Raw genomic sequence first — 57,671 nt, 5'->3', positions numbered from 1 at the left:
GCGGGGACCACGGAGGAGGACACGTGAGCGCGACCGCGGACCACGCGGACGGCAAGAGCGGCGGGCCGAGCACGGCCTCCCGGCTCGGCCTGGAGACCGGCTGGATCGTGCAGGAGATCGGCTACGACGACGACTGCGACGACGAGTTCCGCGACGCGATCCGGGAGATCACCGGAGAGGAGTTCGTCGACGAGGACACCGACGAGGTCGTGGACGCAGTTCTGCTCTGGTTCCGGGAGGACGACGGCGACCTGGTCGACGCGTTCTTCGACATCCTGACCGACCTGAAGGCCGGCGGAGTGGTGTGGCTGCTGACCCCGAAGGTGGGCCGCGACGGGTACGTCGACGCCAGCGACATCGCCGAGGCCGCCCCGACGGCCGGGCTCGCCACCACGAGCAGCCTGACCGTCACCGACGACTGGTCGGCGACCAAGCTGGTGGTGCCCAAGTCGGCCCGCGGCAGCCGGTGACCGTCCGGTGACCCCTGCCGCCGGCAGCCGGGCACCGGACTTCACCGCCCGGAACCAGCACGGCGAACAGGTCCGGCTGGCCGACTTCCGCGGCCGGCGCGACGTCGTGCTGGTGTTCTACCCGTACGCGTTCAGCGGGGTGTGCACGAGTGAGCTGACCACGCTGCGGGACCGGCCCGACCTGCTCGCGGCGGCCGAGTTCCTCGCCATCTCCTGCGACCCCATGTTCACGTTGCGCGCCTACGCGGACGCCCAGAAACTCGAGTTCGGCCTGCTCACCGACTTCTGGCCGCACGGGGCGATCGCGACCTCGTACGGCGTCTTCGACTCCGACCGCGGTTGCGCCCTCCGCGGCACCTTCGTGGTGGACCGGACCGGTGTGATCCGGTGGTCCGTCGTCAACCCGATCCCCGAGGCCCGCGACCCCGACGACTACGCGGCGGCCCTGGCAAGCCTGGGCCTCGACCTCGGGTAGACTGCGCCGGTCGCTGAATCGGGCGAATAGCTCAGCGGTAGAGCGCTTCCCTTACAAGGAAGATGTCGGGGGTTCGATCCCCTCTTCGCCCACGACCGAGATGGCCGAGTCCTGCGCGCACAGTGCGCGCGCCGGGTCTCGGTCGTCGTGCTTTCTAGGGGTGCAACCCCCAGAACCCGCCCGGCGGGCTCCGCCCCCGGACCCCCGCCGTCGCGCGCCACCCGCAGACCCGTCCTGCCGGGGCGCCACCCCTGTACCTGGCCACCGCCGGCCCCCGCCCGACGGCGCTCCGCCCCTCGGACCGCTGCCGTGGCGCACCAACCGCAGACCCCGCCACCGGGGCGCCACCCCAGGCCCGCCACCTCCGGACCCCACCTGAGACCCGCCACCCCGGACCCGCCCGGCGGGGCTCCGCCCCTGGCGCCCAGCCGTGCGCGCCACCCGCTGACCCTGGCCTGCCGGGGCGCCACCCCTGGACCCCACCCGCCGGGCTCCGACTTCTCGCCTTCTGGGATGGGGTGTCGTGGTTTCCCCGGATGGTTCCGGTGAGCGGACGATGTGGGGTGGGGGCGTATCGGGGGTGGGGGCGTGGTCGTTGGGATGGGTGTCGGCGGGTGTGGGAATTCTTAACCGTCGGCTGCCGAGATCGGACTCCTCCAGGGCGGGTCCCGGCTGGTAGGGTTCACGGCTGTCGGTCGGCGCGATGACGCACCGGGTCCACCCGGTCACGGCATCGTTCCGGCAGGCGGAAAACGGGGCTTCTGTCGGTGAGAGCGAGGCGGGTCTGCCCTGAGCCCGGCTCCGTCCAGTTGGGGAGGCGCGTGTCCGTGGGTCGCCAACTGGCTGGCGCCACCGTCCCGGTGACGATCCGGCCCGCGTTCCCGCGTGACGCCGTACCGGTCCTCCCTCCGGTGGTGGCATCGGCGTGGTGAGGAGCGGTGTGGACCGGCCGGCGATCAGCACCGGACCGGCCCTGATGATTCCGGCCGGGTACCCGCGCGATCTGCCCAGCGCGCTGCTGCGCGCCGCCCGCGACTTCGGCGGCGCCGGCGTGGTCGAGATCGGGCCGGACGGCCGCGAGACCAAGCTCGACTTCCCGACCCTGCTCGAGCTGGCCGCGCGCATCCTGGCCGGCCTGCGGGCGAACGGCGTACGCGCGGGCGACCCGGCCGTCGTGCACGTCACCGAGCCGGTCGGCTTCTTCGCCGCGTTCTGGGCCTGCACGCTGGGCGGCATCCGCCCGCTGCTGATGGCGCCGAGCGCCGGCGGCGACCGGACCGAGGAGGGCCGCGAGCGGCTCCGCAAGGTCACCGACCTGCTCGGCTGGACCGTGCTGATCGGCCGCCCGTCCGACCTGCCGAACGACCTCGGCCTGCCCGTCCTCGACCCGGACGCGCTGGCCGGCCACGAGCCGACATCGGAGTTCCACCGGCCGGCTGCCGACGACGTCGCCGTACTGATGACGTCGTCGGGGACCAGCACGGGTGCGCCGAAGATCGTGCAGCTGACGCACCGCGGCCTGGTCGAGTTCGCCGCCGGTACGCCGGCCATGCTGCCGGTGCGGCCTGGACAGACCACGCTCAACTGGCTGCCGCTGGACCGTAGCGGCGCGTTCCTGCTGTACCACCTGCTGCCCGTGTTCACCGGGTGCACGAACATCCACGTCAACACCGACTGGGTGCTCGCCAACCCGCTGCGCTGGCTCGACCTGATGGACCAGCACCGGGTCAACCACTCCTGGTCGCCGAACTTCGGCTACCGGCTCGCCACGCAGGCGATCGCCGGCGAGCCGGACCGGCACTGGGACCTGTCCGCGCTGCGCAGCCTGGTCAGCGGTGGTGAGCAGATCACCGTGCCGGTGATGAGTGAGTTCCTGCGGCTGACGAATCGCTTCGGCGTCGTACCGGAGACCTTCGTCGCGGCCTGGGGGATGACCGAGACCGTCACCGGGATCACGTTCGCGCGACCGGGGCTGACGCCGAACGTGCACCGCGTCCGGATCCCACCGACCGGCGTCGTCGAGTGGGTCGACCAGCGGCCGTCGAGCGGCAAGGTCGCGGTGGCGCGGCCGGGCAAGACGCGGGCCGAGGCGCCGGGTGTGCTCAGCCTGGTGTCGGTCGGTGCGCCCGCGCCGGGGACGACCGTGCGGATCGTCGCGCCGAACGGCGCGGTGCTGCCGGAGGGCCGGATCGGGCAGCTGCAGGTCGCGTCCGCGCGGGTGACGCCCGGGTACCTGGGCAACCTGGAGGCCGACCGGGCCGCGTTCCCGATCGGCAACTGGCCGGCCCGCAAGTGGCTCGCGACCGGTGACCAGGGCTTCATCACCGGCGGGCAGGTCGTCATCACCGGCCGGGACAGCGAACGCATCATCATGTCCGGGAAGCTGTACTACGCCCACGACATCGAGACCGTCGCGTCCTCGGTGGTCGGCGCCGAGCACGGCCTGATCGCGGCCTGCGGGGTCGCCGACCCGGAACGCGGGACCGACCGGCTGGTCGTCTTCTACGCGCTGACGCCGGAGTCGGTGCCTGGCATGGACCAGGCGATCCGCAGCCTCGTCCAGGGCCGGCTCGGCCTGGAGGCAGAGGTCGTCGGCGTACCGCGCCGCGACTTCCCGACCACCCCCGGCGGCAAGATCCTCCGCCCGCTCCTGCGCCAGCGCTGGCTCGACGGCACCCTGGAAACCCCCGCCCATCCGTACGTCGAACCAGCCGGCGCCAACGCCCACTCCGGCCCCACCGGCGAAGGCCCCCACGCGACCACCCCCGGCACCCCCATCTCCCTCGAGGAAGACCCCGCCGAACGCACCCAGGAACTCCCGGTAGTCCGCCTGGCCTGGAAACGCACCCTCCAGCAATCCATCCCCACCCCACCCCAACGCCCCACCCTAGGCGCCAACCGCACCCCCACCCCGGACGCGACCCCCACCGCCACAGACGAGCCAGCTCCGACCGCGGGCGAGCCTGGGCCCGCCACCGGAGGAGAGGAGGCTCCCAACGCCGCACGCGAGCCAGCTCCCAACGCAGCTGAGCCAACTCCAACCGTGGGCGATTCGGCTCCCGCCGCCGCAGGTGAGCCTGCCCTCGACCGCGCACCCCAATCCGAGTCCGCAGCCGCCGAGCCAGCCCCCGCCGCCACCGCAGGCGAGCCTGCTCCTGCCGCTGCAGCCGGGCCCGGCTCCGCCGACGTACGCGAGCCAGCTTCGACCGTCGGAGGCGAGGCTTACACCGACCGTGCGCCCCAGGCCGGGTCCGCCGCCGCCGATGCCAACTCCGTCCCCGGTACGACGTCGTCCGTCCCCGACCCCGCGTCCAACAGCGCCTCCGTCGCGGAGACCAGCCGTCAGACCGACGCGAACGAGAACGGCGACGACGAGCCCGACGGGTACTTCGTCAGCACCGCCTTCTCCCGCAAGTCCGCGGACCCCGAAGCCACCACAGAACTCCGCCGCATCGTCGCGCCCATCGCCGGCGCAGAGCTCACCACCGAGGCCCAGCCCAGCTCGGGCGTCGAGCCCACCTCCGGGGTCGAGTCGACCCGGGGCGTCGAGCACACATCCGGCGTCGAGCCGACCCGGGGTGTCGAGCCCGCCCCCGGGGTCGAGCCCACCCCTGACGCCGGCCCCACCGCAGATGTGCAGCCAGGCACCCAACCGCAGCCTGACCCGACGCCCGAGGCCGCCTTCGGCCCCGAGGCCGTGTCAGTGGCGGCCGGAGCTGTCACGCCTGGAACAAACACCGACGCGCAAGCCGCCAAGGCCGGCGCACCTGCTGACCCCGACGCCAACACCGAGTTGGCCCCCGTCGAGCCGGAACCCGAGCGGAGCGATCAGCCCGCGGAGCAGGCAGCACGCCAGACCGCCGAGACCCAGCCGGCTGCTGAGCCGGAAGCCACCTCCGAACCCGCGCCGGAGGAGACCAATGCCAAGGACGGCGAGGCCACAGAGGACGCCGAGTCGGTCGCCACCGAGCAAGACACCGAGCCGAGCGATCAACCCTCGGAGTCGGCTACCCAGGCTGCCGAGATTGAGTCGCCTTCCGACGCGGACCTGAGCGCCGAGCACGAGGCCGGATCGGACCCAGCCGCGGCCCAGGCGCCGGCTGAGCCTAATGACGACTCCACCGACCAGGTCGCAGCACAGACCGCGGAGGCTGGGTCACCTGCTGAGGCGAAGGACGCCTCCGAGCCCGAGTCGGAGGACACAGGCACGACGGCCAGCGCGGTCACCGCGGACGCCGAGCAGTCTGCAGTGCCGAGCGCCGAGCGTACGGCGACGACGCCTGCGCCGACCGCTGATCCGGCAGCAGCAGAGTCCGCCGAGAATGAGGCAGCCGCTCACTCTCACCCCAACGCCGAGTCCGCCGCCGAGCCGGTGGCAGCAGAGTCCGCCGAGCACGAGGCAGCCGCTGAGTCTGACTCCGACGCCGACTCCGCCCCCGTCGAGCCGCGACTCGATCCGGGTGCCCACTCCGTGCAGCAGGTAGCAGCAGAGGCCGCCGCGGACGAGGCGGTTGGTGGGGCTGAGGCCAGCGCCGAGCCCGCCGCCGCCGTGCCGGGATCTGAGCCGGGCGTTCAGTCCGTGGAGCCGGTGGTAGCAGAGTCCGCCGCGGACGAGGCGGTTGGTGAGGCTGAGGCCAGCGCCGAGCCCGCCGCCGAGCCGGGGTCTGAGGCGGACGTTCGGTCCGTGGAGCCGGTGGTAGCAGGGGCCGCGGGGGATGAGGCTGCTACTGAGGCTGAGGCCAGTGCGGAGTCTGCCGCCGTCGAGCCGGGATCTGAGCTGGGCGCTCAGTCCGTGGAGCCGGTGGCCGCCGAGGCAGTCGAGGAGGAGGCGGGTGCTGAGGCTGACGCCAGCGCCGAGGCCGCCGCCGCCAAGCCGGGCGCTCAGTCCGCGGAGCCGGTGGCAGCAGAGGCCGCCGGGGATGAGGCTGGTGCTGAGCGCGAGGCCAGTGCGGAGTCTGCCGCCGCGGAGCTGGGATCCGAGCCGGGCGGTCAGTCCGTGGAGCCGGGGGCAGCAGAGGTAGCCGCGGAGGAGGCAGCTGCTGAGGCTGATGCCAGCGCCGAATCCGCCGCCGTGGAGCTGGGATCTGAGCCGGGTGCTCAGTCCGTGGAGCCGGTGGAAGCGGACGCTGTCGAGGAGGATGCGGCGGTTGGGGCTGAGGCCGGTGCGGAGTCTGCCGCCGTCGAGCCGGGATCTGAGTCGGGCGGTCAGACCGAGGAGCCGGTGGCCGCCGAGGGAGACGACGGCGACGTGGCCGCGGAAGGCGAGTCGGTCGGTGCTGGGGAAGGCGCCGGGCTGGGTGATGAGGCCGCGGAGCAGGTTGCACGATCCAGTGGGGTCGAGTCGGCAGCCGCGGCGGACCCTGGCGTTGAGCCTGAGGCCGGAGCTGACGCGGCCGGCGTACAGGCGTCGGCAGATCCGAGCGATGGGTCCAGCGAGCAGGTTGCTGCACAGGCCGCAGGGGTCGAGGGGCCTGGTGAGTCGGAGGTTGGCTCTGGGGCGGCAACGGCGGATGGCCGGGCCGCGGAGGGTGACGTCACCGCGGAGGCCGAGTCGGGCGCTGAGGCCCGGGTCGGCACGATCGGGTCAAGCGCCGAGCCTGCGGAGCAGGTTGCGCGGGTTGGTGAGGTGGAGTCGCCTGTCGAGGCGGAGCTCAGCGCTGCGTCCGAGTCCAGCGGCGAGGCTGAGGGTCGCGAGTCCGAGGCTGGCAGCGTCGGGCCGGGGCATGGGGCCAGCGACGAGTCTGCGGAGCAGGCTGTAGAGGCTGCCGGAGTCGAGTCAGCGGGCGGCGCGGAAGTCGCGGACGAAGCCGTGTCGGACGAGACGGTGGTCGGTGAGCGCGCCGTGGAAGGCGAGGCGGTCACCCATGTGGCGGGGTACGCGGCGGCCGATGAGTCTGCGGACCTGATTGCTGAGACTGACGAGGTTGGGTCGCCTTCTGAGCAGAACGGCGCCTCGGAGCCGGTAGCCGAGGACGCCGGTGTCGTGGTTGGCGAGGACGCTGAGGGCGCGGAGCCGGAGCTTGACGCGGATGCAGACGGCGTCGAGCAGGCTGCTGCGGCGGAGATCGAGCCAGAGGTCAGCCCGGAGACCGGGCGCGAGGTGGGCACCGAAGCAGCCGCGGAAGGCGACGGTTCGCAGGCTCGAGTGGTGTCGGGCGACGGCGGGCTGGTTGAGGTGCCGCCGGATGCTGAGCAGGACGGCGTACGTGCGGAGGTTGCGCCGCCGGCCGCTGGGGCGAAGGGCAAGGCGGCTGTTGTTGAGCCGGTGGCTGTGGTGGGGTTGGCTGGGCGGTTTCCGGGGGCTGAGGGGTTGGAGCAGTTCTGGGACAACCTGGTGGGTGGGGTCGAGAGTGTTCGGCGGTTTACGCCTGATGAGGTGCGGCAGGCGGGTGGGCATCCGGATGACGGGCTGGTTGCGGTCAGTGGGGTGCTGGACCATGTCGAGTCGTTCGATGCGCGGTTCTTCGGGTTGGGGGATCGTGAAGCGGAGCTGATGGATCCGGCTCTGCGGTTGTTCCTCGAGGTTTGTTACCAGGCGCTGGAGCACGGCGGGTACGCCGGGACCTCCAGCCGCGTCGGCGTTTTCGCCGGCTCCGGCATGAACCTCTACGCCAAGCAGAACCAGTCCCGCGACTCCCTCGCCGCCCGCGTCGCCTACCGTCTCGGCCTCACCGGACCGGCGATCGGTGTCCAGTCCGCGTGGTCGTCGTCGCTGGTCGCCGTACATTTGGCCTGCCAGGCTTTGAGGTCCGGTGACGCGGATCTCGCGCTCGCCGGCGCGGCCGCCGTACAGGTGCCGCAGGCAACGGGTTACCACCCGTCCCCGGAGTCGATCCTGTCGCCGAGCGGTCAGGTCCGCGCGTTCGACGCCAGCGCTGACGGCACGGTCGCCGGCAACGGCGTCGCCGCGGTCCTCCTCAAGCGCCTCGACCAGGCGGTCGCCGACGGCGACACCGTGTACGCCGTCATCCGCGGTACGGCGGTCAGCAGCGACGACGCCCCCGCCGGCAACCAGGTCGACCTGATCGAGCGCGCGCTCGAGCGGGCCGGTTTCGCGGCCGACTCGCTGAGCTACATCGAGGCCAACGCGATCGGCAGTACGACGGCCGACTCGGCCGAGGTGAAGGCGCTGACGACCGCGCTGCGCAGGCAAACGGACAAGGTCGGCTTCTGCACGCTCGGCTCGGTGAAGCCGAACATCGGCCACCTCGACAGCGCCGCGGGCATGGCGGGCCTGATCAAGACCATCCTGATGCTGCAGCACCGGATGCTGGTCCCGACGATCAACTACACCGAGCCGAACCCGCAGCTCGCCCTCGACGGCAGCCCGTTCGTGATCGGCACCGAGGCCCGCGACTGGGAGGCCGGTACGACGTTGCGCGCCGGCGTCAGCGCACTCGATGCCGGCGGCACCAATGCGCACGTGATCCTGGAGGAGGCGCCGCGCCAGATCCGCCGTGGCGACGACGGTCCGGTCGTGCTGCCGCTGTCCGCACCCGACCTGGACGCATTGGCCGACCTGGTCGAGCTGTACCGCACCGACCTCGGCCACGGCACCGGCCACCGCCTCATCGACCTCGCAGGTACGGCGGCGCTCGGCCGACCGGCGTACCGGCACCGTATCGCCGTCGCCGGCTCGTCAGAGGCTGAGTTGGTCGACGCGCTCGCCACAGCTCAAGCTGCCGAGGTGCCGCGCGGCGGACCCGGGCCACTGGGCTATGCCTTCACCGGACAGGGTGCTGCACGTCGCGGCATGGCTGCTGGGCTTGCGGCGCGCTTCCCGGTGTTCCGGTCGGTGCTGGACGAGTGCGACCGCGTGTACGCCGAGGAGTTCGGCGGCAGCCTGCTCGACCTGTTGCTGACCCCGGCCGGCTCGTCGGAGGGCGTGTGGCCGACGGAGACCGCGCAGCCGGCGCTGTTCGCGTTCGAGCTTGCGTTGGCGCGGTTGTGGCAGTCGTTCGGGGTGCAGCCGGCGCTCGTGGTCGGTCACAGCGTCGGCGAGTACGCCGCTCTGTGCGTGGCCGGTGCATTGTCGTTGGCCGACGGCGTACGGCTGACGGCCAAGCGTGGCGAGCTCATGCAGCGGGGCACGGTCCCTGGCGCGATGGTCGCCGTACGGGCGGATGCCGACCGGGTTCGCGAGCTGGCGCAGACGCCGGGTGTGGAGATTGCCGCGGGCAACGGTCCGCAGTCGTTCGTGCTGACCGGGTCCGAGGTGATCGTCGGGCAGCTGGCCGCGCAGCTGGACCAGTTGCAGGTCGCGTGGCAGCGGCTGGACGTGGACCGGGCGTTCCACAGCTCGTTGGTGGACCCGATCCTGAAGGACTTCGCGGCGATCGTCCGTGAGATCACGCTGAAGCCGTTGCGTACGCCGATGGTGTCGAGCTGGTCCGGTGAGCTGCTGGAGTCGGGGACCGTGCTGGACAGCGACTACCTGGTCGGCCAGCTGCGGCAACCGGTGCTGTTCGGTGACGCGGTCGAGGCGGTGACGGCGGCCGGCTGCCGGCGCTTCATCGAGCTCGGGCCGGACGCCGTACTGAGTCCGGCCGGTCGCCGGATCGCGCCGAACAGCACGTGGATCCCGGCGCAGCGGCTCGGGCAAGACCCGGTGCTGGCGACGATGAACGGCCTGGCCGAGCTGTACGAGCAGGGCACCGAGATCGCTTGGAACAAGGTGTACGGCGATGGCGGCCGGGTGCCGTTGCCGACGTACCCGTTCCGGCGGGTGCATCACCCGATCGACACGTCTGCTGCTGTCGCGGAGAGTGCGGAGAGTGCTGGGCGGCTGAGTCCGTTCGAGCGGGCCGCGCGGGCGCAGACCGTGGTCTTCGAGCCGGCCAGCGGTACGGGGCCTGCGGTGAAGAAGATTCCGTTGGATCCGCCGGTGGAGGCGGAGCCCGTCCAGGCGGTCGAGTCCGACGAGATCGAGGCCGAGGCCGACGCGGCGGATCAGTCGGTGTTCGCGCTGCCGGCCGAGACCCATTCGGTGGACGCGGACTACTTGGCGCAGGCTGGCTCGTTGTCGGGTGACGAGGTGTCGGCCGAGGTCTATCGCGCGTCGCTCGATGTGGTGCTGGACCTGACCTGCGAGGAACTGTCGCTTGACCCGTACGACCTCACGGTTGATCACACGTTCGCCGAGCTGGGGGCGAGTGCGGAGTCGATGGCGCCGGTGGTCGAGGAGATCAACGCGCGGTTCGAGGTCAGTCTGACGGCGGAGGAGTTGTTCGGCAGCTTCAATACGCCGCACAAGCTGGCGACTGCCGTGGCGATCCAGGCGCCGAAGCCGGAGCAGGTCGCAGAAGAAGTGGTTGCTGAGGGCGACGAATCGGCTGAGACGCCTGCTGTTGTTGAGGAAACCGATGCGCGGACCGCGTTGGCGGTGCTGGGGACTGGGCTGGCGGAGTTGGCGGCGAAGGTGGACGAGGCCGCGGCTGCGACGAGCGAGGCTGAGTTGCCGGGGTCGGGGATGGCGGCGCTGATGTCGCAGCAGCTGCGCGTTGCCGGGCAACTGGTCGACGGAGTCACCAAGCTGATGCGTGAGCAGCTTGCGCTGCTCGAGCCCTCGCAGGAGTCCGCGAAGGCTGAAGCGCAGGAGCCCGACGAGTCGGCGGACGACGAGGACCCTGAGCCGGCCGCCGAAACGGACAACAAGCCCGAAGCAGGCGCGAAGACCGAAGCAGGCGCGAAGACCGAAGCAGGCGCGAAGGCCGACGCCGACGGTGAGCAGACTGGAGCGGTAGAGCTGGCCGCCCTCGGCGGTTCCGCGGTGCAGACAGTGGAGCTTTCGGACGAGGAGCGAGAGGCTCGGCGGCGGGATCTGGCGTACTGGGACGTGGCCCTGGCTGGGGCTGAGCCCCTGGTGTTGATGGGCGATCGGCCGGTAGGGGAGCAGGGCGTCGGCTCCGTCAAGAAGGAGTTGGCCGAGGAGCTCGGCGACGCGATCTTCGTGTTCAGCCGGGAGCGCAAGGTCAGCCCGCTGATGGTGATGCTCGCGGCCGTCGGCACCGTGCTCGGCCGGTTCGCGGCGCAGGACGACGTGACGATCGGGACCGCGCCGCCCCGCCCGCAGGGCGACACCTCGACCACGGCTCAGCGGGCCCTGCCGATCCGCGTCGACCTGTCCGGCGAGCCCGACCTCGGCGTGCTGGCGCATCGGGTCCGCGACGTCACGACCGGCGCGTTCGACCACGCCGGCACCGACCTCGCCGTACTGGAACGCGACCCGCTCTTCCAGGTCCTGGTCGAGTTCGAGGACGGCGACACCGATCTGCCGAAGCACCTCGACCTGCGGCTGCGGCTGACGCACCACGAGTCAAGGATCACCTGCACGGCGGACTACCGCGCCGGCATGTTCGAGCAGACCACCATCGACCGCCTGCTCGCCTACCTGGAAGCGGTACTGCGCCGCGCCACCACGCAACCGCACCTCCGCCTCCCCGACCTGATGCTGCCGATCGACTCCGACCTGCAGACGCTGCACGAGCTGGAAGGCGATATCGACCCCGCCAGCCCGATCGGCCGAGTACGGCGCAACGCAGTAGTCGCCGGCGAGCTCAGCGGACTGCACACGCTGTTCGAGCAGCAGGTCGCCCGCACCCCCGACGCGATCGCGCTGATCCAGGGCAGCCGCGAGCTCACGTACGCCGAGCTGGACCGTCGCTCCAACGCGGTCGCCTGGCAACTGGTCGACCTCGGCGTCAAGCCCGGCCAGCTGGTCGCCGTACGTGTTGCCCGAGGCACCGAGCTCGTGGTCGCGGTGCTCGCCGTACTCAAGTCCGGCGCGGCCTACCTGCCGCTGGACCCCGGAGTGCCGGAGTCGCGGTGGGCGTTCATGGTCGACGACTCCTCGGCGGTCGCGCTGGTCGGTGACGACGCCGCGCTGGCGGACCGGCTCGGGCTGCGGCTGGTTCCGGTCGCGGCGGCGGACGGCGGCCCGCGGTCGCAGCAGGCGCCGCCGGTTCGGTCGGCCGCCGATGACGTTGCCTACTGCATCTACACGTCCGGCTCGAACGGCAACCCGAAGGGCGTGCTGGTTCCGCACCGCGGTCCGGTCAACCTGATCCGGCACTACCTGGCCACCCGGCGCTCGCTGCGGACGCTGCAGTGGACGTCGTTCGGCTTCGACGTCCACGTGCAGGAGATGTTCACCGCGCTGGCGTCCGGTGCGCCGCTGGTGCTGATCGGCGAGGACGACCGGTACGACCCGGACGCGGTGATCGCGGCGCTGCGCGACCACCAGGTCGAGCGGCTGTTCATGGCGTTCAGCCCGTTGACGGCGCTGCTCGCGACGATGCGCCGGCTGCCGGAGCTGCCCGCGTTGCGCGAGATCGTCGCCGGCGGCGAAGCGATGGTGCTGACGCACAAGGTGCGGGACTTTCTCGACGCGCACCCGGACTGCCGGCTGTTCAACGAGTACGGCCCGGTCGAGGCGTCGATCGTGACCACGATCCACGAGGTCGACCCGGCCGAGGACCGCCCGTCGATCGGGCGGCCGGTCGAGGGCGTCGTCGTACGGCTGCTGGACCAGGCGCTGCGGCCGGTGCCGGTGGGCGCGGTCGGTGAGATCCACCTCGGCGGCGCGGCTGTTGCCCAGGGCTACATCGGGCGGCCGGACGAGACCGAGCGCGCGTTCGTGCCGGACCCGGGTCACCCGGGTGGGCGGCTGTACCGCAGCCGCGACCTCGGTCGCTGGCGGGCGGACGGGACGCTGGAATACCTAGGCCGCGCGGACGACCAGGTGAAGATCCGCGGCCACCGGGTCGAGCCGGGGGAGACCGAGCACGTGCTCGCGGACCAGCCCGGCGTGATCGACGCGGTCGTGGTCGCCTGCGCGGACCCGGCCGGTGACACCTGCCTGCTCGGGTACGTCGTCCTGGAGGACAGCGATCCCGCGGTCCTGGCCCGGTTGATGCTCGACCTGGGCAAGGAGCTGCCGATCTATCTGGTGCCGGCCGATCTGATCCCGATCGAGGAACTCCCGCTCGACGACAACGGCCGCCTGGACCGCGCCCGCCTCCCCGAACCCGAGTGGCTCAAGCCGTAGTCAGCAAGCTTGTTCTGCACCGTGGACGGGGGTTGGGCCGGTGGCAGCCCTCCCGCAACCACCGCCGACCGTTCACGGTGCAGAACCCGCGACGATCCTCATCCCTCCTGAGGATCGATCGCACTCCGCGCCGGTCTGCCTCTGAACAGCGATGAGGCGCTGATCACGCAGACGAGCAGGGAGTAGATCGCGAGCGCGAATCCGACGCTCCCGGGTCCGGTCCCGCTCCCGGTGGAGCTGGATCCGGAGCCGAGGGCCACCACCGCGGTGACCACGACGAGCGCGATCAGCGGTCCGGCCCAGCCGAGCACGCCCATCCGCAGCGCGTGCCCGTCGTCGACCTGCCCACCGGAACCCGAGCCGGAGCCCAGGGGCGAGCCCGAGCGCAGACCAATACCGGATTCCGGTGAGCAGACCGCGGCCGCGCCGGCGACGGTCGCGGCGGGATCCGAGCCGGCGAGGGCTCGTCCGCGCAGGCAACCGTGCAGGGCGGCGACGCCGCACGCTGCGGCGACGTTCAGCAGTAACAGGCGGTCGGCGACATCACCGAGCCGTGCGCCACCCGGACCGACCGTGCCGTGCACCACGGCGTACAAATCGACCGGAACGGTGACCGCGGCGGCGCCGACGACCGCGAACTGGAACAACCTGGGCCGCCGTACGACTTGGCGGCGCGAGAGGGTGGTGACGACCGCAGCGGTGAGGAAGGCGGCGAAGAGCAGGAGTACCGCGACGTCCATCAGGACTGGTCCCTTGGGGTCGAGCGTTGCCTCAGACAACGCGGGCGGACGTTGCTACCTCACCTGATCCACTTCCACTACCACGCGATGGCGGCGGAGAGTCTCCTCTCCGCCGCGCTCGCGTTCTGGCCGGTCCAGGCCCCCCTGATCGGCCGTTCCGGTCGGTCCGAGCCCCCCTCGACCGACCCTGGATGACGTGCCCCCACCCCATCCACCCGTTGCATCGGAGACGACGGGGCGGTCGTTACACACTTCTGGGCAACTTCGTAAAAATTGCGCAAAGCTGCTCACGACGCCCTTTTCCGGACGCGTTAGGTGTGCGCGGAAGCTCCCAGGCGTCAGCGAACGGCGGACCAGGCCTGGTGGGCGGCCCCGAGCAGGCCGGCGTTGTCCAGCTGGGCGGGCTCGACGCTGAGATCGGTGACGAAGGGCAACTGGGCGAGCCGCTTGACCCAGGCCTGGACCGGGTCGAACAGGACCGAGCCGGCCTTCGAGACACCGCCGCCGATGACGACGGTGGTGAGGTCGACGGTGACCGCGGTCGCAACGATGCCGGCGGCCAGCGCCTGCGCGCCGTCGTCGAACGCCGCCAGCGCGAGCTCGTCCCCGGCGGCCGCATCGGCGGCCAGTACGGCGGCGTCGACAACCTCGTCGGCTCGCCAGCCCCGCCGCTTGGCCCGGGCGACCATCCGCGGCCCGCTCGCGTACGCCTCGACGCACCCGAACGATCCGCACGCGCACGCCTCGCCGTCCAGGTCGACCACCACGTGACCGATGTGCGCGGCGTTGCCCGACTGCCCGATCATCGGCTTGCCGTCGACCACCAGGCCGCCGCCGACGCCGGTCGACACCACGATGCCGAGCAGCGTGTCGGCCTCCCGCCCGGCGCCGGTCCAGAACTCACCGAGCGCGAAGCAGTGCCCGTCGACCCCAAGGGTCACCGGTACGTCGCCGACCAGCTCGCGGACCCGGCCGACCAGGGGGAAGTTCCGCCAGCCGGTGATGTTCACCGGCGACACCAGCCCGTGGTCTTGGTCGAGCGGTCCGGCCGAACCGATGCCGACCGCCAGCGGCTCGGCGTCGCCGCGGACCCGGTCGATCAGCTCGGCCAGCGCGGCGAACACCTGGTCGGCGTCGCCGGCCGGGGTGAGGATCCGGTCGCCGGTCAGGATCCGGCCGTCCGCGGACACGAGAGCGGCGGCCATCTTCGTGCCGCCGATGTCGATCCCGAGAACCGTGTCCTGCGCGGTCACCGCAACGTCACTCATCGTCCCCCCGGGGCAGTGGCGGTTGTCTGCTGGGCAAGCGGTCACGGTGTCGGGCTCCGTCGAGAGCGGTCAGGTCGAGAGACAACGTTATCTGTAGTCGGGCCGGACAGCGAGGGGTAAGTCTCAGAAATCCGTCCGGAAACCGTCCTGGCACGCTCAAAATCGGCCTGACAACCATCTGACAACGTTCGCCCTGATCTGGTCACGCGACGCTAATCACTAGCTGTCCGTGACGGCGCACCCACAGCGGTTTCGAGTGGCGCCTGCCCCCGTCGGAGCGAGAGGGTGTCTGGATGAGCGATCACCTGGAACGTGATGCCGCCGGCGCGCTGGTCGTCGGCTTCGACGGGACCACCGCCTCGGACGACCTGCGCCGCGCGGTCGCGGGCGGGCTGGGCGCGGTCATCCTGTCGACGCGCAACGTCTCCGACGCCGAGCAGGTCCAGGCCCTGACCGCCGCACTGCGGTCGGAGCGGCCGGACCTGGTCATCTCGATCGACCACGAGGGTGGCGAGTTCAGCCATCTGGCCCCGGCGAACCCGTGGCCGCTGGCCTCGCCGCGGATCCTCGGCGACCTCGACGACGTCGACCTGACCCGCGCCTCGGCCCGGGACGCCGCCGCCACACTCGCGAGCCTCGGCATCGACCTGATGCTCGCGCCGTCGGTCGACGTGAACAGCAACCCGGCGAACCCGATCATCTCGACCCGCTCGTTCGGCACCACCGCCGACGTCGTCTCGCGGCACGGGGTCGCGTTCGTCGAGGGCGTGCACGAGGCCGGGATCGCCGCCTGCCCGAAGCACTTCCCCGGCCATGGCGACGTCACCGTCGACTCACACCTCGACCTGCCCCGGGTCGACCGCTCGATCGCCGAGGTGACCGACGTCGAGCTCGCGCCGTTCAAGGCGACCATCGCGGCCGGCGCCGACGTGGTCATGAGCGCCCACATCGTCTTCTCCGCGTACGACGACCAGCCGGCCACCCTCTCGCACCGCATCCTCACCGGGCTGCTCCGCGAGGAGCTCGGCTTCACCGGCGTGATCACCACCGACGCCCTCGAGATGCAGGCGATCACCAAGAGCCAGTCGCTCGAGGACGCCACCGTCGCGTCCGTCCGGGCCGGCGCCGACCTCGCCATGGTCGCGCTCGCCGCGGCCGATCCGCGGACGCTCACCAAGGCCCTGGTCGATGCCGTCGGCAACGGCAGTCTCGACGCCGGACGGCTCGCCGACGCCGCCGGCCGGGTCCGCGCGCTCGCCGCGAAGCTGAAGGCTCGTCCCCGTCAGCCCGGTCTCGACGGTGCCCCGGTCCGCGAGGTCGCCACGCGCGTCGTGGCCAGTCAGACCCTGCCCGCGCTCGGCTCCCAGCCGTACGTCGTCGACCTGACCCAAGGCCTGCACCCGGCCTGGAACCCCTACTTCACCGGGCTTCCGGAGGTCTTCAGCCGGATCGCGCCCGGTTCGGAAGGAGTGGTCCTGCGCGGCGAGCATCGACTCCTCGACAGCGCCGGATCCGAGTCCGAAGGCGCCATCGCCCGCGCTGCGGCAGCGGCGGCCGGCCGTCCACTGGTGGTCGCGGTGCAGGACGCCGTACGCACGCCGTGGATGCGTGAGGCGCTGGCCGCGTTGCTGCAGGGTCGCGGCGAGAACACCGTCGTGCTGTGCACCGGTATCCCCGAGGATCGCGAGCTCGTGCCCGAAGGGATCGCCGTCGGTACGACGTCCGGGCGCAACGTGATCGTGCTCGAGGCGATCGCCAGGGCCCTCACCCGGGACGGCAGCTGAGACTCAGGTCGAGCGCGTTCTGCTCCACGTAGTTGAGGGCGTGCCGGACGGCGCCGACGGAGACGATCGCGTCGCCGAGTGACGACACGGCGACGCGCGGCGGGGTCGAGGTGAAGCCGGCCAGTTGCTGCTCGATGTCGGGCAGCAGCGACTTGGCCGCCTCGGCGACCGCGCCGCCGATCACGACCAGCTCGGGGTTGAACATGATGGAGAGCGTGGCGACCACCCGGGCGGTCCGGGCGGAGATGCGCTGCAGGATCTCCAGCGCGACCTGGTCACCGGCGTCGGCGGCCGTGAAGACCAGCTCCGCGGTCACCGGCCGGTCGCCGGCCAGGGCGCGCAGCGCCGTCTTCACGGCGGGGTCGGCGGCGGCCGCGGCGCCGTCCTCGCGGGCGATCCGCGCGATGCCGTGGGTGTCGCCGACGCCCTCGACCAGCTTGAGGTAGACCATCTCGCCGGCACCTCCGCGCGAGCCGTGCAGCAGTCGGCCGGAGTCCATCAGTCCGGAGCCGAACCGCTCACTGGCCAGCAGTACGGCGAGGTCGTCGACGTTGCGGCCTTCGCCGCGCCAGTGCTCGCCGAGCGCGGCCAGGTTGGCGTCGTTCTCCAGCAGGACCGGCCAGCCGTGCAGCTCGGTCAGCCTCCGGCCGAGCCCGGCGTCGAAGCGCCGCCAGAACTCGTCGTCGGCGAGGATGTTGCCGCTCCGGTCGACCGGTGCGGCAACCCCGGCGCCGGCCGCCAGCACCTGAGCGTCCGGCACCTGCGCGGTCTCGAGCGCCTCGACGACCGTCTCGTGCACAATCTCCGTCCGGTCGGCGGCGGTCGAGTCGCCGGCCACCGAGTGCACCGCCTTGGCCACCGTCTCGCCGCGCAGGTCGGCGACCAGCACGGTGGTCTTGCCCGCGCCGATGTCGATCCCGAGCACGTAGCCGGCCCGGCTGTTGAACTCGAACCGGCGCGACGGCCGCCCGACCGCGCTGTCGTCCCGGCCGGGGTCGTGCTCGACCACCCAGCCCATCGAGATCAGGTCGTTGCAGACCGCGTGCACGGTCGCCCGGGTCAGACCGGTCGCCTCGATCAGGCCGGTTCCTGTCATCACCCCGGCCCGGGAGAGCACGCCGAGTAGCTTCCCGGCGTTGACCCGGCGCAGCATCGGCGGCGTCGCCGTGGGCGGAGTGGCCGATGGCTTCGCCATGAAACCCCCTTGACCTGTCGTGGACTGAAGCGCAGAATACTGCAGAATCTAAATTTAGAGTATATATAAATACGTGGGCAACATCCCCGCAACCGCCTGGAAACCCTGGACCCGCGCCTTCCGACCCAAGTGAGGCTCTCTTGACCAGCACGCAGCCGCCGACCGACCGAGACTGGTGGCGCCAAGCCGTCGTCTACCAGATCTACCCGCGCAGCTTCGCCGACTCCAACGGCGACGGCGTGGGTGACCTGCAGGGCATCATCAGCCGCGTTCCGTACCTCACGTCCCTAGGTATCGACGCGGTCTGGCTGAGCCCGTTCTACCCGTCGGCCCTGGCCGACGGCGGGTACGACGTCGACGACTACCGCAACGTGGACCCGCGCCTCGGCACCCTCGAGGACTTCGATGTCCTCGTCTCGGCGCTGCACGACGCGGGTATCAAGCTGATCGTCGACATCGTCCCGAACCACACCTCCAACCGGCACGAGTGGTTCACCGAGGCGCTGGCCGCCGACAAGGGCGCGCCGGCCCGGGACCGGTACATCTTCCGGGAGGGCGAGGGCGACGAGCCGCCTTCGGACTGGGACTCGGTGTTCGGCGGTTCCGCCTGGGCGCAGGTCGAGGACGGGCAGTGGTACCTGCACCTGTTCGCGGCCGAGCAGCCGGACCTGAACTGGGAGCACCCGGAGGTCCGGGCCGACTTCCTGCAGACGCTGAGGTTCTGGTCGGACCGCGGGGTCGACGGATTCCGCGTCGACGTCGCGCACGCCCTGGTGAAGAACCTCAGCGAGCCGTTCCCGTCGAAGACCACGCTGCCCCGGCAGTCGGAGTCCAACGGGGCGCACCCGCTCTGGGACCAGGACGGCGTCCACGAGATCTACCGCGAGTGGCGCACGGTGCTGAACGAGTACGACCCGCCCCGGTCGGCCGTGGCCGAGGCGTTCGTGCCGGCCGCCCGCCGGGCCCGGTACGCGAGTGCCGATGGGCTCGGGCAGGCGTTCAACTTCGACCTGCTGCAGGCCGACTTCGAGTACGCGAAGTTCCGGCAGGTGATCGAGGACAACCTCGCGCTGGCCGAGCTGAACGGCTCGTCCTCGACCTGGGTGTTCTCCAACCACGACGTGGTCCGGCACGCGACTCGGTACGGGTTGCCGAAGGACCCGTCCGGCAGCTGGCAGGACGGCAAGGCGTGGCTGCTCAGCAACGGGACCGAGCCGACGATCGACGTCGAGCTCGGCCTGCGGCGGGCGCGGGCGGCGACGCTGCTGATGCTGGCGCTGCCGGGATCGGCGTACCTGTACCAGGGTGAGGAGCTGGGGTTGCAGGAGGTCGGCGAATTGCCGGCCGCGAACCTGCAGGACCCGGCGTACTTCCGGTCGAAGGGCGCCGAGAAGGGCCGTGACGGTTGCCGGGTGCCGATTCCGTGGACGGTCGGCGGACTGTCGTTCGGCTTCGGCTCGGGTGGTTCGCACCTGGTCCAGCCGAAGTGGTTCGGCGGCTACTCGGTCGAGGCGCAGGAGGGCGACCCGGAGTCGACGCTCAGCCTCTACCGGAAGGCTCTCGCCGTACGGCGTGGGCTGCAGACGGGCAACTCGCTGACCTGGGTCGAAGGCGGCGACGACGTCCTGCACTTCGTCCGTCCCGGCGGCTGGCAGTCCATCACCAACTTCGGCGCCGCTCCGATCGAGCTGCCCGAGGCTGCGGTGGTGCTGTCCAGCGGCCCGCTCGAGGGCGAGAAGCTGCCGAGCGCCACCACCGCCTGGCTGATTTAGACACGTCCCGGTCATCCCCGGTCGTCCCCCTGGCGGCTGTGGCTTGGCCGGGACGGACCGCCGGAACGGATCGTGGTGAAGGCGGCGGGGCGGTCGCCGCACTGCGCCGGCACCGGCGGGTGTGGTTGTGACGGGGGCACCGGACGGTTGCCCCCGTCACAATCCCTGCGGGTGAAAAGATAGGCCCGTGACTCCGAGGCTTGCTGACGTGATCGCCGTACTCGACCGGCTCTACAACCCGGCCTGGGCCGAGAGCTGGGATGCGGTCGGGCTGGTGACCGGGGACCCGGACCAGCCGGTACGGCGGATCCTGTTCGCCGTCGACCCGATGCGTCCGGTCGTGGACGAGGCGATCGCCGGTGACTTCGACCTGCTCGTCACGCACCACCCGCTGCTGCTGCGTGGGGTGAACAGCGTCGCCGCGACGACGCCCAAGGGTCGCGTCGTCCACGACCTGATCAAGAGCAATACCGCCCTGCACGTCTGCCACACCAACGCCGACAACGCGAACCCCGGCGTCAGCGACGCGCTCGCCGCGGCCCTCGGTCTGCAGGACACCCGCCCGCTCAAGGCGATGCCCGCGGACCCGACGGACAAGCTCGTCGTGTTCGTCCCGGTCGAGGAGACGCAGGGCATGCTCGACGCGCTGGCGAAGGCGGGCGCGGGCCGGATCGGGGACTACGACCGCGCCGCCTGGAGCGGGACCGGCGAGGGCACCTTCCGGCCGCTCGAAGGCGCCAACCCGACGATCGGGCAGGTCGGCGACATCGAGGTGGTCGCGGAGAACCGGCTGGAGATGCTCGTCCCACGCCGGAACCGCCGTGCCGTGGTGGAAGCGCTGAAGGCGGCCCATTCCTACGAGGAGCCTGCCTTCGACATCTACGAACTGGCCGCGCTGCCGAGTGAGCGTGGCGGCGGACGGGTCGGCGTGCTCCGCGCGCCGATGCCGCTGCGGGACTTCGCCCGGCTGGTCGCGGACAACCTGCCGCGGACGGAGCACGGCGTACGGGTGTCTGGCGACCCCGACCGGATCATCGAGACCGTCGCGGTGGTCGGGGGAGCGGGCGACTCGGAGTTCGACCGGGTTCGCGCGGCCCGGGTGGACGCCTACGTCACCGCGGACCTCCGGCACCACCCGGCGACCGAGGCCCGGGCGTACGACGTGGGGCCTGCGCTGGTCGACGTCGCGCACTGGGCGAGCGAGTGGCCGTGGCTGCGGGACGCGGACCGGCTGCTGCGCGAGCAGTTGGAGGGTGACGTCGAGACGCACATCTCCACCATCTGCACCGACGCCTGGACGCTCCGCGTCGGCCAGGACGCATCGAGCTGAGCCATCTCGTCCCTAGGCTGAGCCGGTGCTCTCCCGGCTCGGCCTGCTGTCGCTTCTGCTTATCGCACTGACCGGTTGTGCCGGGCTCGGTGACCCGGATCGCTCCGCCAGTCCGGCGCAGCTGCCGTCTCCGCAGCCGAAAGCGGTACATCCGCCCGCGGCCAAGCCGGTCGATCGCGACCAGGCCCGGGTGCTGGCCGCGCTCGCGCAGGTCGACGCCTGTGCGCTGCTGAACCCGGCCAAGGCTCCCGGATTTGCAGTCGGCGACACGATTCGCCGTACGGATCCCCACGAGTGCCGGATCGAGCACGGCAGCGCGTGGGTTCGGGCCGAGCTCGGCCTCGGCGATCCGTTCCGGTTCGACAGCGAACTGCGCACGCTGGCCGGAGCCAAGGCCTACGTGAGAGGCGACAAGGACGCCTGCCAGGTGACCTTGCCGGTGTCCTTCGAGAACCACCGGCCGCTTCGAGGTGGGCAGCTACCCGACGCTCACCGTGGACGGCTGCACCGACTGGGTCAACGGGCGGAGGGGCACCGAGGTCAGCCTCGGCTACGGGCCGGACCTGGTGCCCTCGAACTTCTCCAGGACCGTTCGGCTCGGTGGTCGGACGGCCGGTCTCACGTACGGCGAGGGGCAGTGCTGGCTGACCTGGAACCAAGGACCGTCCGCGCAGCCGGATCCGCGCGAGCAGTGGGTGCAGATCGTGCTGCGGTCGCCGAACTGCGGGACCAGCAAGCGGCTCGCGGTGAAGCTGATCGGGATCCTCGAAGGTCCGGTCCCGGCCGGCGCCAAGCCGCAGGCACCGCTGCTGATGAAGCCCAGCGACCACGACTCGAAGCAGCCGGGTGCGTGTGTCGATCTGGAGGTCACCAAGCAGTTCCCGGTCTGCGAGCCGTACGTTCCGGTGCCGCCGCCGAAGGGTGCGGTCGAGGTGTACCGGCAGGGGAGCCAGGACGGCAACGTCGTGTGCTCGATCAGCCAAGGCGCCGTACGGCGTGTGCTCGGCACCGGGTTCCGTCCGGTCGTCGAGGGCTCGGCCTGTGTGTTCGTCGAGCCGAGTCATGCGCTCGAGGTCAGGGTCGGGGTGAGCGATCGGAGGGTGGGGATGGGCGTGGCGCCGCGCAAGGTCGAGCTGGCCGGCCGGCAGGCGGTTGTCTCGACGCTGCGGTCGGATGAGGACAGCAAGCTGGTCTACCTGCGGGCCGACGACATGACTGGTGTGGTGCTGTCCGTCCACTTCACCTTCGAACGACCGCGCGGCGGCGGCGACCTGGACACCATCCGCGAGTCCCAGCTCGAGCCGCTGGCCCAGCAAATCCTCGAACAGTCCTTCTGACCACCACCCCGGCTTGTGGCGCCAAGGCAGTAGCGTGGAGACTCTCACAACTGAAAGCTGTTGATCGAAGGAGCCGACCCTGAACGCCGAGCCCGCTGTCCAACGCCGGTTGCTGGACCTGCAGGACCTCGACCTGCAGCTGGATCAGGTCGCCCACAAACGCAAGTCGCTGCCGGAGCACCAGGCCCTGGCCGACCTGGTCGCGGAGAAGTCGGTGGTCGACCGCGACCTCGTCACCGCCGACACCGAGGTCAGCGACCTGCAGCGCGAGCAGAAGAAGGCCGACAGCGACGTCGAGCAGGTGCGGCAGCGCAAGGCCCGCAACCAGCAGCGCCTCGACTCCGGCCAGGTCACCTCGCCGCGGGACCTGGAGAACCTGCAGCACGAGATCGGCTCGCTGGACCGGCGGATCTCCGACCTCGAGGACGCCGAGCTCGAGGTGATGGAGAAGCTGGAGGCCGCCGAGGCGGTGCAGGCCGACCTGCGCACCCGGGCCGAGGCGTTCGCCGGCCGGCAGGCCGAGCTGGAGACCACCCGGGACGCCGCGCTCAAGGAGCTCGACGAGCAGCGCGCCCAGCTCGGCGACAAGAGGGCCACGGTCGCCGCCGAGCTCCCGGACCCGCTCGTCGCGCAGTACCAGCGGCTTCGCGAGCACAACGGCGGCATCGGCGCCGCGCCGCTGGTCGGCAAGCGCTGCATGGGCTGCCGGATGGAGCTGGCGCCGTCCGACCTGAACCGCATCAAGGCTGCCGCGCCGGACGCCGTACTGCGCTGTGAAGAGTGCGGCCGGATCCTGGTCCGGACGTCGGAGAGCGCCGTATGAGCGTCGACCACGTCATCGTGGAGGCGGACGGCGGATCACGCGGCAATCCCGGACCAGCGGCGTACGGCGCTCTGGTGCGCGATCCCGCGACCGGCGAGGTGATCGCGCAGGTCGGGAAGACGCTCGGGATCGCGACCAACAACGTCGCCGAGTACTCCGGCCTGGTCGCCGGGCTGGAGCTGGCCGCGGAGTACGCGCCGAACGCCTCGATCGAGGTGCGGATGGACTCCAAGCTGGTGATCGAGCAGATGGCCGGCCGCTGGAAGATCAAGCACCCGGACCTGCAGCCGCTCGCGATCAAGGCGCAGGGGCTGGCCCCGTTCGGCACCGAGTGGACCTGGGTCCCGCGCGCGCAGAACGCGGCCGCGGACGCGCTCGCGAACATGGCGCTGGACGGCGTGCCGATCCCGCTGACCCCCGAGGCGACCGCTGCCGGGCCGGCCGTGGCCAGAGAGCCCTCGGACCTGCAGAAGGCGTTGCAGGGCTGGGGTGCGCAGGCCGAGCCGCCGACGCAGCTGATCTTCCTGCGGCACGGCGAGACCCCGCACAGCGTGGAGAAGAAGTTCTCCGGATCCGGCGGCGACAACCCCGGGCTGAGCGACACCGGCCGGGCCCAGGCACATGCAGCCGCGGAGTACCTGTCGCGGATCGGCGGCGTGGACGCGCTCGTGACGTCGCCGATGCTGCGGACGCGGCAGACGGCGGAGATCGTCGGCGCAGGTCTCGGACTCGAGCCGATCGTCGACGAGGGCTGGGTCGAGGTCTCGTTCGGCGACTGGGACGGGCACACGTTCGCCGAGATCCAGCAGAAGTGGCCGGACGCGCTGAACGCCTGGCTGGACTCGACCGCGGTCGCGCCGCCCGGCGGTGAGTCGTTCGACGTGTGCGCGCGGCGGGCCCGGTCGGCGCGGGACGGGCTGCTGGCCAGGTACCCGGGCAAGACGGTGGTCGTGGTCACCCACGTGACGCCGATCAAGCTGATGGTCCGGTCGGTGCTGCAGGCCCCGATGGCGTCGCTGTTCCGGATGGAGTTGCGTCCGGCAACAGTGACCGAGATCCACTGGTACGCCGACGGCCTCGCGTCACTGCGCTCCTTCAACGTGCAACCCTCGCTAGTCTGAGGTCCAACGCACAGCTGAGTAGGACGGAGAGCGCCCGTGCCGTTGCAGAGGGTTCACTTTGCCGAGGACGTGCCCGAGGTGTTCCGGGCGTCGCTACGGGACATCCGGCGCGAGCTCGACGTACCGGCCGAGTTCCCGCCTGAGGTGGTGGCGGCGGCGCTCGAAGCGGTGAAGAACCCCCGGCTGCCGGAGCTGGACCGGACCGACATCGAGTTCGTCACGATCGACCCGCCGGACTCGATGGACCTCGACCAGGCGCTGCACATCGAGCGGAACGGCGACGGCTACACGGTCTACTACGCGATCGCCGACGTCGCCGCGTTCGTCCAGCCCGGCGACCCGATCGACGTCGAGGCGCGTCGTCGTGGCGAGACCCTCTACGCGCCGGACAAGCGCACCCCGCTGCACCCGCCGGAGCTGTCCGAGGGCGCGGCCTCGCTGCTCGCCGACCAGGTCCGTCCTGCGCTGCTGTGGACGATCCAGGTCGACGCGTCCGGTGAGGGCACCGGCGTCACCTGCGAGCGCGCGCTGGTGAAGTCGCGCGCCAAGCTGAACTACGCCGGCGTCCAGAAGGACCTCGACGCAGGGACGGCGCGGGAGTCGCTGCAACTGCTCCGCGAGGTCGGCCAACTGCGTGAACGGCTCGAACTCGAGCGCGGTGGCGTCAACCTGCCGATCCCGGACCAGGAGGTCGTGACCTCCAACCACGGCTGGGGACTGGAGTTCCGCGCGCCGCTCCCGGTCGAAGGCTGGAACGCGCAGATCTCGCTGCTCACCGGCATCTCGGCGGCGGACCTGATGCTCGGCGGCAAGATCGGCATCCTGCGCACGCTGCCGGAGTCGCACGAGGACCTGCGCCGCAAGCTCGGGAACACCGCCAAGGCGCTCGGCATCTCCTGGCCGGACGGGACGTCGTACGCCGAGTTCATCCACGGCCTGGATCCGAAGGTGCCGGCGCACGCGGCGATGCTGGCCGCCTGCACGGTGCTGTTCCGCGGCGCCGGGTACACCGCGTTCGCGGGTTCGACGCCGGATCGGCCGGAGCACGCGGCGATGAAGGCCGAGTACGCGCACGTCACCGCGCCGCTGCGTCGGCTGGTCGACCGCTGGACCGGCGAGATCTGCGTCGCGCTGTCCGCGGGGACCGACGTCCCCGAGTGGGCGCGCGAGTCGCTGGACGAGATCCCGAAGATCATGGACGACGCCGATCGCCGGGCGAACGCGTACGAGCGGTCGATCGTCAGCATGGTCGAGGCCGGGCTGGTGGCCGAGCAGGTCGGGTCCGTGTTCGACGGCGTGATCACCGAGGTCGACCAGCGCGAGAACACGCGCGGCATCGTCGTACTGTCCAAGCTCGCGATCGAGGGACGGGTCACCGGCGCGGCGCCGCTGCCGCTCGGTCAGGCGGTTCGGGTCAAGCTCGTCGAGGCCGACATCGCCAAGCGGTCGGTCTCCTTCGAGCTGGCTTCCTAGGAGTCCTCGACTAGCTGCTCAGGTAGTCCTCGACCGCCTTGGTCGTCCGCTCGAGGTCGCCGGTCGCGAGCAGGTCGAGCAGGGCGCCGCGGAGCATCGCCAGTACGGCGGTACGGCGCGCCTCGGCGTCGGGGGTGCCGGGATCGGGCTGACTCGCCTTGAGCAGCTCGAGCCAGTCCTCGACGGTCGAGCGGCCGTAGTCCGCCCAGGGTCCCTTCGGCGCGACCAGCGATCGCCCGTACGCCTCGACCCAGAACTTCATCAACGGCCGCCGTTCGGGCGCGGCCAGCCAGGTCCACAGCTCCCGGGCGACCGCGGTCAGCCCGGGTGGTTCGTCGTACCGCTCGTCGATCTGCCGGAGCAGCTCGAGCTCGTCGACGCGGGCACGGGCGAGCAGAGCGCGGATCAGGCCGTCCTTGCTGTCGAACAGGAACAGCAGCACCCGCGGGCTGGAGCCGATCGCGGTCGCGAGCGGGCGCAGCGACAGGTCGGCCAGGCCGTGGCTGAGCGAGTACGCGTAGGCGCGCTCGAGCAGTTCCTGCTGGCGCGCGGACGGGGCTGGCTTCGTGGTCGGCACCCCGCTAGTATCTCTTACTGAAACAGTCGTGTCAGTGGATTGGGTAGGGTTGATGCCGAAGCTGATCAGGAAACTGGGGGAGCCGGGCGATCTCGGCTGGGTGGTGCAGTCACACGCCGAGATCTACGCGGCGGAGTACGGCTGGGGGTTCGCCTACGAGGCGTTGATCACGCAGATCGTCTCGGCGTACGCGACCGAGCACGACGATGCGCGCGAGGCCGCGTGGATCGCGGAGGTGGACGGGAAGCGGGCCGGGAGCATCTTCTGCGTGCGCGGTCCGGACGAGGCCACGGCGCAGCTTCGGCTGCTGCTGGTGACGCCGGACGCTCGCGGGCTCCGCCTCGGTGTCGAGCTGGTCGACACCTGCTTGGCCTTCGCCCGCGAGGCCGGCTACAAGCGGATGGTGCTGTGGACGAACGATCCGCTGGTCGCTGCGCGGCACATCTACCTGTCGCGGGGCTTCCGGCTGACCGGCTCCGACCCGCACAACATGTGGGGTACTGAGCTGATCGCGCAGACGTACGAGATCGATCTCTAGCTGCTGCAGGCCGGGGCGCCTGGTGCGGGGACGTTGTAGATGGCGTGGGCGAGGAAGGTGCTGACGTAGCCGTTCTGCACGCGGAGCGCGTGGCGTGGTCCGGCGCTGCCGAGCGGCAGGTACTTCCGCAGCGGCAGCGCGAGGTAGTACGCGCCGTAGTCGGTGAAGTTGTAGTGCCGCGTCCCCGGGACCGTTGCGCACCACGACGTACCGGTGCTTGCCTTGAGCAACGACAAGGCGCGGTCGCGGCCGTCGTCGCCCCGGGCGTCCGGCCCGCAGACGCCGGTGATGCAGGAGTCGTCGGCGCCGAGCAGCAGGATCGGCGCGTGCACGCCCTTGCTGACGGCCTCGCCGTACGGGCTGCCGTCCAGGTCGACCGCGGCCGCGCACCGCTCGGTGGTCCGGCAGGCCTCGAGCGCGGCCGCGCCGCCGAACGAGTGGCCGACGTACGCCGTGCCGACGCTCGGCTCGGCGCTGTTCGGAACTTGCTTCGCGACCATCGAGCCGGCGAACCGGGCGTCGGCGGCCCAGGTGTTGACGAGGAGGTCGCCCTGCTCGTCCAGATCCTTCGGCTGAGCGTCCTCCTTCGCCTCGACCTTCTGGCCGCCGAGCACGGTGAGGTCGGCGCTGTACGTCGGCGTCACGCCGGCCACCAGGTAGCCGTGACTCGCGATGTCCTCGGCGAGGCTGGCGTACATCGGCGCCGACAGGCCGAGGCCCGGCATGAGTACGACGACCGGGAACCGGCCGGGCGCGACGGCAACCCGGTCGAACGCCGGGTCCTGGAGGGTGTCGAACGGTCCCTGGAACACCGACGCCGGCGCTTTGAGGTGCAGGTCGCTCCACAGGCCGGGCGCGTACTGCACCTTGCGGCCGGTGACGCCCTTCGCGACCGGGTGCCAGAGCCACACCGAGAGCTTCCGCTGCCCGTCGCCGTACGGATCCTTCCGGGTCGTGTCGGTCCACTCGAACGTCCGCCGGCCGACCTGGTAGTTCCCAGTCGGCTCGGGCAGCGCCACCGGTTCAGCCCGCTTGACCGCTATCCAGCCGACGTACCCACTCCCGGCGAGCAGGGCGAACAGCACAGCGATCACAATCGCCGTGCGGACCCGTCGAACCCCTCTACGCGCCATACCCCAAGCCTGCCACCGCCCCGGCGTCGAATCCGGCAGCACAGCTCCGACGTCCCCGATATCAGTGCTGATCGATCGAGGAGCTGGGATGGATCTTCCGGATGTCGTGGCGCGGGACGAGTGGCTGGTCGCGCGGAAAGCGTTGCTCGCGGAGGAGAAGGAGTTCACCAGGCGACGGGACGAGCTGAACACGCGGCGGCGGGAGTTGCCGATGGTGGTTGTTGACAAGCCGTACGTGTTCACCGGGCCGGACGGTGAGGTCGGCCTGGCGGATCTCTTCGAGGGGCGGCTGCAGCTGGTCGTGTACCACTTCATGTTCCAGCCGGAGTGGGACGCCGGGTGCCCGAACTGCACCGGGCTCGCGGACGAGATCGGGTCGCTGGAGATCCTGAACCAATTGAGTACGACGTTCGCCGCGGTGTCGCGGGCGCCGTACGAGAAGCTGGCGCGGTACGAGGCCGAGCGGGGGTGGACGTTCCCGTGGTACTCGTCGTACGGGAGTGACTTCAACTACGACTTCCACGTGACGCTGGACGAGTCGGTGGGCGCCGTTCGAGTACAACTACCGCACCAAGGCCGAGTGGGACGCGCTCCCGAACAACGAGCACGTCCAGTCCGATCCGCCCTTCGACCTCCATGGCCTCAGCTGCTTCCTTCGCACCGCCGGGACCGTCCACCACACCTACTCCACCTACGGCCGAGGCACCGACGCCCTCACTTTCACCACCACAGCCCTGGACCTGACGGCTCTAGGCCGCCAAGAACCCTGGGAACAACCACCCAACCGAACCCCCATTCACCAACCATCAACCCACGAAGACCACTGCCACTAACCCATAGGCACCCCCGCACATGGGTGTTGTGCGTGCATGGGCACGTGGGGTGTGTGGGGTGCTGCCGGGGAGTGCGCCGGGCGTGTGGTTCGGAGTTGGGTGCGGCCTGCGCGGTGAGGCGCCGCGCAGGCCGCGGGGTTATCGGCCTTGGGTGAAGTTGGTGATCAGGCCTGGGACTGCGGAGTCGAAGCCGGAGATGTCCAGCATGCCGGGGTCGGTGGGGTCGGCGATGGTGCTGCCGGTGGCCGTCATGGCGACGACGATCAGGCGGGCGTCGATCCCCATCGTCCGGCGGTACTCCTGGAGCGCCTGGTGCGGGTGGATGTCGCCGTACCAAGTCTCGCTGTCGGTGTAAATGACGAATGCGTCGACCGCGATCTTCCGGCGCAGCGCGTACTGCATCGGCAGGGAGCAGTCCGTGCCGCCGAAGGGTAGGTTGGAGACCGAGCGGATGGCGTCGTCCAATCGCTGGCGCGGGCTGATCGTGAGGGGGATCAGCTCGGACTGCCGGTAGTCGCCCTTGCTGGTGAAGCCGACGATCTCGTACGACGACTCGGTGGCCGCCGTGACCAGCGCCAGCGCGGCCGTCGCCTCCCGGCAACTGATCGGCAGGCCCGACACGGACGCCACCATCGATCCCGACACGTCCAGCGCCAGCATCAGCCGCTTCCCGGTCGGTTCGACCGCGTCGTATGACGCGTAGAACGCCGCGTCGAGCGCGTCCACGATCGGCTGCGACGGCGTCCACGACTGATCGCCTCGCGCGCCGCGCCCGGACGCGTAGGTGCGCTGAGCAACGAGCACGTTGATCGGGTGCACACGCGCCTTCTTCAGCCGCACGGCGTCGGAAAGCTGCGCGGCCACGGTCGGAGCCCACGAACCGATCGGCTCCAGCAGTCCCAGCCGGGTGAGGCGTGGGAGCTGCCGCAGCAGCGCGGTCTGCGGAAGACCGTTCGCTAGCAGCACGTCCCAGACCTTCGGCTCGTTGAGGAACCGGTCCGGGATCATCTCCCACGACAGACCGCAGTTGAGCGCGATGACGTCGGCCACCTCGGTGACGTCCGTCGCCGCCTGGATGCGCTCGAACGCGGCGAGCAGAGGCAGCCCGGACAGCTCCGCCGGCCGACCGTGGATCCAGTCGAACAGCTCCCGCCGTGCTGGCTCGCTTGTCTTCGGGTGCGACAGCCGCAGCAGGTCCGCATGCGACCAGCCGTCCCGCTGGCGGTACTTCAGCACCTGATACGCGACGGATTCGACGTCGCGGTCCGGGTCGACGTACCAGTTGCCGATCGCCCGCCGCGTCCCGCGACCCCAGCCGCCGAACTGCTGCAGGTAGCCCGCGAACAGGAACAGGTGCGTCCCAGTGCGTGCGACCAGCGGTACGGCGGCCAGGGCGGCCCGGCGCCCCTCGTCGTCACCGAGCTTCGCGGCTGCGGCGAGGGCGAACAGCGCAGGGTTCTGCTTCGGCGCGCGGCCGGCCAAAGAGATGTCCAGTACGGCGGCCACGACGTCGGTGGCACGCATCGTCGCCAGCTCGACGACCAGTCCGGCCGTCTCCCGGGTCAGCTCGCGCTCGGAGGCGTAGTACGTTCCTCCGGTGGTGCCGAGCGTGAGGAACCGGTGCAGCCGGGCAAGATCGTCCAGCACGAACGCGTAGCCGCCGGCGCGGTTCTTCCGCTGCCGTGGGTCGGCCTGCTCGTGCTGAGGCGTCTGCCGGGTGCTGATCAGAGCCAGCGGGTCGTTGGACATTCCCTTCTCCTGTCGTCTGGGCAAACAAAAGACAGGCCTGGGCGGACGTGGTGTGCCGACCGGCGTTTAGCTGCTCTAGCCGCCTGAGCTACGCCGGACCGAAGCCCGACGGCGGGACTCGAACCCGCGACCCGCCCATGAGAAGTGGTAACCGATTGACTCCGGCCCACCCAGGTCTGTCTTGCTCTAGACCATAGCCACTTCCGTGCCGCATCCGCGAAGCAATTTGGAGCTTGTGGACAACGCAGTGTGGTTGGGGAAGAGCGTGTGCGAGCTACCGGTCGGATCGTGACGCAGTTGCCGTAAGTATGGCGAGAGGGGGTGCAGGCGCACACCCGGCGGGCGGCAGCCGGATCCGGGGTGGGGGAACGGGTCGGTCTGTAAGCCGGATTCTGTCGTGGCGATCATCCATCTACGGTGACCGTTGCCGGGCACCTCCAGCGGCCTACCCGCGAGCTCGGGCGGGCAGCCCTCGGACGCTCGCGCGGACGGTGGTTGCCCATCGTCCTTCTTGGCCTTGCTCCACGTGGGGTTTACCGAGCCTCCGCAGTCACCTGCGGAGCTGGTGGTCTCTTACACCACCCTTTCACCCTCACCCGCACTTCGGTGAACCACGGGGTTCATCGAAGCCGCTGGCGGTCTGCTTTCTGTGGCACTGTCCCGCGGGTTGCCCCGGGTGGGTGTTACCCACCACGCTGCCCTGTGGAGTCCGGACTTTCCTCGGCGCCCCCTGGAGGACGACGCGATCGCCCGACCGACCCGTTCCACTTCTCAGGATACGGCGTCCGCGGTCACTTCCGGCCATCGGCCGTCCGGACCGCGCTCGTAGCGCCGTACGTCGACCACCGCGTCGAGGTTCAGCGGCCCGTAGATGTGCGGGAAGCTGACGCCGATCGCATCGAGGTCCTCGTCGCACAGCGCGGACACCAGGCGCTCGGTGTCGATGACCAGGAGGCTCAGTGGCCCCTCGACGTCGTCGTACACGAAGTTCGCCACCATGGCTACCTGCTCCGGCCGGGAGGCGTGGATGAACGTCGCCCCGTCGTCGAGGCTCTTGCCCCGCGTCGACCATCGGTAGCAGCCCGCCTCCTTGGCGGCCTCCCACTGCTCCGGGAACGCGATATGCAGAATCGTCGCCATAAACACCCACGCTAATGGTTGAACGCTTGGATTAGGGTGCTCGACATGGCGAAGGATGAGAGCACCGAGTCCACGTCCGAGGCAGCGGCCGAGGAGACCAAGGCCGCGCCACCCACCGACGACCTGGTGTCGACGCAGCACACGCTGCCGATCGGCCGGAAGAGGCTGAAGTACACCGCGACGACCGGGCGGATCGTGCTGCGGCAGGAGGTGGTGACCGAGGGCAAGTTCGACGGGCACAAGCCCAAGGCCGAGGTGTTCCTGACCGCCTACACGCTGGACGACGCGGATGCGACGAACCGGCCGGTGACGTTCGCGTTCAACGGCGGCCCGGGGTCGTCGAGCATCTGGCTGCACCTCGGCCTGCTAGGCCCGCGCCGGGTGGTGTCCGGCGACGCCGGTGAGCTGGCGCCCCCGCCGTACGGCTTGGTGGACAACGCCGAGTCGCTGCTGCAGCACAGTGACCTGGTCTTCATCGACCCGGTGTCGACGGGGTACTCGCGCGCCGTCGAGGGCGAGAAGCCGGGCGACTACCACGGCTTCACCCGGGACCTGGAGTCCGTCGGTGAGGTGATCCGGCTGTGGACGTCGCGCAACGGGCGCTGGATGTCGCCGAAGTTCCTGGCCGGCGAGTCGTACGGTACGACGCGCGCCGCCGGGCTGGCCGCGCACCTGCAGGAGCGGTACGGCATGTACCTCAACGGGGTCATGCTGATCTCGGCCGCGCTCGAGTTCGGCACGCTCGACTTCACGCCGGGCAACGACCTGCCGTACACGCTCTTCCTGCCGTCGTACGCCGCCATCGCGCACTACCACGGTCTCGTGCCGGGCCGGACCCTCGACGAGGTGCTCGCCGACGCCGAGCGGTTCGCGGCCGGGCGCTACCCGAACGCGCTTGCCCAGGGCAACCGGATCCCGGCCGACTACCGGGCCGAGGTGGTCACCCGGCTGGCGTCGCTGACCGGGCTCAGCGAGGACTACCTGGACCGGGTGAACCTGCGGATCGAGCACATGCGGTTCTTCGCCGAGCTGCTGCGGTCGCGCCGCCAGGTGATCGGCCGGCTGGACGGCCGCTTCACCGGCTGGGACGCGGACTACGCCGGTGAGACGCCGGGCAAGGACCCGTCGTTCAGCGCGATCATCGGGCCGTACACGGCCGCGCTGAACCACTACGTGCGGGTCGAGCTCGAGTACCAGAACGACCTGCCGTACGAGATCCTCAACATGGACGCGGCCAAGAACTGGTCGTTCAAGGAGTTCGAGGGCCAGCAGATCACGGTGGCCGAGAAGCTCGCCGACGCGATGCGGGTCAACCCGCACCTCAAGGTGCATGTCGCGTCCGGGCACTACGACGGCGCGACGCCGTACTTCGCCACCGAGCACACGCTGGCGCGGTTGCAGATCCCGAGCGAGCTGGTCGGCAACATCGAGACGAAGTACTACCCGGCCGGCCACATGATGTACATCCACGAGGAGTCCCGGATCCAGCAGTCCGAGGACCTGGCCGCCTTCATCAACGCCGCCTCCAACCGATGACCGTTCCGGCTGACGTCGCGGCGATGGTCGACAACACTCGCGACAACCTCACGTCGTACTGGGTGCCGATGCTCGACCGGTTGGAGCAGCGCGGGGTGAGCTGCCCGACGATCAGGTGCTCGACGGGTGGATCATCCCTTGGTACGTCCTGGGCATCCCGCGGCTGCACGCGCTGCTTGCTACCGGCAACATCATCTCCAAGACCGCCGCAGGTCAGCACGCCGCCGCCGCACAACAACTCTGGCGCGCTAGCTCAGGTACAGACGAAAGCCGGAGTAGGACCGGTGGGGGAGCGACGTGTAGAAGTCCTCGCCGGTGTCCGTCACCAGGTCTATGCGTTGGGCGCCGGTGAGCGGGGCGGCGTACTCGAGCAATGCTCGGCCGATGCCTTTGCGCCGGTGGGTGCGGCTGACTGCCATCAGGGAGAGGTGGGCCTGGAGGTGGCCGTCGCTCTGCAGGTAGGCGAAACCTACGACGACCTCACCGTCGAGAGCTACGACGGTTGTCACGCCGGGGGCGGTGAGGACTGCGTGCGCGCGGTCGGGGTCGGCGGGGAAGCTTGGCCACTGCTCGGCCTCGCACAGTGCGAGCACGCCCGGCAGGTGGGTGTGCTCGTACTGCGTGATCACGGGAGGGTGAGGACTTCGGCGCCGGTGTCGGTGACTACGAGGGTGTGCTCGAACTGGGCGGTGATGGACTTGTCCTTGGTGGTGGCGGTCCAGCCGTCGTCCCACAGGTCGTACTCGTAGGTGCCGAGCGTCAGCATCGGCTCGATGGTGAACGTCATCCCGGGCTCGATCACGTCGTCGAACCGCTCGTCGTCGTAGTGCGGGATGATCAGGCCGCTGTGGAACGACGTCGCGATGCCGTGGCCGGTGAAGTCGCGGACGACGCCGTACCCGAACCGCTTGGCGTAGGACTCGATCACGCGGCCGATGATGCTGACCCGGCGCCCCGGCTTGACCGCTTTGATGCCGCGGTTGAGCGCCTCGTGCGTGCGCTCGACGAGCAGCCGGACCTCCTCGTCGACGTTGCCGACCAGGAACGTGGCGTTGGTGTCACCGTGCACACCGTCCAGGTACGCCGTGATGTCGACGTTGACGATGTCGCCGTCCTCGAGCGGACGGTCGTCGGGGATGCCGTGGCAGATCACCTCGTTGACCGACGTGCACAGCGACTTCGGGTAGCCGCGGTAGCCGAGCGTGGACGGGTAGGCACCGCGCTCGACCAGGTACTCGTGGCCGACCGCGTCGAGCTCGTCGGTGGTGACACCGGGCTTCGCGGCCGCACCGACCGCCTGCAGGGCCTGCGCGGCCAGCTTGCTCGCGACCCGCATCCGGTCGACGATCTCCGGCGCCGTGACGTAGGAACCGTCGTACGGCGTCGGGCCCGGCTTCCCGACGTATTCGGGACGCGGGATGGACGCGGGGACTTCGCGGCGCGGCGAGATGATGCCGGGAGTGAGAGGCGACATGGTGGGAACATTGTAGTGAGCTGCGACAAGACTCCCGGGAGGCGGTCATCCAGATGAGCGACGATCACAGCAACGAGTGGTACTACAACACCAGAACCGGCAAGGTCGAGCCTTACCAGGGCAGTAAATCCGGCGACCGTCTCGGACCGTACAACTCCCCGGAAGAGGCGGCCCGCGCCCTGGAGAAGGTCCAGGAACGCAACGAGGAATGGGACAACGACCCCAAGTGGAACGACGACTGATCGTCACCCCTTCCTGATCCTCCAGAGCCTGATCCCACAGCGCCTGATCCCACAGCGCCTGATCCCACAGCGCCTGATACCGAAGAGCCTGATCCTGAAGGGCCTCACCCTGAACGTGCCGAGGGGCGCCACCGTCGACGGTGGCGCCCCTCGGGCTTTGTCCGGGCTGGTGCAGACGGCCGGTTCAGCGAGCGACCCGGCGGGCGGCGGTCTTGCGGGCCGGAGCCTTGCGCGCCGGCGCCTTCTTGGCCGCGACCTTGCGGACCGGGGCCTTCTTCGCCGCGGTGCGCTTCGCCGGCGCCTTCTTGGCGGCGGTCTTCTTGGCCGGGGCCTTCTTCGCCGCGGTCTTCTTGGCGGGCGCCTTCTTCGCGACCGTCTTCTTCGCCGCGGTCGTCTTCTTGGCCACGGTCTTCTTGGCGGCCGTGGTCCGCTTCGCCGGGGCCTTCTTGGCGACGGTCTTCTTCGCCGTCGTCTTCTTGGCCGGGGCCTTCTTCGCGACCGTCTTCTTCGCCGCCGTGGTCTTCTTGGCGGTGGTCTTCCTCGCAGCAGTTGTCTTCTTGGCTGCGGTCTTCTTGGCGGGCGCCTTGGAGACCGCCTTCTTTGCCGCACTCACCTTCTTCGTCACTGTCTTCTTCGCTGCGCTGACCTTGCGCGCGGACGTCGTCTTCGCGGCGCTGGTCTTCCTGGCGACAGTCTTCTTGGCGGGAGAAGCCTTTTTGGCTGTCGCCTTCCCTGCGGCTGCCTTCTTGGCTGGCACTCTGCCTCCTTGGTGCGGCTGAGGAAAACCACGGTGGATTCCTCGTCGTCATGATGATGACAACACTTGGTGCCTACGTAAAGCACCCGAAACGTCTTCAGGTTAAGGCGTCCTGACCGCCGGTCGGCGCGAAAATGCCGAAAATCCTTGTGCAGAAGGGATTCCGCCGCGCTAAGAGGATGCCTGACCGCCCGAAGAATTTCTTGGCGACACGCGCACAAAGTTCGTGTCGAACCGCCGATTCGGCGAGTGTTGTCCTCGGCAACGGCCTGCGACCGGCACGTGCCGCGGACCCGCGAAGAGTGCTCGAGACGACCTCGCGGACGCATGATGAGAGAGCATGCAGACGACCTTGGGAAGGTGTCATGACAGAGCTCGTCGACGACGTCGGGAACGTCGTCGTGATGCGTTCGGACGTGACGCGCGTAGTGAGCATCGTGCCGTCGTTGACCGAGTCGATCGCGGCGACGCACGAACACTTGCTGGTCGGTGCGACGGACTGGTGCACACATCCACACCACCTCGACGTGACACGTGTGCGCGGCACGAAGAATCCCGATCTCGATCTCGTCCGCGCACTCCGGCCCGATGTCGTCGTCGCGAACGCGGAAGAGAATCGCGCCGTCGATCTCGCCACGTTGCGCGCGAGTGGAATCGCGGTCTGGACCACCTCGCCGACCACTGTCGACGAATCACTCGACTCACTCGAACGCATGCTGTCCGCGATCACCGGCGCTGTCCCGGAGTGGTTGCGGCAAGCACGTGAGGTGTGGAGTACGCCGTACGACGGAATGCGCCGGCGGGCCGTCGTACCGATCTGGCGGCGGCCGTGGATGGCATTGGGACGCGACACGTTCGCGGGTGATCTGTTGTCCCGGATCGGCGTCGCCAACGTGCTGCGTGATTCCGGTGAACGCTATCCGCGGATCGATCCGGATGCGTTACCCGATCACGATCTCGTCGTACTCCCGGACGAGCCTTATGCCTTTTCACCCGACGACGGGCCGGAGGCATTCACGCGGCCGGCGAAGTGTGTCTCCGGGCGGCACCTCACCTGGTACGGACCATCGCTCGTCGAGGCCCGCGAACTGCTCAGCCGGCAATTGCGACCTTGAGCGGACGGCCGCAGTGACGTGCGACACGATGACTGCCTGGTCAGCTAGACGGTTAGGTATGCCTCACCTACACTCGCTGCGTGCCGTCGATGACCGCGAAGAAGAAGTGCTGCAAGGACAAGCCGAGGTGCAAGAAGTGCCCGGTGGTCCTCAAGCGGCTGGCTGATGCCGGCTGCGCGGAGCGCCTCGACCGCGTGCACTACGTCGTCGACAGGAAGATCAAGAAGAAGGTCCTCAAGGAGGCCCGCAGCCGCTGAGGCCTTCGGGTCGTCGGCTGATCCGGCGGTCGCTCAGGAGGCGCGGCGCAGCGTGATGGCGTCGGCGGCCTGGCGGAGCAGGCCGGGGATCGTGACGTGCGCGGCCTGACCGGTCGCCTCGAGATCGTCGCCGTACCACCAGCCGTGCGCGCTGATCGTCTCCAGCTCCAGCTGCTCCTGGTTGGCGAACGTGACGTCGACACCGTCCACCGCCACGGCGAAGAACGTCTGGTGCTGGATGATCGGGCACCCGCCCCACTCGAACTCGATCGTGTTCGTCGCCACCGGTGTGCCGAGCGCGTCGATCGGCAGGTGAATGCCGACCTCCTCGCGCAGCTCCCGGCTCGCCGCCTGCACGACCGTCTCACCGGCTTCGACGCCGCCGCCGATCGTGAACCAGTACGGCGTCTGCGGCTTCAGCGGATCCCAGCCGTGCAGCAGCAACACCTTGCCGTCCGGTCGGACCGGCAGGACGCGGGCCGTCGTACGCCGTACGACGGTGCCAGGTGGTGGCAGACGAGATTCGCTCACACAACAAAACGCTAGACGAGGAAGGGCATCCCGCGTCGGCTGATGCGGCGCGTCTCACAGTGGTTGCCGGGGACACCTAGGATCGAAAGCATGACGGCGAGCATCGGTCTGGGCCTGGCGGCACTCGGGCGACCCGGGTACATCAACCTCGGGCACGACGAGGATCTACCGCCGGGGCGCGCGGTCGAGGATCTGAGAGAGCGCACACATCAACTGCTCGAGCAGGCGTGGGACGCCGGTGTTCGCTATTTCGACGCGGCGCGTTCGTACGGTCTTGCCGAAGTCTTCCTCGGCGAGTGGCTGACTCCTGAGCGCCGCGACCAACTCACCATCGGGTCGAAGTGGGGCTACACGTACGTCGCGGACTGGCGGCACGACGTGGATACGCACGAGGTGAAGGATCACTCACTCGGCACCTTTGAAAGGCAGTGGCCGGAGACCCTTCAAGCGCTTGGTGGGGCGCCGGACTTCTACCTGATCCACAGCTTGACGCCGGACAGCCCGGCGCTGGGTGATGCGAAGCTGCTCGATCGGTTGCGGGCGCTTGCGGACGACGGCGTACGGGTTGGACTGTCGACGAGCGGACCGCATCAGGCTGATGCGTTGCGTGCGGCTTTGGCGCTGGGTGGGCCGTTCACTGCGGTGCAGGCGACGTGGAATGTGCTGGAGACTTCGGTCGGGCCGGCGCTGCAGGAGGCGCATGATGCTGGATGGTTTGTGGTGGTCAAGGAAGCGGTTGCCAACGGGCGGCTGACGGCCAAGGCCGGCGAGACGCCGTTCAACGCGTTTGCTCGGCAGCATGGGGTTGCGCCGGACTCACTCGCGATCGGGGCTGCTGTTGGTCAGCCGTGGGTTGATGTTGTGCTGAGTGGCGCGAGTACGGCGGATCAGCTTGAGAGCAACCTGGACTATCGGACGGCCGGCCCACTCGACGAGTTCGCCCAGCAGCCCGACGAGTACTGGACCGAACGGTCGGCTTTGCCCTGGATCTGACCCGCGTGATCTACCCACGCGTGCGGTTTACGCGCTTATCGCGCGTGCTGGATTGCCGGGCCGGTGTTGTCCGCCGGACAACTGCTGTCCCAGCGGTCCGGTGCGAGGCACCCCGGATCGCACTCGTCCAACTTGCCGGAACTCGGGACCTTGAACACCCTGTGGTTCGCGTGCACAGGAAATACCCAGTGCTAGCCCACCAGTTCCTGTCTAAGGCTCGGTTCGGCTCACGCATCCGCACCTGAAGCAGTCGCGACGGAGGAGCTGGCTGCCTAGCACGCGCGGGGTCGTCCGCGGGCGGGCGTGACGACGGTTGTCCTGCGGACGCACGCCGACCCCGGCAACTACCACGCGCGATAAGCGCGTAGCACGCGTGGGTAAGCAGTTAGAAGGTGTGTTCGTCGGTCGGGAAGGTGCCGGTGGCTACTTCGGCGGCGTAGGTGGTGGCTGCGGTGGTGAGGATTCCTCGGAGGTCGGCGTATTGCTTGACGAAGCGGGGCATGGTGCCGGAGCGCAGGCCGGCCATGTCTTGCCAGACGAGGACCTGGGCGTCGGTGTCGCGGCCCGCGCCGATGCCGATGGTGGGGATGGTGACTCGTTTGGTGATCTCGGCGGCGACGTCGCCGGGGACCATTTCGAGGACGACGGAGAACGCGCCGGCCTCGGCGAGGGCGATGGCGTCGTCGATGAGGCCGGCGGCTTGGTCGCCGCGGCCCTGGACCCGGTAGCCGCCGATGCTGTGCTCACTTTGCGGCGTGAAGCCGATGTGCGCCATCACCGGGATCCCGGACTGGGTCAGTTTCTCGACCATCGGCACGACGGTGCGGCCGCCTTCGAGCTTGACCGCGTGCACGCCGGCTTCCTTCATGAAGCGTACGGCGGTGTGGAAGGCCTGCTCGGGGGACGCCTGGTACGAGCCGAACGGCAGGTCGGCGACGACGAGGGCCCGGTCGACCGCACCGGCGACGGCGCGGGCCAGCGGGATCAGTTCGTCGACGGTGACGCGCAGGGTCGTCTCGTAGCCGAAGACGTTGTTGGCGGCGGAGTCGCCGACCAGCAGGACGGGGATGCCGGCCTGGTCGAAGATCTCGGCGGTGTACTGGTCGTACGCCGTCAGCATCGCCCACTTCTCGCCACGGTTCTTCATGTCGCGAAGGTGGTGGATGCGGTACCGGCGCGGCCGCTTGCTCTGGCCCGAGCCCTCAGCGGACCCGGAGGCCGGACCCGATCCAGGAGCAGCACCCGTCAACGGTCCTGCACCAGACATCGGCGCCGAACCGGACGACGAAGCCGAGCTTGACGACGGGCCGGCTGGGCCCTGAGCCGCACCGGCAGCCGGACTCTGACCCTCAGTCGGGCTCTGCGCCGCAGCCGAGCCGGCGTCAGCGGCCGCCTGGGCCCGGCGGGCGCGGTGCGAACCGGTGTGCTCGTTCGACACCTGGCTGGGGGCGTCCTGCTGGACGTCCGCACGCCGTCGCGCGCCGACTCGCTTGGGTTCTTCACTCACCGGTGTGTTGCTCTCGTACTCCGCGCTCGGGTCGGACGGGTAGCCGTTGTCGGACTGCTTGCCGGACTCCAGCATCTCTGGCAGGTACGCCGTGATGGTCGGCGCGTCCAGCGAGTAGTTCCCCTGCTGTGGGTTCGCCGGAGCCGGAGCCGGTGCGGGCCCTTGGCCCGGCGACTGCTGTTGCTGGCTCTGCGGCTGCGCGGGAGCAGGCGGTGGTGTCGGCGCCTGGTTCGGCGGCTGCTGAGTAACGCCGTTGTTGTGTGGCCCGGCGTTCTGGGCGGGCGTCGGTGCCGGACCGCTCCAGGTGCCGTTCGCTGTTCCGTTCGAGCCGTGCGGCGCGGGCGGGTGCGGGGTCACGCCGTTGCTACCTGCCTGCGGGGGAGCGGGCGGGCGCTGCGGCTGTTGTTGCGGTGCAGCGGGTGCCTGCCGGTTCGGCGGTACGCCGTTGCTCCCCGGACCGAACGGGCTCGGACGGCCCTGCTGCGGCGGCGGACCGACAGGGGTCTGCTGCGGCCGGAACGGGCTCTGCTCCTGGTACGACGCCGGCCCGAACGGCGACTCCTCACCACGACCAGGCTCACCACGACCCGCGTCACCACGCGAAGGCTCACCCCGACCGGGCTCACCACGCAAGGCCTCACCCCGACCGGGCTCACCACGCAAGGCTTCACCCCGCGAGGGCTCACCCCGCGACGGCTCACCGCGAGACGAGTCGTAGTACTCCGGCCGCTGCTGCTCCCCGTACGGCCGTCCCTGCGGCTGCTCGCCGTACGGAGGCTGCTGTGGTCGCGGCTGCTCGCCGTACCCGCGCTGCTGCTGTGGTTGCCCGGCCGGTGGCGGCGGGGGACCCGGCAGGTACGGCGGCTTCGGCACGTACGGCTGCTGGGGCACCGGCCCGCGTTCATAGGCCCTGGGGGCGTTCGGCAACGACGGCGACGGGTCGAGACCGAGGCCGTTGCCGCGGTCCCGCCAGGAGTCGTCCCCGTAGTCCGAGCGGCGGTGCTCCTCGGTTGTCCGGTTCTTCGGTCCGGTCCCGTACGGCGACGGCAACTCGTCGTCGTCCTGGGTACCGGCCGACAGGAAGTTGTCAACCATGCCTTCATCGTCCCACCGTTGCGGAGGGTGAGCGCTACCGGCTGCGGCTGAGCGATCGCTCACATCGTCCGCGGGCAGGTCGGAGCGGTCCGTGGGCTCCACTGGAGTTCCCCACGGGGTTTCGGAGGTCGGGCGGTACCGCCAGGAATCACTCAGTGCTCTCCGCCACCTTCCGTGCCTCCTCACCAGTGCCGGGCTTGGGCTGGCCGTCGCTCACGTGCGCCGCCTTCTTGGCGTCCTCGCGCCAGGCGTTCGTGATCGGCAGCCGGCGGTCCCGGCCGAATGCCTTGTGGGTGATCTTCGGGCCCGGCGGGTACTGCCGGCGCTTGTACTCCGCCTTGTCGACCAGCTGGATCACCTTGGACACCAGCTCGGTCTCGAACCCGGCCGCGACCAGCTCGGCGCTGCCGCGGTCCTGCTCGACGTAGTCGTCCAGCATGTCGTCGAGGAGGTCGTACGGCGGCAGCGAGTCGGTGTCCACCTGGCCGGGCCGGAGCTCGGCCGAGGGCGGCTTGACGATCGAGTTCTGCGGGATCGGCGGCTGCTGGCCGCGCGCCTTCGCGTCCTCGTTGCGCCACTTCGCGAGCCGCCAGACCAGCGTCTTGGGGACGTCCTTGAGCGGTGCGTACCCGCCGACCGCGTCGCCGTAGATGGTAGAGTAGCCGACGGACAGCTCGGACTTGTTGCCGCAGGCAAGGACCAGGTGGCCGTCGGCGTTCGACAGGCCCATCCAGATCACCGCCCGGACCCGCGCCTGCAGGTTCTCCTCGGCCAGACCGGTCAGGCCGAGGGTGTCGATGAACGGCTGGACCATCGGCTGGATCGGGATCACCCGGTAGTTCAGGCCGGTCCGCGCGGCGAGCTCGGCGGCGTCGTCGCGGGAGTGCTCGCTGGAGTACACACTCGGGTTGGAGATGCCGAACACGTGCTCGGGCCCGACCGCGTCACACGCGATCGCGGCGACCAGCGACGAGTCGATGCCGCCGGACAGCCCGAGCAGGACGGACTTGAAGCCGTTCTTCTGCACGTAGTCGCGCAGTCCGGTGACGATGGCGCCGTACATCTCGGCCTCGTCGGCCAGCCGGGGCGCAACTGCGGAGGCAATCGGCTCGTACGCCTCCAGCGCCTCCTCGTGGAGCACGGTGTGCACGATGTCGATGCCCTCGTGCGTGCCGGACGGCGTCCCGGCCGGAGCTGGCAGGTCGAGGTCGACGACCATGCTGCCCTGCTCGAACTGCGGGGCGCGGGCGAACACCTTGCCCTCGGCGTCGGCGATCAGCGAGTCGCCGTCGAAGACCAGCTCGTCCTGCCCGCCGACGAGGTTGACGTAGGCGAGCGAGCAGCCGGCCTCGCGCGCCCGCCGGCTGACCAGCGCGCCGCGGACGTCGTCCTTGTTGGCCTCGTACGGCGAGCTGTTCACGACGAGCAGCAGTCCGGCGCCGGCGGCCTTGGTCACCGCGACCGGGCCCCCGTCCTGCCAGAGGTCCTCGCAGATGACGACGGCGACGTCGACGCCGTGCACCCGGACCACCTGGAGGGTGTTGCCGGGGACGAAGTGCCGGAACTCGTCGAAGACGCCGTAGTTCGGCAGGTGGTGCTTGACCGCGCTGGTGACGACGCGGCCCTGGTGGATCACCGCGGCGCAGTTGGTCGGCGAGCCCTTCGGCCGGCCGAGCCGGTCGATGCCCATCGCCGTACCTGTAGCGCGGTCGAGGTAGCCGCAGACCACCACGATGTCGCCGAGGCCCTCGTCGGCGAGCCGGGTGGCGAGGTCGTGGATGCGGGCCTGGGACGCGTCCACGAACGACGCCCGCAGGGCCAGGTCCTCGACCGGGTAGCCGGTCAGCGCCAGCTCCGGGAAGGCCACGACATGGGCGCCGCGCTCGACGGCGTTACGGGTCCACGCGACGATCTTCTCGGCGTTCCCGTCGATGTCACCGACGGTCACGTTGAGTTGAGCGAGGGCTACCCGAAGCTGAGGCACGGGAGCACATTACTGGTTCGTTGGCTCGAACCCACGCCCGATGTGCTCGTTGATCAAACCCGAGCTCGAACCTGGCCGGCCACGAGGTCGAGTTCGTTGTTCTCCGGATCGGTCACCGTCGACCGGCCGGCGACCTGCTGAACCACTCGTCCACCGCCGGCGATGACCGCTTCGAGGCGCTCCTCGAAGCCGTCCGCAGGGACGACGAGTTCGAAGCGGATGCGGTTGCGTTGCCGGCGCCTGGCCTCGTCGGCGGCATCCAGCTGCTGGAAGAACAGCGGCGGGTTGAGCCACCGCGGGTCGTCGATGTCGGTGAGGTGCTGGCGCGTGTCGGCGTCGTACCCGAGCAACTGCTGCCAGAAGGCCCGGACCGCCGGAACGTCGACCGCGTCGATGCCGAACTGCACGAAACGCAATCGGCTCGGGTCCGCGGTGAGCCCGAGGTCGTGCGCGGCGGCCTGGGTACGGCGGGCGAGGTCGGCGAACCGGTCGTCCTCCCACAAGTCCTTGCCGGTGTCGAGGGCGACGCCGTCGGGTCGTACGTCGACCATGAGCGGCATCCCCGACTCGTCCACCAGGCCGGCGACGGCGGTGACCAGGTCGACGGCCTGCGCGGGCGACGCGGTCGGGTAGAACGTCATCCCACCGAACAGCAGCCGCCAGTCCGGGGCGTCGTCGAAGTTCCTGCCCCCGACGATGTCCACCTCGTTGCCTTCCGCATCAGCAACCCTGCTGTGGTGATCGCTGGCGAACGCTTCCCGCCCACCGGCCGCGTTCGCCGTCTCCCTGGCGCCCGCGAGCGTCCAAGGACGCACGACGTCGACGTGCACCCGGTTGCGCAGCGGTCGCGCCTCATCCAGCCGCCCGAACGAGAACGCCGGATCCCGACGCAGCGGATCCACGAGACCATTCGCGCCGAGCGCGTCATACCCGAGTACGGCGCGCCAGAGAGCAACCACCGCATGGTCGTGAGCATCGACCCGCACCTGAAGCGCCTGGAGCCCACTCGGATCAGCGGCGAGGCCGAGGTCCTGAGCGGCCGCCGAGATCGCCGAAATCGTCGCGTCCTCGACCCGATCCCGGAACCGCACCTGCACCCCACGGTCCCGCAGGTTCACGTCCGGCAGTCCGCCGGTCAGCACACGGATCCGGGCGACCAGAGCAGCACCGGCGCTCTGGGACGTCGCGCCGAACCAGGCACTCGTTCCGTACGGGAGGTCCCACCAGTCGCGGCTCATGCCACGACAGTAGCGACGAAGGTTCGACCCGTCGCTGACTTTCGGTGGATGTGACGGACCTCGGTGACCGATTCACTGAGAGACATGACAGCTCAGGGTGGGCCGACGGGGTTGAGCGAGCGGGCGCTGGGGCCCGATCTCGCTCGCGGCTTCATGCTGCTGTTCATCGCGCTGGCGAACTCGCACTACTTCGTCCACGGCGCCTCCGTCTTCGGCGGCTTCCCGACCGACGGCTCGGCGGTGGACCGGGTGGTGGCGTTCCTGATCTCGACCTTGGTCGACGGTCGCGCGTTCCCGATGTTCGGGCTGCTGTTCGGGTACGGCGTCGCGCAGATCGTCCGCCGCCAGCGCGAGGCCGGGAAGGAGTGGCGGCCGATCCGCAAGCTGCTCCGGCGGCGCAGCCTGGTGCTGGTCGTACTCGGTTTCCTGCACGCGATGCTGCTGTACATCGGCGACATCCTCGCGGCGTACGGCGTCCTCCTCTTCCTCGGCGTCTGGGCGCTGCGCTGGAGGGACCGCTGGCTGTTCATCGTGTCCGCGGTCGTGCTGGTGATCTCGTCGCTGCCGAGTGACGACTCGCTCTCGACCGCGACCGACGCCGCCGACGGATCGATGCTGCCGCTGAACCTGCTGGACCAGTTCGCCGACCGGATCGTCGTGCAGCCGTTCATCGCGCTGCTCGGCCCGATCGGGTTCGTCGCGCCGTTCCTGATCGGCCTGTGGGCCGGCCGCCGGCGGATCCTCGAACGCCCGGCCGAGCACCTCACGCTGCTTCGCCCGACGGCCGTCGCCGGTATCGCCATCGCGATCGCCGGCGCCCTCCCGGTGTCGTTCGTCGTCGGCGGGGTGATCGACCGGCCGAGCGACGCCACCCTCTCGATCGTCGGTCCGCTGCACGACACGTCCGGCGTACTGGGCGGGTTCGGGTACGCCGCTCTGATCGTCCTGATCGCACTGCGGTTGGGCGATCGCCAGGGCCGGTTCACCCTGGCGATCGCGGCGGTCGGTCGACGTTCACTGACGTGCTACCTGGCCCAGTCCGTGGTCTGGGCTGTCGTGTTCACGCCGTACCTGCTCGATCTGTCCCGGACGCTCAGCACGACCACGACGGCGCTGCTCGCCGTCGCGACCTGGCTGGCGACCGTCCTGCTGGCCGAGCGGATGCGGCAGTCCGGCTACCGCGGACCGTTCGAGATCCTGATCCGGCGGTTCACCTATCAGCCCTCCAGGACCGCGGCCACCCGGTCGCGCAACTCGGGCAGCCGGGCGTAGAACACGTTGCCGGGGCACTGGGTCGCGTTGTAGTCGCGGTGGCCGACGATCGCCACGTGCGGATCGAGGTTGTACTTCGTGCACAGCCAGGCACACGTCAGCACGGACATGTCGAACAGCGCGACCGGTACGGCGGCACTCGTGTAGAGGCCCTCGTGCTCGATACCGATGGTGTGGCTGTTGTGGTTGGCGGTCTGGGCGCCGAGGACGTTCTGGCCGTTGTTGATCGACGACAGCGACTTGCTGCGACCCTCCATCAGGTAGCCGCCGCGGCTGATCGTGAGCTGGTTGCCGATGTCGATCCAGCCGTTGTCGTCCATGTGCAGGTCCTGGATCCAGTGCTGGACCCGGTACGCCGCGGCGAGCGAGTAGTCGGTGACGTTCGCGCTGGCGGTGTGGTGGATGACGATGTGGTCGGGTTTGCCGATCACCTGGGTGGCGGACCGGGGTGGCCGGGCGGACCACTCGGCGCGGGTGTAGCAGCGCGGTGCGGGCGCCGCCTGCGCTGCAGTCGTCGGGAGGGCGACGCCACCGAGCAGCACGCCTCCGGCGGCAGCGCCGCGTAGGAGGGTCCGTCGGGAAGTCCGGGCACGTTGGAAACTTTCTGGGGCGGTCATGTTGTAGAAAATCCCCTACATAGGAGCCGGTGAAACCGCGCCGGGCGGTCCGGGAGTGGTGTGTAATGGCGGGCGTGACGAGTGGGCAGGAGCCGGCGGGGGACGTTCGGCTGGGACGGGTCGGCAAGGGGCTGCGAGTGCTCGTGGCCGTGGTCGGGATCGGGTTGCTGATCAACGGATCGGTCCGGGCGACGGACGACGCGTGGCCGTTCGGGCCGATGTCGCAGTATGCGATGTCCGTGCCCGACGACGCGTCGATCACCTACACCCGGATCAGCGCCCGGACCGACGCCGGCACGACGGTCGACGTACCGCTGAACATCGAGGGCGCCGGCGTGGCCCGGGCCGAGATCGAGGCTCGGACCGGGGAGATCGTCAAGGACCCGTCGCTGCTCCAGCAGGTCGCGGACGGGTGGGCGCGCAAGCACCCGGACGAGCCGAAGTACGTGAAGCTCGAGCTGATCCGTGACACCACCCAACTGGTCAAGGGCCGGGTCGAAGGCCCGCCGACGTCCGAGGTGCTGGCGACCTGGGAGGTACGGCGATGAAGGTCATCGACTGGTTCACGCCGAAGATCGCGGTGGCCCGGGTGGCCTGGCTGCGGACGGTCCTCTACCTGTTCGTCATCCTCGACATGCACGCGTTCGTCCGCGACACCCGGCTCAAGGGCGAGCACCCCGGCCTGTACCAGCCGTTGCTGCTGGCCCGGATCTTCGACCTGCCCAAGCCGTCGGTCGCGAACACCACCATCCTGTACGTCGTCCTGATCGTGGCCTGCCTGGTCGGCGCGACGAACTACTTCCCGCGGATCGCCGGCTGTATCGTCGCGCCCGCGTTCACCTGGTGGGTGCTGATCGGGATGAGCGACGGCAAGGTCGACCACGACCACCTCGCCCTGGTGATCGCGCTCTGGGTCCTCCCGACCGTCAAGACCGGCAGCCGCGGCCTCGCGTCGTACGGCGACCAGACCAGGTCGGAGGCGGCCGGTTGGGCGGTCCGGTGCGTGCAGATCTGCGTGATCGCGACGTACTTCCTGTCGGCTGTCGCGAAGTTGCGCAGTGCCGGGTGGGCGCTGACCTGGCCGGGCAGCGCCGTCCTGACCTGGGCGATCGTCCGGCGGCCGCACCCGGTCGGAGAGTGGTTGCTGCACCACCCGTGGATGCTGCACGTGATGCAGTGGGTCGGGATCATCGCGGAGTTCCTGTCGCCGGTGATCCTGTGGCTGAAGGGGCGGTGGCAGCTGCTCGGGGCGCTGTTCTTCCTCGGGTTCCACGCGGCGAACACGGCGATCCTGCTGATCCACTTCCTGCCGACCGTGGTCTGCTGGCTGGCGTTCGCGCCGATGGAGCGGATCGTGCCCTGGTTCCGCCGCCGGCGGGACCGGAAGACGTCAGACGGCGACGCCGGAGAGGCCGAAGACCAGGCCGAAAAGGGCCGGCAGGCCAAGGAGCAGGCCGGCGCGTAGCCGGAACCGGCGGCCGCCCGGGCCGGGAGTCCGGACCACGCGGGACAGGACGGCGCCGGCGTACCCGAAGACCAGCGCGGCGAGCAGGATCTGCTGAGTCGGCAGGTTGTCGGCCTCGTGATGGGTCAGGCCGAGCGTGACCAGGCCGGTGCAGCAGAACGCACACATGCCGAACCCGAGCTCCGGGATCGGGAGCCAGCGCCGGCCCAGGACGTCCCGCTCGGCGGGTCGCCGGCCGCGCAGCGACTGGGCGAAACGCGCCGTACCGAGGATCAGGTCGCTGGCGCAGAGGATCGCGGCCACGATCAGTGCGGCGCGAAATACTGTCTGCACCCGGGAAACGGTAGGCCCTGATCGGCGCGTTGTCCGCACCAGCACGTAACGTCTGCTTAACAGACGCGGGGCAGACTGTGTGAGGAGCCCCTGAAGTACCCGGCGAGAGGTGGACTGATGGACAAGCAGCAGGAGTTCGTACTGCGCGCGCTCGAGGAGCGCGACGTACGGTTCGTGCGGCTCTGGTTCACCGACGTGCTCGGGTTCCTGAAGTCCGTGGCGGTGGCGCCGGCCGAGCTCGAGGGCGCGTTCGCCGAGGGGATCGGCTTCGACGGCTCCGCGATCGAGGGGTTCGCCCGGGTCACCGAGGCGGACATGCTGGCCAAGCCGGACCCGTCGACCTTCCAGATCCTGCCCTGGCGCGGCGAGACCATGGGCACCGCGCGGATGTTCTGCGACATCAACATGCCGGACGGCTCCGCGTCCTTCGCCGACCCACGGTACGTGCTGAAGCGGACGCTGTCGAAGGCGGCCGACCTCGGGTTCACCTTCTACACCCACCCGGAGATCGAGTTCTACCTGTTCAAGTCGCTGACCGGTGAGCCGGGCTCGAAGCTGGAGCCGGTGGACCAGTCCGGGTACTTCGACCACACCCCGCAGGGCATCGGCAACGACTTCCGCCGCGAGGCGATCACGATGCTCGAGTCGATGGGCATCTCGGTCGAGTTCAGCCACCACGAGGGCGGCCCCGGCCAGCAGGAGATCGACCTGCGGTACGCCGACGCGCTCACCACCGCCGACAACATCATGACCTTCCGGGTGGTCGTGAAGGAGGTGGCGCTGAGCCAGGGCATCTACGCGTCGTTCATGCCCAAGCCGCTGAGCGACCAGCCCGGGTCCGGGATGCACACCCACATGTCGCTGTTCGAGGGCGACCGGAACGCGTTCTTCGAAGGCGGCGCGCAGTACCAGCTGTCCAAGACCGGCCGCGCCTTCATCGCCGGCCTGCTGCAGCACGCGGCCGAGATCACCGCGGTGACCAACCAGTGGGTCAACTCCTACAAGCGGCTCGCCGTCGGCGACGAGGCGCCGTCGTTCATCTCCTGGGGCCACAACAACCGGTCCGCGCTCGTCCGCGTGCCGATGTACAAGCCGCACAAGGGGCAGTCTTCGCGGGTCGAGTTCCGGTCCCTGGACTCGGCGGCGAACCCTTATCTTGCGTTCGCGCTGATGCTCGCGGCCGGGCTGAAGGGGATCGAGGAGGGGTACGAGCTGCCGCGCGAGGTCGAGGACGACGTCTGGTCGCTGACGTCGCGCGAGCGCAAGGCCCTCGGGATCAAGCCGCTGCCGAGCAGCCTGGCCGAGGCGATCAGCGCGATGGAGGACAGCGAGCTGGTCGCCGAGACGCTTGGCGAGCACGTGTTCGACTTCTTCCTGCGCAACAAGCGTGCGGAGTGGCAGGACTACCGGCGGCAGGTCACCCCGTTCGAACTCAACAAGCTGCTGCCCGTTCTGTAGGTCCAACCCTGCGCACCACTCCTCGATGGGTACCTACGGACAGGAGGTAGCGGCCGAGGTGGGTGGTGAGGCTGAGCTGTTCAGGCGGGAAGCAGGTGCGAGCGGTCGGGCAGAGCTCGGGGACCTCCTGTTGTTAGGTACCCCGCGTTCCTCACCCGACGAGAAGGCCGAGGATTTGGACCGGTTGTTGGGGGGACGCGGCGATTCGGTCGAGGACGTGCAGTCCGTTGCTGACGGCACCGAGGATGGTGGACGTCTTCGGGAGGTCGCCGTCCTCGAGGACGAAGAAGAACGCGCTCCCGTTCCCGTCGTCGTTGCGTAGGGCAACCACCCCCCGGTGGTAGGACTCCATGCCGGTGAGTTCCGGGGTGAAGGTGTAGCCAGGCCGGCCCGCGCCGCACTCGAGGATCGCCCGGGTGGGGCGCGGGCACGGGGTCTCGTTGTAGAACCGGGTCAGCGCCAGGTGGGTGAAGCTGTGGACGGCGCAGGGGGCGTCACGTCGGTCGAGGCGCAGGACCAGCGTGCCGTGGTTGGTCTGCACGGTGACCTTGACGACGCCTAGCAGCGGAGCCAAGGAGTACGGCGGCCGGACGGCGCCGTCCGCCGTACGGGTGTAGGTGCATTTCTTGAACAACGCCGGTGCGGCCTGGGCGCTTGCGGCCCAGCCCTCCAGGATCAGCGCGACGGCGGCGACCAGTAGGACTGCGACAACCCGTTTCCAGCGACGCATGTCTCTGAAGGTAACACTGAGTAGGCAGAATGCAACAGATTGTGTCAGAGATCGACGAGTTGGTCGTCGGAGGCGTGCTTCGAGGTCCAGCGCGAGGCAGCGGTCGAGTGCCGGTACGGCGCCTCGATCGGCGCCGGCGGTGTGGGCACGGTGAACTCGGTCGCGACCGGCGGAAGGACCGGCGAGCCGTCGGGTGCCAGAGCGTGCACCTCCTCGACCGTGAGCAACCCGACCGGGCGGGTGCCCTCGGTGATCACCACCAGGCAGCCGGGGATCACCTGCTGGGCGCGATTCCCCTTCGCGGGCACGAGAATCCCCTCGGCCGCGGTGCGCCAGGCGCCGGGAACGAACTCGCGTAACGCGATCCCGGCCTGGCCGTCGTCCGCCGTCCGTGGTGGGAGGTAGGCGGTGGCTGTGTAGTCGTAGTCGTAGTCCGGCTCAGGCGGACCCGACACTCGCCCACCCTGCTGGGGCGTCAACCAGACCACCGTGCCCCGAACAGCGAGCGACCCCGTCATCATGACCATGGACAGCCATCATGCCGACTACTGAGCGAATTCGCTACACGACACCGAGTATTCATCGCAATCTGGCCGCGATCCGGCTGAGATCCGACTTTGTGCACGACGTGAGCATATTCCGCCGCGAGGAATGCCGGGTGGGTGCACAAAGTCGGGCTGGCAAGAGGGCGGGCGGAGGGTGGGCGGAGGGCGGGCGGAGGGCGGGTTGGCGGGCGGGTAGCCTGCGGGGGTGGCTGAGGCGCGCAGGGGCTCGTGGGAAGGCCGGCTCGTTCGGCTGGGATTTGCGGATCCGCAGCGCGCCGGAGTGATGCTGGAGCAGTTGGACCGGCTGGAGTCGCCCAGCCCGATGGCCAGCGAGCAGCTGATCACCGCGCTGTCCGAGTCCGCCGACCCGGATCTCGCGTTGCACGGGCTTCTGGGCCTGGCCGAGGCGCTGCATCGCAACCGGTACGACGTTGCCGCGTTCGCCCGCACGTTGGAGGTGGACGACGACTTCCGCCGGCGGCTCCTGTCGGTGCTCGGCGCGAGTGAGGCGCTCGGCCGGCATCTCGGCGTGCACCCGCGGCACTGGTACGACTTGGCCGACCCTGCGCTGGCCGGCGTCCGGCCGTCCGCTGACGACGTCCGGGCCAGGCTCGCCACCGCGGTCGACGCACCGAATCCGGTCGACGCGTTGAGAGTCGAGTACCGCAGGCTGCTGCTCCGGCTGGCCGCGCGGGATCTGGCCGAAGGGCTGCTCGTCGACGAGGTGGCCGCCGTACTGGCCGATCTCGCCGGGGGAGCGCTGGAGACCGCGCTGCACATCGCGCGCAACGAGTACTTCGCCGCGCACCCGGGCGCCGCCGAGTGCCGGCTCGCGATCATTGCCATGGGCAAGTGCGGCGGCCGCGAGCTGAACTACGTCAGCGACGTCGACGTCCTGTTCGTCGCCGAGCCACACGACGGTGAACCCGAGGCGCCTGCGCTGAAGACAGCGACCCAGCTGGCCGCCGCCGCGATGCGGATCTGCTCGGCGCACACCGCCGAGGGCACTCTCTGGCCGGTCGACGCCGCGCTGCGTCCCGAAGGCAAGTCGGGTCCGCTGGTCCGCACCCTCGAGAGCCATCTCGCGTACTACCAGCGCTGGGCCAAGACGTGGGAGTTCCAGGCCCTGCTCAAGGCCCGCCCGGTCGCGGGTGACGCGGAGCTCGGTCAGCGGTACGCCGAGAAGACGGCCGAGCTGGTGTGGTCCGCGGCCGATCGGCAGGGGTTCGTCGACGACGTGCAGGCGATGCGGCGGCGCGTGATCGACCACATCCCGGCGGCGGACGTCGATCGCCAGCTCAAGCTCGGGCCCGGCGGTCTGCGAGACGTGGAGTTCGCCGTACAGCTGCTGCAACTCGTGCACGGCCGGAGCGACGACGCGGTGCGCAGCGGTACGACGCTCGTCGCGCTCGAGCAGCTCACCACGCACGGGTACGTCGGGCGCACCGATGGCGCCGTACTCGCGGATGCCTACCGCTTCCTGCGGTCGATGGAGCATCGCATCCAGCTGTACCGGCTTCGCCGTACCCATCAGGTCCCGGACGAGGAAGCCGACCTGCGCAGGCTCGGCCGGTCGCTCGGCTTCACCAAGAACCCGGTCAAGGACCTGACCGCGGCCTGGAAGAAGCACGCGCTGGAGGTACGGCGCCTGCACGAGAAGCTGTTCTACCGGCCACTGCTCGCGGCCGTCGCGCGGATCCCCGGTGGCGAGGTGCGGCTGACGCCGGAGGCGGCGAAGCAGCGGCTGACCGCGCTCGGGTACGCCGATCCGTCGTCGGCGCTGCGGCACATCGAGGCGCTGTCCGAAGGAGTGTCCCGCCGGTCGTCGATCCAGAAGGCGTTGCTGCCCGCGATGCTCGGCTGGTTCGCCGAGTCGCCTGATCCGGACGCCGGCCTGCTCGCGTTCCGGACCATCTCGGACACGCTCGGGTCGACGCCGTGGTACCTGCGTCAGCTGCGTGACGAGGGCGCGTCGGCCGAGCGGCTCGCCCACTTGCTGGCCAGCGGCCGGTTCGCCGTCGACTTGTTGCAGCGGGCACCCGAAGCAACCGCGATGCTCGCCGACGAACGTGAACTCGTGCCGCGCACGCAGGAAGGTCTGCTGGCCGAGATGTCCGCGGCCGCGGGCCGGCAGGAGCAGCCCGAGGCGGCGGTGGCGGCGATCCGCGCGGTCCGGCGGCGGGAGCTCTTCCGGGTCGCCGCGGCCGATCTGTCCGGCCTGCTCGACGTCGAGACGGTCGGCGAGGCGCTGACCACGATCTCGGTCGGGACGCTGACCACCGCGCTCGAGGTGGCCCGGCGCGCGATCGCGAAGGGGGAGCCCGAGCCGACCCGGATGTCGATCGTCGCGATGGGGCGCTTCGGCGGGCATGAGCTCGGCTACGGCAGCGATGCGGACGTGATGTTCGTCCACGACCCGGTCCCGGGTGCCGACGAGAAGGCCGCGACCGACTTCGCCACCCAGGCCGCCACCGAGCTGCGTCGGCTGTTGGCGCTGCCTGGTGCCGATCCGGCCGTTCAGGTCGACGCGGATCTGCGGCCCGAGGGGCGTCAGGGCCCGTTGGTCCGGACGTTGGCGTCGTACGCGTCCTACTACGCCCGCTGGTCCGCGGTGTGGGAGGCACAGGCTTTGCTGCGGGCCGATCCGCTCTGCGGAGACGCCGACCTGTGCGAGTCGTTCCGTGCGCTGATCGACCCGCTGCGTTACCCGGAAGACGGTGTCAGCGAGCGCGACGTACTGGAGATCCGCCGGATCAAGGCCCGCGTCGACGCCGAACGGCTGCCGCGGGGCGCTGACCGGAGCACCCACACCAAGCTCGGCCGCGGCGGTCTGGCCGACATCGAGTGGACCGTCCAACTGTTGCAGCTGCGCGAGGCGCGCAACGTCCCCGGTCTGCGTACGACGCGCACGCTCGGCGCACTGCGGACAGCGGTCGAGGCCGGCCTGTTCCAGGCGACGGACGCCGACACCCTGCGGATCGCGTGGGAGATGGCGACCCGGATCCGCAACGCGATCATGCTCGTCCGGGCCCGCCCCGGCGACTCGCTGCCCCGCGATCCCCGCGACCTCGCCGCGGTCGCCCAGATCTGCGGCTACCCGCCCGGCGAGACCAGCCGGTTCTCCGACGACTACCTCCGGATCACCCGGCGGGCCCACAACACCGTTGCTCATCTGTTCTGGGACGACTAATAGACTTCTGCTGGTGGAAACGGTGGATCAGGTCAGGCAGGCGGGCGTTTTCAGCCACGTCCGGCGAAGTGTCCGGATGACGGTTGGGCAGCAGCGTGTCTGGGAGACGCACTGGCCGTCGCTGGGCCGGAAGCTCGAGGACCTGCCGCCGGGAGCGGTCGACCTGGCCGGCTGGTTCGGGCGGGAAGCGCCTACCGTGCTCGAGATCGGCTCCGGGATGGGCGACGCGACTGCGCGGCTCGCGGTGGCGGCGCCGGAGGTGAACCACCTGGCCGCCGAGGTGTACCCGGCCGGTCTGGGCCAACTGATGCTGTGGGTGGAGAAGTACGACCTCGACAACGTCCGGCTGCTGCAGGGTGACGCGCTGGACTTCCTCCGTGACCACGTCGCGCCCGGCGCGCTGGCCGGCGTCCGGATCTACTTCCCGGACCCGTGGCCGAAGAAGCGGCACCACAAGCGCCGCCTGGTCACCCCGCCGTTCGTCGCGCTGGTCGCGTCCCGGCTGCAGCCGGGCGGAACGTTGCACCTGGCAACGGACTGGGCGGACTACGCGGAGCGCATGCGCGAGGTGTGCGACGCGGAGCCGCTGCTGCGCAACCAGTACGACGGCTGGGCCCCGCGACCCGAGTGGCGCCCGATCACGAAGTTCGAGGCGCGCGCCCAGGCCGAGGGCCGGGTTTGCCGGGATCTGCTCTACACCAAGGTCACGCCGACCGGCTCGTGAACGTCCACAGCCCGGCCGGCACCGTGTAGACGGTGTAGCCGTCCTCGTACGACGGCTCACCCACGAACGGAGCCGGTACGGCGGAGACGTCCGAAGCGGACGCGGACGGCACATGGACCTCGGCCGTCGACCCGACCGGCACCTGGACGTCCAGTGACAGCACCCGGCTCACCTGCTTCCAGGCCACCGACACCCTGCCGCGGATCGTTTCGGTGTGGATCGCCGCCGAGTCGACCTGGCTGCGCGCGTCCGGCCGGACCAGAATCCGCTGCCAGCCCGCGTCGAGGTTGCGAAGGCCGGCGACGTTCTCGTACACCCACTGCACGACGGTGCCTTGGAAGTAGTGGTTCCGCGACCGCGAGTCCTCCTCCCACTTCTCCCACATCGTGTCCGCGCCGAGGTCGAACCAGTAACCCCAGCTGGGGTACGTCCGCTGCAGCGCGACCTTCGTGGCCGCCTCGCCGTACCCGTGCGCCGTCAGCACCGGCAGCAGGACACCGACGCCGAGGCAGCCGGTGTTGAGGTGGAAGCCCCGCGCCTCGACGTCCGCGGCGAGGTTGGCGGCGACTCGCTCGGCCAGCTCCTCCGGCACGATGCCGAACGCCAGCGGGACCGCGTTGGACGTCTGCCTGTAGTCCGGGTCCTCACCTGACTTGTAGACCGCGGCCTCACGGTCCAGGAACGTGCGGTTGAGGCCGTCCTTCAGCTCGGTCGCGGCCTTGCGGTAGTCGTGTGGCTTACTGATCAGGTCGCCGATCTCCGCGGCCGCGATCACCGCCCGGTAGAGGTACGCCGTACCCGTGAGCCGCCGGTCCTCCGGGGCCGGGCCGCTGCCGAAGCCGGGTGGGAGCCAGTCGCCGAGCACGCTGACGGACAGGCCGTCCTCGACCCGGTCGAGCTCCCAGGACAGGTAGCGGGTCAGCGAGTCCCAGTGCTCGCGCAGCAGCCGCTCGTCGCCGTACGAGCGGTACAGCTCGCGGAGCAGGAACGGGTAGACCGTCGGCCACTCGGTCGCGGGGGACAGGTCGGTGAAACCCCAGCCGCTGGACGGCACGATCACCGGCAACTGCCCGGACTCGGCCTGGCTGTCGCGGATGTCGCCCAGCCACTTGGTGAAGAACCGCGCCAGGTCGAGCGAGGCCAGCATCGTCGGCCCGCCCACCTGCGCGTCACCGGTCCACCCGTTCTTCTCCATGAACGGGGTGTCGGTCGGGATGCCGTGCAGGTTGTTCAGGATCGTCCGCCGCATCGCCCGGTCGAACTGCTCGTACGACGACTGTGCCGAGGTGAACCGGGTCACCGTCCGCACGTCGGAGTGCACCTCCCGCATCAGCACGTCGGGTCGTTGCGGCACGCCTTCGATCTGGACGTAGCGGAAGCCCTTGTAGGTGAACCGCGGTTCCCACTCCTCGACGCCGTGGCCGGCCGCGATGTACTCGTCGCGCTGGATCCGGTCGCCCTCGACGTGCACGTTGACGGCCACCACGTTGCCATCGGCAACCGTCTCGCCATGGGTCAGGGTGATCACGGTGCCGGCCTCGGCGGTGACGGCGAGCTTGGTCCAGCCGGCCGTGGTCCGGCCGAAGTCGGCGATCCACACCCCGGGCCGGACCTCGGTGACGTCCACCGGCTCGACTGTCTCGATCACCCGGATCGGCTCGTGGGCCTGAGCGACGAGCTTGCCCTTCGGAGCATCGACGAGCGTGGCCGCCGACCAGGTGGAGTCGTCGAAGGCCGCGGTGTCCCAGCCGGGGAGGGCGCGACGGGCGTCGTACGTCTCGCCGGTGTAGAGGTCGTCCGAGATGGTCGGGCCGGCGGTGACGCGCCAGGATTCGTCCGACACCACCTCGACGCTGCGGCCGTCGTCGTACTCGATCACCAGCCGGGCAAGGAGCTGCGGCTCGGCGGTCCAGGGCGTCTGGTGCCAACGCCAGGCGTTGGGCGTGGTCAGACCAAAGAATCCACGGCCGAGCTCGGCGCCGAGCACGTTGTCGCCGGACTGGACCAGTTCGGTGACGTCGTGGGTGACGTAGAGGACGGTGTGGTCGTAGTTGGTGAAGCCGGGATCGAGTACGGCGTCGCTCACAGGTCGGCCGTTGACTCGCAGGTCGGCGTACCCGAGTCCGCTCGCGTACAGCCGGGCTCGTCCGACCGTGCCGTCCGCGGTGAACGACTTCCGGACCAGGTTGGCGCCACCGATCCAGCGGGCAGCGCCGAAGCCCTCGTCGAGGAGCGCGGTCTCGAACCACTCGGGCTCGGCCCAGGTGCCTTCGCGGTCTTGGGAGTCCCAGAGCCGGACGGTCCAGTGGTACCGAGTGCGAGGTGTCAGCGGCGGGCCGTCGTACTCGATGCCGAAGCTCCGGGACGACGGCAGCTTGCCGGAGTCCCAGACGTCGCCGAGGCCGGGCTCGGAGCCGACGCGGACCTGGTACGCCGACTGGGTCGCGCCGTACCCAGGGGCGGTGGCGATCCAGCTCAGCCGGGGCCGGCTCACGTCCGTGCCGAGCGGCCGGACGGCGTACTCGGTCTTCAGCGTTGTGGCGCTCAGTGGACCACCAGGCGTCCATCCGTCCGGCAGTGCGTGCATCAGGCGGCTCCTCAGGCTCGTCTCGGCACCCCGAGGACGGTAGGCAGCCGACCGGCGCCGTTTCAACACTCTGACCACAACCGGCCGCCGCGGTGCCATGATCGAAAGTGATCGTTTGTCTCAATTACTGATTTATCGTCTCGGATCGTGAAACCTGAGCATCACGGGCCGGTCCTTCGTCGACCGGTCGAAGTCGCGAACCTGCGTGACCTCCGAG

At 70.0% G+C, this 57,671-nt stretch carries 41 protein-coding genes, 1 tRNA gene, 1 other RNA gene and 2 pseudogenes; 25 read left to right on the top strand and 20 right to left on the bottom strand.

Annotated elements, in window-relative coordinates; genetic code table 11:
• Nucleotides 1-23: 23 nt before the first annotated feature.
• The 4 genes from ACWCOV_RS22120 (at nt 24) to ACWCOV_RS22105 (ending at nt 12,991) form a co-directional block, all read left to right on the top strand.
• The gene (locus tag ACWCOV_RS22120) at nt 24-470 is read left to right on the top strand and encodes a DUF3052 domain-containing protein (protein ID WP_449831174.1); all 447 of its coding nucleotides are present in this window, start codon (nt 24-26) and stop codon (nt 468-470) included.
• Between the two features lie 7 nt (nt 471-477).
• The gene (locus ACWCOV_RS22115) at nt 478-945 is read left to right on the top strand and encodes a peroxiredoxin (protein WP_449831173.1); all 468 of its coding nucleotides are present in this window, start codon (nt 478-480) and stop codon (nt 943-945) included.
• 20 nt (nt 946-965) lie between these two features.
• Nucleotides 966-1,037, top strand: a tRNA-Val gene (locus ACWCOV_RS22110).
• Nucleotides 1,038-1,873: 836 nt separating this feature from the next.
• On the top strand, nt 1,874-12,991 hold the full coding sequence (locus tag ACWCOV_RS22105; RefSeq protein WP_449831172.1) for an amino acid adenylation domain-containing protein: 11,118 nt from the start codon (nt 1,874-1,876) through the stop codon (nt 12,989-12,991).
• Nucleotides 12,992-13,089: 98 nt separating this feature from the next.
• On the opposite strand, the gene ACWCOV_RS22100 is transcribed toward ACWCOV_RS22105, so the two are convergent.
• Nucleotides 13,090-13,731 carry a hypothetical protein gene (locus ACWCOV_RS22100; protein ID WP_449831171.1) on the bottom strand — a complete coding sequence of 214 codons (642 nt, stop codon included), beginning with the start codon at nt 13,729-13,731 and terminating at the stop codon, nt 13,090-13,092.
• A 338-nt stretch (nt 13,732-14,069) separates the two neighbouring features.
• Nucleotides 14,070-14,999: an ROK family protein gene (locus ACWCOV_RS22095; protein WP_449831170.1), complete on the bottom strand. Its 930-nt coding sequence runs from the start codon at nt 14,997-14,999 to the stop codon at nt 14,070-14,072.
• Between the two features lie 293 nt (nt 15,000-15,292).
• Between ACWCOV_RS22095 and ACWCOV_RS22090 the strand changes: the two genes are divergently transcribed.
• Nucleotides 15,293-16,783 (top strand): glycoside hydrolase family 3 N-terminal domain-containing protein, encoded by a 1,491-nt coding sequence (locus tag ACWCOV_RS22090; RefSeq protein WP_449831169.1) that lies wholly within the window; start codon nt 15,293-15,295, stop codon nt 16,781-16,783.
• On the opposite strand, the gene ACWCOV_RS22085 is transcribed toward ACWCOV_RS22090, so the two are convergent.
• A complete protein-coding gene (locus ACWCOV_RS22085) occupies nt 16,764-17,978 on the bottom strand; it encodes an ROK family protein (RefSeq protein WP_449831168.1) in 1,215 nt (404 codons plus the stop codon). The genes ACWCOV_RS22090 and ACWCOV_RS22085 overlap by 20 nt on opposite strands.
• Before the next feature lie 140 nt (nt 17,979-18,118).
• On the opposite strand from ACWCOV_RS22085, the gene ACWCOV_RS22080 reads away from it, so the two are divergent.
• From ACWCOV_RS22080 to ACWCOV_RS22055, 6 genes are all read left to right on the top strand, one after another.
• Nucleotides 18,119-19,750 (top strand): glycoside hydrolase family 13 protein, encoded by a 1,632-nt coding sequence (locus ACWCOV_RS22080; RefSeq protein ID WP_449831167.1) that lies wholly within the window; start codon nt 18,119-18,121, stop codon nt 19,748-19,750.
• 187 nt (nt 19,751-19,937) lie between these two features.
• On the top strand, nt 19,938-21,080 hold the full coding sequence (locus ACWCOV_RS22075; protein WP_449831166.1) for a Nif3-like dinuclear metal center hexameric protein: 1,143 nt from the start codon (nt 19,938-19,940) through the stop codon (nt 21,078-21,080).
• A 470-nt stretch (nt 21,081-21,550) separates the two neighbouring features.
• Nucleotides 21,551-22,417 (top strand): hypothetical protein, encoded by an 867-nt coding sequence (locus ACWCOV_RS22070; RefSeq protein WP_449831165.1) that lies wholly within the window; start codon nt 21,551-21,553, stop codon nt 22,415-22,417.
• Between the two features lie 109 nt (nt 22,418-22,526).
• Entirely contained in the window at nt 22,527-23,240 is a 714-nt protein-coding gene (locus ACWCOV_RS22065) for a zinc ribbon domain-containing protein (RefSeq protein WP_449831164.1), read from the top strand.
• Nucleotides 23,237-24,361, top strand: a complete 1,125-nt coding sequence (locus ACWCOV_RS22060) for a bifunctional RNase H/acid phosphatase (protein ID WP_449831163.1) — start codon at nt 23,237-23,239, stop codon at nt 24,359-24,361. Before ACWCOV_RS22065 ends, ACWCOV_RS22060 begins: the two co-directional genes overlap by 4 nt.
• Nucleotides 24,362-24,397: 36 nt before the next feature.
• Complete coding sequence (locus tag ACWCOV_RS22055) at nt 24,398-25,834, top strand: RNB domain-containing ribonuclease (protein ID WP_449831162.1); 1,437 nt, start codon at nt 24,398-24,400, stop codon at nt 25,832-25,834.
• A 10-nt stretch (nt 25,835-25,844) separates the two neighbouring features.
• Here the strand turns inward: ACWCOV_RS22055 and ACWCOV_RS22050 are convergent, their stop codons facing one another.
• Nucleotides 25,845-26,411: a TetR/AcrR family transcriptional regulator gene (locus tag ACWCOV_RS22050; RefSeq protein WP_449831161.1), complete on the bottom strand. Its 567-nt coding sequence runs from the start codon at nt 26,409-26,411 to the stop codon at nt 25,845-25,847.
• Between the two features lie 52 nt (nt 26,412-26,463).
• Between ACWCOV_RS22050 and ACWCOV_RS22045 the strand changes: the two genes are divergently transcribed.
• A complete protein-coding gene (locus ACWCOV_RS22045; protein WP_449831160.1) occupies nt 26,464-26,949 on the top strand; it encodes a GNAT family N-acetyltransferase in 486 nt (161 codons plus the stop codon).
• Here the strand turns inward: ACWCOV_RS22045 and ACWCOV_RS22040 are convergent.
• Entirely contained in the window at nt 26,946-28,082 is a 1,137-nt protein-coding gene (locus ACWCOV_RS22040) for an alpha/beta hydrolase (protein ID WP_449831159.1), read from the bottom strand. The genes ACWCOV_RS22045 and ACWCOV_RS22040 overlap by 4 nt on opposite strands.
• An 88-nt stretch (nt 28,083-28,170) precedes the next feature.
• Between ACWCOV_RS22040 and ACWCOV_RS22035 the strand changes: the two are divergent.
• Nucleotides 28,171-28,566, top strand: a pseudogene (locus ACWCOV_RS22035) (DUF899 family protein); the annotation flags it as partial.
• Between the two features lie 172 nt (nt 28,567-28,738).
• Nucleotides 28,739-28,915: pseudogene (locus ACWCOV_RS22030) on the top strand (DUF899 family protein); the annotation flags it as partial.
• 138 nt (nt 28,916-29,053) lie between these two features.
• On the opposite strand, the gene ACWCOV_RS22025 reads toward ACWCOV_RS22030, so the two are convergent.
• The 3 genes from ACWCOV_RS22025 to ACWCOV_RS22015 form a co-directional block, all read right to left on the bottom strand.
• A complete protein-coding gene (locus ACWCOV_RS22025; protein ID WP_449831158.1) occupies nt 29,054-30,664 on the bottom strand; it encodes a TROVE domain-containing protein in 1,611 nt (536 codons plus the stop codon).
• Between the two features lie 365 nt (nt 30,665-31,029).
• Nucleotides 31,030-31,426: RNase P RNA component class A (gene rnpB, locus ACWCOV_RS22020), an RNA gene on the bottom strand.
• Nucleotides 31,427-31,435: 9 nt separating this feature from the next.
• Nucleotides 31,436-31,804 carry a DUF952 domain-containing protein gene (locus ACWCOV_RS22015; RefSeq protein ID WP_449831157.1) on the bottom strand — a complete coding sequence of 123 codons (369 nt, stop codon included), beginning with the start codon at nt 31,802-31,804 and terminating at the stop codon, nt 31,436-31,438.
• A 45-nt stretch (nt 31,805-31,849) separates the two neighbouring features.
• On the opposite strand from ACWCOV_RS22015, the gene ACWCOV_RS22010 reads away from it, so the two are divergent.
• Nucleotides 31,850-33,340 carry a S10 family peptidase gene (locus ACWCOV_RS22010; RefSeq protein WP_449831156.1) on the top strand — a complete coding sequence of 497 codons (1,491 nt, stop codon included), beginning with the start codon at nt 31,850-31,852 and terminating at the stop codon, nt 33,338-33,340.
• Between the two features lie 248 nt (nt 33,341-33,588).
• On the opposite strand, the gene ACWCOV_RS22005 is transcribed toward ACWCOV_RS22010, so the two are convergent.
• Together ACWCOV_RS22005 and map are read right to left on the bottom strand one after the other, a co-directional pair.
• Nucleotides 33,589-33,969 carry a GNAT family N-acetyltransferase gene (locus tag ACWCOV_RS22005; protein WP_449831155.1) on the bottom strand — a complete coding sequence of 127 codons (381 nt, stop codon included), beginning with the start codon at nt 33,967-33,969 and terminating at the stop codon, nt 33,589-33,591.
• Nucleotides 33,966-34,814, bottom strand: a complete 849-nt coding sequence (map, locus tag ACWCOV_RS22000) for a type I methionyl aminopeptidase (RefSeq protein WP_449831154.1) — start codon at nt 34,812-34,814, stop codon at nt 33,966-33,968. The genes ACWCOV_RS22005 and map overlap by 4 nt, the downstream gene beginning before the upstream one ends.
• 53 nt (nt 34,815-34,867) lie before the next feature.
• On the opposite strand from map, the gene ACWCOV_RS21995 reads away from it, so the two are divergent.
• Nucleotides 34,868-35,056 carry a hypothetical protein gene (locus tag ACWCOV_RS21995; protein ID WP_449831153.1) on the top strand — a complete coding sequence of 63 codons (189 nt, stop codon included), beginning with the start codon at nt 34,868-34,870 and terminating at the stop codon, nt 35,054-35,056.
• A gap of 184 nt (nt 35,057-35,240) precedes the next feature.
• Here ACWCOV_RS21995 and ACWCOV_RS21990 read toward each other — a convergent pair whose 3' ends face one another.
• A complete protein-coding gene (locus tag ACWCOV_RS21990; RefSeq protein WP_449831152.1) occupies nt 35,241-35,813 on the bottom strand; it encodes a histone H1-like repetitive region-containing protein in 573 nt (190 codons plus the stop codon).
• 365 nt (nt 35,814-36,178) lie between these two features.
• On the opposite strand from ACWCOV_RS21990, the gene ACWCOV_RS21985 reads away from it, so the two are divergent.
• Both ACWCOV_RS21985 and ACWCOV_RS21980 read left to right on the top strand, forming a co-directional pair.
• Entirely contained in the window at nt 36,179-36,928 is a 750-nt protein-coding gene (locus ACWCOV_RS21985; protein WP_449831151.1) for a helical backbone metal receptor, read from the top strand.
• Nucleotides 36,929-37,008: 80 nt separating this feature from the next.
• Nucleotides 37,009-37,185, top strand: coding sequence for a hypothetical protein (locus ACWCOV_RS21980; RefSeq protein WP_449831217.1), 177 nt, complete (start codon nt 37,009-37,011; stop codon nt 37,183-37,185).
• Between the two features lie 33 nt (nt 37,186-37,218).
• On the opposite strand, the gene ACWCOV_RS21975 is transcribed toward ACWCOV_RS21980, so the two are convergent.
• On the bottom strand, nt 37,219-37,716 hold the full coding sequence (locus tag ACWCOV_RS21975; RefSeq protein WP_449831150.1) for an NUDIX hydrolase: 498 nt from the start codon (nt 37,714-37,716) through the stop codon (nt 37,219-37,221).
• A gap of 90 nt (nt 37,717-37,806) precedes the next feature.
• On the opposite strand from ACWCOV_RS21975, the gene ACWCOV_RS21970 reads away from it, so the two are divergent.
• The gene (locus ACWCOV_RS21970; RefSeq protein ID WP_449831149.1) at nt 37,807-38,709 is read left to right on the top strand and encodes an aldo/keto reductase; all 903 of its coding nucleotides are present in this window, start codon (nt 37,807-37,809) and stop codon (nt 38,707-38,709) included.
• 385 nt (nt 38,710-39,094) lie between these two features.
• Here the strand turns inward: ACWCOV_RS21970 and panB are convergent, their stop codons facing one another.
• From panB to ACWCOV_RS21955, 3 genes are all read right to left on the bottom strand, one after another.
• Complete coding sequence (gene panB / locus ACWCOV_RS21965) at nt 39,095-41,311, bottom strand: 3-methyl-2-oxobutanoate hydroxymethyltransferase (protein ID WP_449831148.1); 2,217 nt, start codon at nt 41,309-41,311, stop codon at nt 39,095-39,097.
• A 148-nt stretch (nt 41,312-41,459) separates the two neighbouring features.
• On the bottom strand, nt 41,460-43,295 hold the full coding sequence (locus tag ACWCOV_RS21960; protein WP_449831147.1) for an NAD+ synthase: 1,836 nt from the start codon (nt 43,293-43,295) through the stop codon (nt 41,460-41,462).
• Between the two features lie 53 nt (nt 43,296-43,348).
• Nucleotides 43,349-44,533, bottom strand: a complete 1,185-nt coding sequence (locus tag ACWCOV_RS21955; protein WP_449831146.1) for a VOC family protein — start codon at nt 44,531-44,533, stop codon at nt 43,349-43,351.
• An 84-nt stretch (nt 44,534-44,617) separates the two neighbouring features.
• Here ACWCOV_RS21955 and ACWCOV_RS21950 point away from each other — a divergent pair, with 84 nt between their 5' ends.
• On the top strand, nt 44,618-45,805 hold the full coding sequence (locus ACWCOV_RS21950; RefSeq protein ID WP_449831145.1) for a DUF418 domain-containing protein: 1,188 nt from the start codon (nt 44,618-44,620) through the stop codon (nt 45,803-45,805).
• Here the strand turns inward: ACWCOV_RS21950 and ACWCOV_RS21945 are convergent.
• Nucleotides 45,751-46,347, bottom strand: a complete 597-nt coding sequence (locus tag ACWCOV_RS21945) for a peptidoglycan recognition protein family protein (protein ID WP_449831144.1) — start codon at nt 46,345-46,347, stop codon at nt 45,751-45,753. The genes ACWCOV_RS21950 and ACWCOV_RS21945 overlap by 55 nt on opposite strands.
• 140 nt (nt 46,348-46,487) lie before the next feature.
• Between ACWCOV_RS21945 and ACWCOV_RS21940 the strand changes: the two genes are divergently transcribed.
• Together ACWCOV_RS21940 and ACWCOV_RS21935 are read left to right on the top strand one after the other, a co-directional pair.
• A complete protein-coding gene (locus ACWCOV_RS21940; protein ID WP_449831143.1) occupies nt 46,488-46,970 on the top strand; it encodes a hypothetical protein in 483 nt (160 codons plus the stop codon).
• Complete coding sequence (locus ACWCOV_RS21935) at nt 46,967-47,887, top strand: hypothetical protein (RefSeq protein WP_449831142.1); 921 nt, start codon at nt 46,967-46,969, stop codon at nt 47,885-47,887. The genes ACWCOV_RS21940 and ACWCOV_RS21935 overlap by 4 nt, the downstream gene beginning before the upstream one ends.
• Here the strand turns inward: ACWCOV_RS21935 and ACWCOV_RS21930 are convergent.
• Nucleotides 47,813-48,220 carry a hypothetical protein gene (locus ACWCOV_RS21930; RefSeq protein WP_449831141.1) on the bottom strand — a complete coding sequence of 136 codons (408 nt, stop codon included), beginning with the start codon at nt 48,218-48,220 and terminating at the stop codon, nt 47,813-47,815. The genes ACWCOV_RS21935 and ACWCOV_RS21930 overlap by 75 nt on opposite strands.
• 117 nt (nt 48,221-48,337) lie before the next feature.
• Here ACWCOV_RS21930 and glnA point away from each other — a divergent pair, with 117 nt between their 5' ends.
• The gene (glnA, locus tag ACWCOV_RS21925) at nt 48,338-49,678 is read left to right on the top strand and encodes a type I glutamate--ammonia ligase (protein WP_449831140.1); all 1,341 of its coding nucleotides are present in this window, start codon (nt 48,338-48,340) and stop codon (nt 49,676-49,678) included.
• A 151-nt stretch (nt 49,679-49,829) separates the two neighbouring features.
• Here glnA and ACWCOV_RS21920 read toward each other — a convergent pair whose 3' ends face one another.
• Together ACWCOV_RS21920 and ACWCOV_RS21915 are read right to left on the bottom strand one after the other, a co-directional pair.
• The gene (locus ACWCOV_RS21920; RefSeq protein WP_449831139.1) at nt 49,830-50,408 is read right to left on the bottom strand and encodes a peptidylprolyl isomerase; all 579 of its coding nucleotides are present in this window, start codon (nt 50,406-50,408) and stop codon (nt 49,830-49,832) included.
• Between the two features lie 44 nt (nt 50,409-50,452).
• Complete coding sequence (locus tag ACWCOV_RS21915; RefSeq protein ID WP_449831138.1) at nt 50,453-50,863, bottom strand: hypothetical protein; 411 nt, start codon at nt 50,861-50,863, stop codon at nt 50,453-50,455.
• 295 nt (nt 50,864-51,158) lie between these two features.
• On the opposite strand from ACWCOV_RS21915, the gene ACWCOV_RS21910 reads away from it, so the two are divergent.
• Together ACWCOV_RS21910 and trmB are read left to right on the top strand one after the other, a co-directional pair.
• Nucleotides 51,159-54,143 (top strand): bifunctional [glutamine synthetase] adenylyltransferase/[glutamine synthetase]-adenylyl-L-tyrosine phosphorylase, encoded by a 2,985-nt coding sequence (locus ACWCOV_RS21910; RefSeq protein ID WP_449831137.1) that lies wholly within the window; start codon nt 51,159-51,161, stop codon nt 54,141-54,143.
• A 76-nt stretch (nt 54,144-54,219) separates the two neighbouring features.
• Nucleotides 54,220-54,867 (top strand): tRNA (guanosine(46)-N7)-methyltransferase TrmB, encoded by a 648-nt coding sequence (gene trmB / locus ACWCOV_RS21905; protein ID WP_449831136.1) that lies wholly within the window; start codon nt 54,220-54,222, stop codon nt 54,865-54,867.
• On the opposite strand, the gene ACWCOV_RS21900 is transcribed toward trmB, so the two are convergent.
• The gene (locus ACWCOV_RS21900) at nt 54,848-57,454 is read right to left on the bottom strand and encodes a family 78 glycoside hydrolase catalytic domain (RefSeq protein ID WP_449831135.1); all 2,607 of its coding nucleotides are present in this window, start codon (nt 57,452-57,454) and stop codon (nt 54,848-54,850) included. The genes trmB and ACWCOV_RS21900 overlap by 20 nt on opposite strands.
• Nucleotides 57,455-57,671: the final 217 nt, after the last annotated feature.

This window comes from Kribbella sp. NPDC002412, from assembly GCF_053592935.1.
The sequence above is the reverse complement of the archived record's forward strand: the minus strand, read 5'-3'. Positions and strand labels throughout refer to the sequence as shown.

Bases quoted from the DNA above. Each gene is read 5' to 3' on its own strand.
- ACWCOV_RS22100 (WP_449831171.1), bottom strand. From the start codon at position 13,731: ATGGACGTCGCGGTACTCCTGCTCTTCGCCGCCTTCCTCACCGCTGCG.
- ACWCOV_RS22095 (WP_449831170.1), bottom strand. From the start codon at position 14,999: ATGAGTGACGTTGCGGTGACCGCGCAGGACACGGTTCTCGGGATCGAC.
- ACWCOV_RS22090 (WP_449831169.1), top strand. From the start codon at position 15,293: ATGAGCGATCACCTGGAACGTGATGCCGCCGGCGCGCTGGTCGTCGGC.
- ACWCOV_RS22085 (WP_449831168.1), bottom strand. From the start codon at position 17,978: ATGGCGAAGCCATCGGCCACTCCGCCCACGGCGACGCCGCCGATGCTG.
- ACWCOV_RS22060 (WP_449831163.1), top strand. From the start codon at position 23,237: ATGAGCGTCGACCACGTCATCGTGGAGGCGGACGGCGGATCACGCGGC.
- ACWCOV_RS22045 (WP_449831160.1), top strand. From the start codon at position 26,464: ATGCCGAAGCTGATCAGGAAACTGGGGGAGCCGGGCGATCTCGGCTGG.
- ACWCOV_RS22040 (WP_449831159.1), bottom strand. From the start codon at position 28,082: ATGGCGCGTAGAGGGGTTCGACGGGTCCGCACGGCGATTGTGATCGCT.
- ACWCOV_RS22025 (WP_449831158.1), bottom strand. From the start codon at position 30,664: ATGTCCAACGACCCGCTGGCTCTGATCAGCACCCGGCAGACGCCTCAG.
- ACWCOV_RS22015 (WP_449831157.1), bottom strand. From the start codon at position 31,804: ATGGCGACGATTCTGCATATCGCGTTCCCGGAGCAGTGGGAGGCCGCC.
- ACWCOV_RS22010 (WP_449831156.1), top strand. From the start codon at position 31,850: ATGGCGAAGGATGAGAGCACCGAGTCCACGTCCGAGGCAGCGGCCGAG.
- map (WP_449831154.1), bottom strand. From the start codon at position 34,814: ATGTCGCCTCTCACTCCCGGCATCATCTCGCCGCGCCGCGAAGTCCCC.
- ACWCOV_RS21995 (WP_449831153.1), top strand. From the start codon at position 34,868: ATGAGCGACGATCACAGCAACGAGTGGTACTACAACACCAGAACCGGC.
- ACWCOV_RS21985 (WP_449831151.1), top strand. From the start codon at position 36,179: ATGACAGAGCTCGTCGACGACGTCGGGAACGTCGTCGTGATGCGTTCG.
- ACWCOV_RS21970 (WP_449831149.1), top strand. From the start codon at position 37,807: ATGACGGCGAGCATCGGTCTGGGCCTGGCGGCACTCGGGCGACCCGGG.
- panB (WP_449831148.1), bottom strand. From the start codon at position 41,311: ATGGTTGACAACTTCCTGTCGGCCGGTACCCAGGACGACGACGAGTTG.
- ACWCOV_RS21955 (WP_449831146.1), bottom strand. From the start codon at position 44,533: ATGAGCCGCGACTGGTGGGACCTCCCGTACGGAACGAGTGCCTGGTTC.
- ACWCOV_RS21950 (WP_449831145.1), top strand. From the start codon at position 44,618: ATGACAGCTCAGGGTGGGCCGACGGGGTTGAGCGAGCGGGCGCTGGGG.
- ACWCOV_RS21940 (WP_449831143.1), top strand. From the start codon at position 46,488: ATGGCGGGCGTGACGAGTGGGCAGGAGCCGGCGGGGGACGTTCGGCTG.
- ACWCOV_RS21935 (WP_449831142.1), top strand. From the start codon at position 46,967: ATGAAGGTCATCGACTGGTTCACGCCGAAGATCGCGGTGGCCCGGGTG.
- glnA (WP_449831140.1), top strand. From the start codon at position 48,338: ATGGACAAGCAGCAGGAGTTCGTACTGCGCGCGCTCGAGGAGCGCGAC.
- ACWCOV_RS21920 (WP_449831139.1), bottom strand. From the start codon at position 50,408: ATGCGTCGCTGGAAACGGGTTGTCGCAGTCCTACTGGTCGCCGCCGTC.
- trmB (WP_449831136.1), top strand. From the start codon at position 54,220: ATGACGGTTGGGCAGCAGCGTGTCTGGGAGACGCACTGGCCGTCGCTG.
- ACWCOV_RS21900 (WP_449831135.1), bottom strand. From the start codon at position 57,454: ATGCACGCACTGCCGGACGGATGGACGCCTGGTGGTCCACTGAGCGCC.